The following is a 54,256-nucleotide window of genomic DNA, read 5'->3' on the forward strand; positions in this document are numbered from 1 at the left end:
CCAACCTAATAAGCGCTTCTACAAATGTAGACTGCTATATAGAGAACATAAAAATCTATTCAGGACTAAAGTCTTTTGATGAAATAATTCAAACAAGTTTTTTTTCTGTGGTATTCATACCTAATTATAAAACAGCCGAAATCAAAGCTGTTCGGGGGCTAAATGAAATCAAGCGCCTACCATCTTATTACTCACATAAGACCTACCTAGAACCAGGTAAGATAGCCGAGAGCACTAGCAACTTTATGAACACAGCTCTGCAGATTAGTCTTCTTTCCGAAAACCCTCTTAAGCTGCAAGACGATATTAAGATAGTTTGCACTTTAATACACATTGAGTACGCCAACAGCTAACTTAATAAAAACAAGGGATCATTGTGCCTATTCCATTCCCAGTTTTTGGCTTTTTAATTGGCGTTACTATAAATAGCTTATTGATTTTTTTAAACTATCCGACATTTATAGCTGGCGATTACATGAATTACTTGTTTGGAGCGCTATTAACTCCTGTTCTCATCTCAACCTGTTGGCCTCATGAAACCAAGCAATTGCTAGCTTTTAAAATGGTCAGCTTGATAATTTCTATTTGCATATGCGCTTCTGCCGGAGGATTATTAATTTATGTCGCGTTAAATAGTTTCGCTTTGTCAACCAATTTGAGCGAAATAATTTTTTCAGGGTTAATCTGTTCTACCGTAGCTATCCCTATACTTAAAACATTATTAGCCATTGAAAATGAGAAAAGCCATGAAATCGTAAATTACATACTAAGTATTTCTTTAAAATTTGAAATTATCATATTAATCATGTCTTGGCTAGCTATATATATATCTACCGACTCAAAATTAGACTACGGGTCTTACCTTTTCCCATTTTCTATTTCTGTTGCAGCACTGATCATTCTATATAAATTCTGCAAAGCAAAAGTTGATTCCCACAGAGAAAATTTGGTTTCCGCTATCGCTTTGCTCTTTTGTTTTCTGCTCTCTTTAATCACGCATTTTTTAGGCATGCACTTTGTTTTTGGTGTTATTTTAGGGAGTGCTGTTCTATCTCAGATTCCTCATATCTCGCACGTCTGGAAAATTAGTAAACTTTCCAGGTACGTGGATGCATGCGCTTTCTTACTCTTTGCGATGCTGGGGCTTAAATTAGAAATTAATGTGTTGCTAGATCCTTATTTTATCGGCATTGGATTCATAGCATACGCACTTGGGATAGCATCAAAAATATTGGCACTGCGTTTTCTTCTTCAATGTCCGAGACATCATACGAAGATTTCCGCAATCTGCCTTTCCACCAAAGGAACAACTGAACTAGTGATGCTTGAGGTTGCAGTTGAAGCTGGCTTAATTGGGCCTAGCACTCATGCCATATTACTTTCTATGACAGTGATTTCAATACTTTGCTCAGTGGTATTCATTAGCACTTGGCATAAAAAATCTAGGCTCAAAATAACGCCTAACAAGAATTTTTCATGAAAAAAAATGCAACATTTAAATTTTGCTGCGTATTGACTCAAAGGATCCTGGCAACCAATATTAAATTTAGTCATAAATAGTCTATGGAAGCTATACGCTATAAAACTGCGAGGGATTGTATGAAATGTACTACAGCAGATATGCTTTCTTGTATAGAGGCATTTGTAGTCTCTGCAGATTTAGGTAGTTTTGCTCGGGCAGCTAAACATCTTAATGTATCACCCTCGGTGATCAGCAAGAAAATAGCAAAGCTTGAAAGAATATTAGGCATCACAATTTTGGATCGCAGTACTAGAAAGTTAAGAGTCAGCACAAATGGAGCCCAAGTCCTCGTACTCTGCCAAGAGATGTTACGTCTTAATTTATCTTTGTTCGAAGTCAGGGATTCTCTGTTAGTTGAACCACAGGGGCTGATTCGTATTTTGGCACCAAAATTGATGCAACATCTTCCGATTTATAAGAGCCTATGCACATCGCTTGAAAAAATGCCGAAACTAAAAATTTTCATTGAATTCGCAGATAGGGCTCCGCTGCCTAGTGACCATTTTGATATTGAAATTCGACTTATCAGTCAACCTCCCATGGACAGGGTCGCAAAAAAATGGCTCGACTTGAATTATGGCCTTTATGCATCTCAGCGATACGTGAGTGTGAATGGCGAACCCACCTCGCCAGATGATTTAATTAAACATTCATGCATACAATATGGCGAGGATATATCACAACCCATTTGGAAGTTTTCTTGCGAAGGAAATATTTTTAACATACGTCCTAGTATTGTATGTTGCACAAATGAAGTCACGGCAGCAGCAGCCATGACCTTGCAGGGAGCGGGTATAACATGCTTACCACAACTTATTATTCCTAGCATTGCTCCTGACTTGATAGAAGTAATGCCCGAATGGAATTTTTCACATAGTCATCCATTGGCCGTTTGGCTGCTTTACCCCGCAGACCGCTATAATTCTGCAAACCGCCGGGCAGCCGTTGAAATTGTATATAACGCAGTTAATCATCTAAACCCCCATCAAATGGCTTGATCCAAAATAGCTTTTACTACTGAAGGAAATATTTGGTGACAATTGCTAAAGTGTGATTAATTGCCTTCGACCGCTCTCAAATTACTTTGCTAGAGGGATTTGTAGGAAAAATCACCCCTTCTCGTACCAACTTATCCTCTGGACATTTATGGAATTTTAGTTTTTCATGCTTGCTACTTAATTACTTAGAGAAAGCCATGAGCATATTTGCAGGTTTAATGACAGCCGTACTTTGGGGCTTAACTGACTTTTTAATAGGAATGAATGCAAAAAAACTTGGCGCCCTTTGGTCGATTTTAATTACTAATGCAGTTTCCTTAACTGTATTAATTCCACTCACACTAATTTTTTGGCCCATACATTTTAGCGTGGCACACATCGCTACTTATTATTTTGCAATTACAGCTTCTTTATTAATCTCACTCGGTTCAATTTTTTTATGTATTGCATTCAAGAACGGTAGATTGTCAGTAGTGGCACCCTTAATATCAACCTATGGATGTTTCACAACCTTGTTCGACTGGATTAATAATACAGCTTTTTCACGCATTCAATTAACGGGCATCGTTTTTTGTACATTAGGTATGTTATTAGTGTCGCGCACACGTGGCGAAAATCAAAGAAATCTCCGAACGCAGCGATTTTCAGTAACTTGCGCTATAGTCGCAGCCTTTTTTTGGGGTATGAGCTTTTGGATTCAAGGCGCATTTGTGCTAGAAGTATTACATCCCGGACAGATGCTTTTTTTAAATAGCATCCTAGGATTTTTTATTGCCGCAATATTCTTATTTTCCATACGCGCAAACAGACCTAATCTGAATCTTTTACAAACTCTTCCGTTTGCTGGCGCAGGGATAATAAACCTGGCTGGATTTTTTTTCTTTACTTGGGGGCTTTCTTTGGGGTCGGCATCCTTAGTATCTGTACTAAGCACTCTTTCCAGTGCAATAGCATGCTTGCTTGCTTTTTTGATTTTCAAGGAAAAAATGTCTAATATTCAAATCTCAGGATGCCTCCTTGCTATATTCGGCGTAATGTTACTGGGAACTCATTGATAAAAAAAAGCTCAGTTTTCAGCCAGCTATTTTGCGCAAAATTTTGAGATTTTCAATGAATTTCTGCGATTACGCAACGCGCTTATTTATACATAATTTTTGCGAGTCTATCCCCATAGGATAGGATATGGCCATTAATAAATTTAATATCCATCCGCTTGCTCTACCTTGAGAGATAAATTAGTAAATCCGATAAAATCAGTATCTCTATACTCTATGCCAAACCCGTTCAAGAATTGCTCGACAATTCGTTGGAACTTTAAAGAACGTGCACGTTTCCCTATCTCACGCACGTCTCTTAATATGACATACATAGGATAAATCGGCTGTTAATTTTTGGCTAAGCGCGCCTGTTTGAATTATGGCACCCCCTTCTAATCACACCGCCTCCATTACCCCCTCAACCCACCCCGCGCCGTCTCCCGCAACGTGGTCAACGCTATCAGCGCCAGCACCGCCGCCCCGCCCATAAAGTAACCGGGCAGCAGCAGGTTGCCTGTATCGGCAATCAGCGACGTCACCACATAGGGCGTCAACCCACCCCCCAGTATCGCCCCTATGTTGATACTGATGGCCATGGCGGTGTAGCGCACCCGGGTCGGGAATTGCTCGGCATAGGTGGGGTAGCCCACTGACTGCACCACGGGCATGGGCAAGGTGGCAACGAACATGGCGAAGGCGGCGACCCAGAAGCCGCCGCTGCCCATTAGCATCATCATGGGCACCACCAGCACTACGTAGCCACCAAAGCCAATGGCAAGGGCTTTCTTGCGGCCGATGCGGTCCGATAACCCACCCCAGAACGGCATCATGGCCGCCATGCACAGGCTCACCACCGCAATCACCCAGTACACCTTGGCCTTGTCGAAATGCAGGTAGGTGGTGAGGTAGATGTTCATGAACACCATGCCAATGAAGTAGCCGGCGTTTTGCGCAAAGGCGAACACGATAACGCGCAGCAAGGCAGGCAGGTTGTGGCGGAACACTTCCCTGACCGGTGCCACCGGCGGTTTTTCCTTGGCCAGGAAGGCTTTGAACGCTGGGGTTTCTTCCACGTTGTGGCGCATGTAGAACGAAAAGACCACCAAAGGAATGGACAGGAAAAACGGAATGCGCCACCCCCAGCTCTGCAACTGTTCAGCACTCAGTAGCCCTGTGGTAACCCCGCATACAATCGCCCCTGCCGCGCCGCCCACTGCAACCCCCAGCGGCGTGAATGCCCCGAAGAAGCCGCGACGGCCGTCTGGCGAGGACTCGGCCACAAAGGCTGCGGCGCCTACCACCTCGCCCCCGGCGAAAAACCCCTGGAAGAGCCTGAGCATCACCAGCAACACAGGTGCCGCAATGCCGATATGGGCCGTGGTAGGCAGTACGCCGATCAAGGCGGTGGCCGTACCCATGCCAATCACCGTGGTCAACAGCACCTTGCGACGGCCGATGCGGTCGGCCAACCGCCCCAGCAGCACGCCACCAATAGGGCGCACCACGAAAGCGATGCCAAACACTGCCAGGGTTGCCAGCAGCGCGGCCGTAGCGTTACCGCTGGGGAAGAACAGCGGTGCAATCAGGGTCGCCATGTAGCCGTAGATACTGAACTCATAATATTCAACCGCTGTGCCCGTAGCAGACGCCATGGCCGCTCTTCTGGCTATCAGGGTCGAAGCGTCAGGGTTCGTAACAGTAGTGAAGGGGGCGGAAGCGGTTTCAGAAAGCACAGGGGACATGGTTACCTTCCCTCTTGGCGGATGGCCAATAGCGTTATCGGGCAGGCATTCACAGGGTGTGAATACCCAACGTTCGGCAAGCTGGGCAGAGGTAAACCGTCGCAAATAAACTGTTCATGTAGCGCCTCTTATTGTTTTGTATGGCTACGGTTTTGTTGTAAAGCCGTGCCCTAGGGCGGTGTTGTTACCTCACAGGTGTTGCAGTGCCCGCTACGCCTAGGCATTGAAGGGGTCCATCGCCTTTAGCCCTTGGGCGCGCTTGATAAGCAACGCCTGTGCGCTGTGCAAGTCGATCAGGGAAAAGCGCAAGGTATCGCCCGGCAGCATTTGCGCCAGCCGTGGCAGGTCTACGCTGGCCACCTGGGCAATACGGGGGTAACCCCCGGTGGTTTGCCTGTCCGCCATCAGGATCACAGGCTGGCCATTGGGCGGCACTTGCACCGTGCCGAAGGCCACGCTTTCCGATAGCAGTTCGCATGGCATCGCCAGCGGCAGTGCCTCCCCCTCAAGCCGGTAACCCATACGGTCCGACGCAGGGGTCAGGGTGTAGCGACTGTCTAAAAGTGCTCGCCGTGCTTGCTCGCTGAAGAAGCGCCACTCCCTGCCCACCATCACCCTGATCGGCGCCTCCAGCCCCTCCTCCACACCGTGCTCCTGCCAGGCCGCCAGCCGTGGCGGGTTGGCGAACGACGAACAGATAGGAATAAGGTCCCCCGCTTGCAACGTCCGGCCTCGCAGGCCGCCGAAGCCACCACGGGTATGGGTGCTGGTGCTGTTCATCACCGCAGGCAACAGGAAACCACCGCCAACGGCCAGGTACGCCCTGGCGCCTTTGACCCGTTTGCTAAAGCTGAGCACGGAATCGGCAGGTACGATCCGTGACATTCCGGGTTTGAAAGGTTCGCCATTGATAACGGCTCCAAGGTCAGCACCGGCCAGCCCAACCAGTGCCTTGGCTTGGAAATGCAGGGTCGGGCCTTGAAGGGTCATCTCCAGTGTAGTGAAGGTCCGTGGGTTGCCCACCAGCAGGTTGCACAGTTCATGGGCAGCTTCGTCCATTACACCCCCCACCGGTACCCCCCAATGCTGGAAACCATGGCGCCCGGTGTCCTGGAAAGCTGATAGCAAGCCCGGCTTGATCACCTTAAGGGTCACAGGGCTTCTCCTTGCGCCAGTACGTCAAACTCGCGGCGGCTGATTGCGGTAAAGCGAACCTGGTCACCCCCCTTCAGCAGGCAAGGTACATCGTCGTTCGGTGAAAACAGGTTTAAAGGCGTAAGCCCCACCAGGTTCCAACCACCCGGCAGGTCAGCCGGGTAGATCACGCTTTGCTGGTTGGCAATCCCAATGCTGCCTTTCCTTACCTGCGTGCGCGGCACCGAGCGGCGGGGTACTGCCAACGCTTCAGAGTGCAGGCCGATGTAGGGGTGGCCAGGGGCGAACCCCATCATCAGTACATCAAGCCAATGCGCCGTATGGGCGTCTATCAGTTGCTTCACCGAGAGCGAACAGGCGTCTGCCACCTGTTCCAGGTCCGGCGCATACTCAGCTTCGTAACACACTGGAATTTCGACGCGCTTGGCAGGCGCTGTTGTTCCAGCTACGGGCTGGTTCAGTGAAGCACTTAACAACTCACATACGGCCTGGAATGGAGAGGTATGTGGGTATTGAGCGGCAAACGCCATGGGTGAGTAATGCACGCCTACTGTCACCATGGCAGCGACCACATCGGTAATGCCTGGCAACAGGCCCTGCCTCTTCAGGTGGCGCAAGGCATTGGCGGCTGCCGCTGCCTGGCGGTTGCGCTCAATGGAGAACACCGTGTCGAACACCAGGATGACGCAACACTCGCCACATGGCTCGAACTGCCAGGCGTGATTGCGATCAACAGGCTTTGGAACCGACACAGGTCGCTGGGTAGCGTTGGCATTGACGTCGAACATACCGGTCCCTATGCGTTGGCCGCAGCGTCAATTGAAACCCAACCGTTACTTGGCGAACAACTGGCTCATGTCCTTGAACGCCTTGAACTCCAACGCATTCCCACAAGGGTCGAACAGGAACATGGTGGCCTGTTCGCCCACTTGGCCCTGAAAACGTATATAGGGTTCGATCACGAACTGGGTGTCACGGGCGCGCAGGCGGTCTGCCAGGGCTTCCCATTCATTCCAATGGAGGATGATGCCGAAATGCGGCACGGGCACATCGTGGCCGTCTACTGGGTTGGAGTGAACGGACGCCTGGGATTCGGTTTTCGGGTGCTCGTGGATTACCAATTGGTGGCCGTAGAAATCGAAGTCCACCCATTGAGCGCTGGAGCGCCCTTCGGAAAGGCCAAACACCGTACCGTAGAAGTGACGTGCGGCTGCCAGGTCATAAACGGGGATAGCGAGGTGAAAAGGAGAAAGGCTCACGGTGGTCATCCTGGTCGTTGTTAGGCGTGACATGATTCTTGACCGAAAGCCTGCTTGATAAAAAACGGATATTTCAGGTGCTGAGCAACAGTATTTTTGTTGAGTCAGCGGTCTTTTCACTTTTTTGCACCACTTTTACCGCCGAAGCACCACAGGTGCTCAGAAGGTGTGCGCGACACAGAGGCAGCATTTAGTTGCCAAGGTCAAGGCGAGGCGCCTGGGCACTGTGTTTCGCCATGGCGTCTACTACACAGGTGCGGAACAGGTTGAACAGTGGTGCATGCCGTTGCTGGTAGCGCGTTAGCAGTACGATTTCGCGGTAGAACGTCTGTGCTTTAAGCGGGATGATTCGAACGTCAGAAGCATTCTCCAGCCACAGCCCTGCCAAGGGCACCAGCGCCACCCCTAGGCCGCTACGCACCATTTTCACGATAGCGTCCAACTCGTCCAGCTCCAGGGCCTGGCGAACAGAGAGTTTATGCTCGCGCAGGAACTGCGTGACCGAACGGCCACCGAACGAGTTTCTGTCGTAGCGGATAAAAGGATGGTCTCGCAGTAGTTGCGCCGGGTCGCTGCCGCGCACCCCTTTGGGCGTAATGAGCACATAAGGCTCCCGGGCGATCACTTCGGCGCGCAGGTCCTTGGGCAGTGCAAACGGTGGGTTGATCATGATCGCCAGGTCCAGGTCCCCGGAATCCACCAGGCTGAGCAGGTTGAGCGATACACCCGGAATAAGGCTGGCTTCGATAAACGGCGCCTTTGCTTTCAGCGCTACCAGCACCTGTGGAAGGATGCCGGTTTGCACCGTGCCGATGGCGCCGATGCGCAAGGCACCGTGAAAATCGTTTTCGGTAGCAGGCGCACCCATACGTGCAAACAGCTGCAGCATTTCCTCCGCCAAGGGGATGGCCCGTTGGCCTGCCGAGTTGAGTGTGGCGGCCCGGCCAGTACGGTCAAAAAGCTTCACCCCCAGGCTGTCTTCAAGGGTGCGGATTTGCGCACTCACCGCGGACGGGGTCAAGCCCACTTCCTGCCCTGCTGCCGCAAAAGTGCCCCGGCGCGCAACGCAGATGAAGGTTTTGAGTTCTCGGATCACGGTTGGCTCTCTGGCTAGGGAACGTTGGCCGCATCTGGATATAGTTATACAAGCGGGCCAGCCCCCCTATTCAATCGCAGCAGCGCTTTATGCAAACAGGAATGTGAGCGCCGAGGGCATTACTCAAGGGGCCTCCCACTCAGGTGGAATATTCTTCCAGCCCGACAAAGTCTTTTTCCCCTCATCATTAATCCACCCCTTGTCGTAATAGTCTCTGTTTGTGACGTTGGAAAGGATTTTATAGGCATTGTCGAGTTGCGTGAACCGAGCTTGGGCACCTGGGTCATTTGGATTCTTGTCTGGATGATCTTTTAACACTCTTCTCCTATAAGTCGTCTTGATTTGCGCAGTGGTGGCATCAGCTGGCAGGCCCATATGCTGATAAAGCGGTTTAGCAGCCGACTCTTTTGGCGCCGCCTCCTCAACCTTGCCAGCACCTGCGGTTGATTCGGTATGAGGCTTCTCCTGTTCGACCTTAGGCGGCCTGGGTGGCGGTGCGCTCTGTGCACGCGGGCGTTCGGTACCGGCGCTGGCACTGGGGCGCCCAGTGCGCTCACCGACGCCAGCGGTAGGTGGTTGATCGCCGCCGGCTGCTTCTTTTTCCTTAGGCGGGCGAGGTGGTGGCGCCGCGTTTTCAGCCTTTGGTGGCTGAGCGAAGTTTGGTGTTGGATTGGGCTCACTGTTGCGACGGGGTCGTGGCGGCGGTGTTGTGCTCTTTTGGCTTTCTTGTGTCCCAGGCTGGTCTGCAAACGTAGATGGCCCCGTCCGCACAGCGCCAGCGGTCTGTGACTGCCCGCTGCCGGGAGCCGCTTCTCTTTCTTTGGGTGGGCGAGGTGGCGGTGCTGCGTTGTCAGCCTGTTGTGGCTGAGAGAAGTTCGGTGCTGGGTTAGGTACACTGGGGCGCTTCGGCAGCGGTGGCGGCCTATCACCTTGTGCGCTCGTTGGAGTGGCAAACGTACCAGGCTTGGATGTGCTGGGGCGTGGCGGCAGCGGTGGAGGCGTATCACCTTGTGCGCCCGGCGGATTAGCGAACGTATTAGGGTTCGGTGGGGTATAAGGCGGTGGCGGCGAGGATGGCCGCGCATAGCCTTGGGACGCCTGAGGATTACGGAACCGGCCTGGGTCCTGTGCGCTATAGAGTGGCGGTGGCGGTGGCGTAGCAGGCCGCCGCCCACTCGCCTGTTTAGCAGCATCCTGAAAAGCCCGAAGCCCACTAAGGCTACTACGGCTCAGGAATGCCTGCTTTGCCTGGGCAGCGACCTCTTTGCTGAATTGCGGTGCAACCGAGTGCATTGCAGACAGTAGGCTTTGGCCAATAGAATGCAACAAAACACCTGCACGATCGCTGATGCCAAGGTAGCTCATAAGGTTTGAAAGCTTCACATCGCGTTCATAATTGACCTTGCTGGCACCTCGCACCTCCTGCGCCAATTCAAACGCCCCACCCTTTTCGTGCGTTTGCACATTGCGCACGGCCGCCTTACCCTGCAACGCTTGCATAACGTGCGCGAACATCTCGTGCTTCGGATCACCAGGCTTGGCCGTATGCTGCGACATCAGCGCCTCGGTCATCTGCAACCCAACGCTGCCTGCAATATTGCTGGCAACCTTGATGGCCTGTGTTAGCTTCTGTTGCCCTGTTTCGCTGAAGGCTGCCTTCAGCAACGAAGACGCCGCGTTCGTAATGGTGTTCATAGCAGCCCCAGCTAAATCAATTACCGCCTATGTGGCAACTGGCATTATTAGGTTCCCTGCCATATCGCGGTTCGGCACTCTCCTTCAACGTCTTTAGCGTTTACACAACGGCTCGTTTTCGCCGGTGCCTGCTTTGGCCAAGGGGTGTGGTGGCTATACCCCTGCCTGCACCGCTAACACCTCGCCCTCCCAAACGTCCGCCTGCCGACGTGCAATAACCAGGCAGTCACCCGTGCCTGCAGCACTCATCACCAGCCGCCCGCCCGGCGCCCAGAACGCGCTACGCCCCGCACAGGCCCAGCCGCCCGAAGGCCCGCCATGGTTGGCCATTAGCACACCGAATGGGTGCGCTGCCGCGTAGCCTTGAAGTAGCGCGCTGTCCTTGGCATAGCCGGCCTCACTGATCAGCACGCTGGCGGCGTATATATCAGCCCCGGCGCGTGCCGCAGCCTGGGCATGGCTGGCATGGGTGAAGTCTGCGCATACGGACAGCGCCAAAGGCTCGCCGCTCACCTCTACCAACGCACCGCCCGTTCCAGGGCTGAACACGGCGTCTTCACCTTCATGGAGGTGCTGTTTGGTGTACAGCGCTTGAGAACCGTCCGCGCCCAATACAAGCGCACCGACCATAACCGTGCTCTGGCCAGCCAACCGCACGGGCAAACCTACCGCCGTGGTCATGCGTAATTGCCTTGCCAGTACCCGCAAGGGTTGCAAGCAGGGCGCGCCTGGGGGCAACGCCAATTGGGCAGCCAGTGAAGGCTCATAACCTGTCAGGGAGAGCTCCGGAAACAATAAAAACGCTACTTGATGCTGGGCCGCCTGGCGCATGAAGTGTTCATGCCGAGCGATATTGGCTTCAATGTTTCCTGCTACCGCACAGTACTGTGCTGCACAGACGCTTATATCACGCCTATGGCTTGGCCCTGGCGTTGCCTGTGCCATGCTCAAAACCCCTTCCAGTAGTCTACAAATCCCGCTTTGTAATGAAAGTAAGGGGTCTGCAGCTCTTCGTTGATACGGGCTACTTGTTCGGCCAGGGTGCTCAAGTGTGGGCTGCCCGCCTTGAACAGGAACCAGGTTTTAGCCTGGGGCGAATACAGTGAGGCGGCATACCCCCACTGCTCCATCAGCATGGCCATGCTTTTGTTGGTGTGCAGCGCCGTGTGCACCATAGGGCTGATGTAGAACCAGTTTGGGTCCTGGGGGATGCGTTCGCACACCAGCGTGTGCAGCGCCAGCACGCCATCGTCAGCAACCAGGTTATTGACTTCATCAAGGGCTGCCCGGTCCAGCACATGCTCGAACATGGCGCTGTTGATCACCAGTTTGTACACCCCCAATGCTTCTGGGGAGACGTACGACACGCCGCCCGTTTCAGCACGCACATATTTGTCGAATACGTGAAGGTCGGTATTGAAGTACTTCTTCAATACCTTGGAGAGGGTGCCATAGCCCGCGGCGTAATCGAGTGCACTTGAGAGGTCGAGCAGCCCGTTCTTTTCAAGCAGCTTGATCGCCAAGGCCTGGTCGGCATAAGGGGGCTGGTTGTTGGTGCGCGCGGCAAGGTCGCCTTCAAAGTGAAGGTGCCAGCTCTCGTTCAGCGCCGTCCATTGAGCATGGCTCATGTTTTGGTGAGTGGCGGAAATGACGAACCCGCAATCGCTGCACTTCCAGAACGCTGCGTCCAACGCATGCTCAAAAGGGCTGCCTGGATAGGGCGGGTAGGTTTTAGAGAAGAAATAGCTCAACGGGGCATCGCAAATAATACAGCCCTTTTGGTCCACAGCCTCGATACGCATAGTCCACCTTGTAATAACCACAGCGAAACGTTAGCCCTGTGAACGTATGGCAGGCCAACATGGAAGGCACCGAGTATTGCAAACCTGATTGAAAGCAGCGAGGGCGCTGCGCCAGCCAGGCCCACAAGCAGTGCTTGGAGATGTACGGCAATAGAACGTTGCGCCCTGCTACTGCACCCCGTAGGATCCCTGCAGGGTGTACCTAGGCCGCTGCCGGGTGCAGGTTAAAATCTATGCCAGTCGGGCCGCTGGCAGGGACGACCATGCCTGCACCTAACACACCTGCCTCAACATCAGTGCCTCGTGCTCAACAGCTTACTCACCAGGCACTCACTGCCCTTGAACGTTTCAGCCATGTAGAAGCGGTCAGTGGCATCGTGCTCGTCATTGCCGCCGTTATAGCGTTGGCCTGGGCCAACAGCCCACTGGGTGCTACTTACGAAACCTTCTGGCATTCGCGGCTAAGCCTGACCTTGGGCGACTACTCGCTCGGCGCTTCACTGCATTTCATCGTCAATGATGGCCTGATGACCATTTTCTTCCTGGTCGTCGGTATGGAAATCCGCTCGGAGATCAAAGACGGCTCATTGTCCAACCTGCGAATGGCTGCTTTGCCCGTGGCGGCAGCCTTGGGTGGCGTTCTGGTACCCGCCCTGATCTACAGCGCGACCAACCTTGGCCACCCTTCCCTGTCTGGCTGGGCTGTTCCCACTGCCACTGACATTGCCTTCGCGGTAGGTGTGCTGGCGTTGCTGGGTAAATCCATTGCCCCTGGGGTAAGGATTTTTCTGCTGGCGCTGGCCATCATTGACGACATCGCTGCCGTGCTGATCATCGCGCTGTTCTATACCACATCCCTTGAGGCTACTGGCGCCGTGCTGGCCGTGTTGGGCATCGCTACGGTGCTAGCCATGCAGCGCATGGGGTTTGCAAACGCCTGGGTGTACGTGGTGCCGGGCGTAATGGTGTGGGCAGGGTTGGCCAAGCTGGGCGTACACCCTACCCTGGCTGGCGTAATACTTGGCCTGATAACTCCGGTTTATTCCCGCCCCGCCATCGAGCGCCCGATCGATACGCTGCTCAGCGCCGTTCGCGACCTGGCCCACCACATAAAAGAAGCGCCCGAGGCGGACTCGGTCAAGCAACCGCTGGGCCAGATCCGAAAGGCACAGCGGGAAATGCTACCGCCGGTCAAGCGTGTGCAGACGGCACTGCACCCTTGGGTGGCCTATGGAATCATGCCGCTGTTCGCCTTGGCTAATGCCGGCGTTGCCTTCAATGCCACCTCCCTTGAAGGCCCCACCGCCTATGCCGTGGGCTTGGGCGTAGCCTTGGCGTTGCTGGTTGGCAAGCCTGTGGGGGTGGTTCTCACGTGTGTCGCGCTGGTCAAACTCAAGCTGTGCCAACTGCCAGAGGGCGTTACCTGGCGGGGCGTGGTGTTGATCGGCCTACTGGCCGGAATCGGTTTTACCATGTCCATCTTTATCGCCGGCCTGGCCTTCAGCGACCCCAACCTGCTAGGCGTTGCCAAACTGGCGGTGCTGGTGGGCTCTGCCTGCTCAGCCCTGCTAGGCCTGGCCTGGGGCGTCGTGATGTTTGTACGGCGGCCTGCTTCTCGGCACGTGTGACAACACGTGTCCAATACTCCACCCAACACAGAGGTAAACAGTGGATCTGGCTTTTCTGACCAACATCACACAAACCGAATTTCTAGGTATCACCCTTGCCAACTGGTGCCTGGCCCTGGGGGCCATCACCCTGAGTTTCACCGTTGCCCGGGCGGGCATCGGCTTTGTGCTCAAGAACCTGCGCAGGCGAGCTAACCGCCCAGATGCACACCTGAGCCACATTGCAATCGAGGTGCTGTCCAGTACCAGTAATGCGCTATTACTGCTGGGGGCGGTATTGATAGGGGTAGGCATACTGGACCTGCCTGATCGCTGGGCATCGCGGGTGAGCAGCCTGTGGTTCGTGGTTGTGGCCCTGCAAGTGGGCCTGTGGGCGAACCGGGCCATTGCACTGGCCGTACTGCGATACTTCAAGCGCCATAGCCGGTCTGAGGTCTACACGGGCAGTGCCTTGGGCACATTGGCGTTGTGGGGTGCCAAGGTACTGTTGTGGGCCGTGGTGGCGCTGGCCATGCTCTCCAACCTTGGGGTCAACATTACCGCATTCGTAGCCAGCCTAGGGGTTGGCGGTATTGCGATCGCCCTGGCAGTGCAAAACATATTGGGCGACGTGTTTGCGTCACTGTCGATTGCGGTCGACAAGCCTTTCGAGGTAGGCGATTTCATTGTGGTCGGCGCTTTGGCGGGTACGGTCGAGCACGTGGGGCTGAAGACCACACGCATTCGCAGCCTGGGGGGCGAACAGATTGTGATGGCGAACGCCGAAATGATCGGTAGCACCATCCAGAACTACAAGCGCCTGCAGGAACGCCGCATCGTTTTCAAATTCCGACTGACCTATGGCTGCACACCTGAACAGGTCAAAGAGGTACCTCGGCAGGTGGAGCGGATCATCGGCGAGCAGAAACTGGCACGCTTTGATCGGTCCCACTTCCTGGCCTTCGGCGAAAACGCACTGGAATTTGAAACTGTCTACATCGTGCTGGACCCTAGCTATAACGTGTACATGGACGTTCAACAGGCCATCAATGTGCAAATGATGGAGGCCTTTGCCGACATGGGTGTGGAATTTGCCTTCCCTACCCGCACCTTGTACGTAGCATCGCTGCCGTCCACGCTGGAAAACCAGTTGCAGCAACGCCATACCGCCCCACAAGGCGACGCATTGCGAACGGTGCAGTAACCTGGCTGCCCTGCCGCCTGGTGCGAACCAAGTGGCAGGGCAAGTTCGGACCAAGCAGCCCCTACCCCCCTCCCGCGTACTGTCAGGCTGGGCGCACTATCGCCGCTGGGGTTGCGCTGCGCACCTTCACCGGGCGGTTGCACACCACAATGCCCACAATGATCAGTGCACCGCCTATGAAGGTATACCCGCTGAGCACCTCCCCTAGCAGCAGCCCACCCAGCAGCACAGCTGTCAGCGGGTTGAGGGCGATGAATACGCCTGCCCGAGTGGCGCCGATTTTCTGGATGCCGTTGTAGTACCAGATATAGGCAATGGCCGAGCCCATCACGCCTAGGTACACCAGGCTCAGCATTTCACTGAGCGGCAACGCCTGAATGGCAGCCAGTTGGAACTGCCCCATACCCACCGCCGTCACCGTCAGCATGGCAGCCCCGGCCATGATCGAATAGGTCACGGTATGCAGCGCTCCGATCTCCTTAACGGTGGCTTTACCGAAAATGCTGAACGCCACCCAACTCAATACGCACCCAAAAATCAGCAGGTCCCCTACCCAGCTACCCTCCACGCCTGCAAGGCTGCCTGATAGCCGCGTAAGCAACACGACGCCAGCGCCCACCACGCATAGCACTATGCCGCCTACTTTCGACAAGGACAGGTGCTCGCGGTACAACAGGTAGGACACGATAGCCATTACGGCAGGGTTCAACGCCACAATCAGAGAGGCCCTGGACGCACTGATGTAATGCAGGCCGTAGAAGAAGCACAGGTTGTACGCAAAAATGCCGCAAAAGCCCAGGCCGATCAGTTTGAACAACTGCGGCCGGGTAAGGCGAACAAAGCCTTGGCCCGATATCAGCAGGTATAAACCAAGCACGCCACCGGCCAGCAGAAAACGTAAGCTGGCCGACAGCAAGGGCGGGGTTTCACCAGAAATATAACGGCCGGCGACGAAGGTGCCACCCCAGATCATGGCTACCAGCGACAGCTTGAGGTAGGTGCTGCTGTCTGCCAATGGGCGGCCCAGCGTTGAGTCTTGGGTCATGCCGAGTATCTCCCCAGCGCTACAGAAAGGGTTTGCTGTGCAGCGTAATCCAGCGTCAGCTCAAGGATTTCCCGCTGCGCGTGGCTGCCTCCGAGCAAATGCCAATGGGCGCGCGTATCGCGCAACAGTTCCAGGCACTGCCCATACTCTTCCAACGTGAACAAGTGGATGGCTTTGAGAACGCCCACGCCTGCAAGGTGGGTTTTAGGCTCCACGCCAAAACCATCGCTTTCGGCAATCTGCTTTTCAATCAGCAACGGCTGGTTGCTGGCGGAGAAGGCAAAGGCGGCGTGGAGCTTGTGAAAGTACGAGGTAGACGTGAAGATACCGCCGCTCCATAGCACGGCCAGGCGCTTCCACACACCGTGATACCGGCCATCGGCCGCCTTCAACCGTAGCCGCCATAGAAACCCGACTGCATCCAGGTCCTGTTTGGCAAAAGGGCTGTCCTTGAGTTTGTACAAGGCATCGAAGGCCGTCAGCGCACGCTCGGTGTTCTTGCACCGTTCGTAGGCAATCGCCAGGTGCCAATACACATGCATGCGCATGCCAGGGTTGTCGATCCAGTCGGGCTTGCGGCTTTCCAGGAACCCGGCCAACTCCGCCCAGCGGCCCAGCTCATGCAGCGCATGGGCCGCAGCATGAATGCCGTAGATGTTGCCCGGCACCAGGTTGACCGCTTCCAGCGCAATATCAAAAGCTTCCCCGAACAGGCCGCACTCGCACAGCACAAACGCTTTCATGGATAAGTAATAAGAGTACAAAGGGTGCTGGGCCGAGAGCGCCGCATCAAGCACTGGGAACTGATTTTTCAACCGCGTGGTCTTGCCCGTACAGAAATCCAGCATGTGCAGGAAAAACAACGCGACCACATCGGTGGGGTATACCTTGATGTGGCATACGAAGGCGGCACGCGCCGCTTCATAGTCAAAATTCACCCACGCCCTGAACCCATGCAGCACCATGTTCAGTTCGGGGCGTGAAGCCATGTCTGAGGGAACCTGGTCAAGCAACAGCTTGAACCTGTACAGCTCCTTGATTTCACAGCTGGTGATTCTGTCAAAGCCTGATAGCAACTGCCGGTACAGCGCCTGGTGCTCATTACCGGGCTCCACCGCTTCCGGCATACCGCGCAGGGCCAGGAAAGGGCCATTGGCCTCTGGCCAAAAGCCCGAAATACCATCCGTTTTCCACTGAGTCGTCATGGGCACATCCTTATTTTCCGAACCGAGCGCCAGCCTTGGCCCTTATGTCCGCTTCGTCTATCCTTGCGCATTTACGCACTCATGCGGAAATGAGCCTTTACTCATGGCCAGGCAATGACGCTCACTCAGCTCGAGATTTTTGTCGCGGTTGCGCAACGGCGCGGCTTTACCCTTGCGGCCACGGAATTGAACATCTCTCAGTCTGCCGTTTCCCATGCCATCCGGGCGCTGGAACAGGAACTGGGCGTAGCGCTGTTGTTGCGCTACCAAGGCCAGATTGAGCTGACCAACATTGGCGCAACGCTGGTACAGCGCGCCAATGCCATGCTGGGCCTGGCGGACGCCATGCGCATGGAGGCCGCCGACGCACAGGCCATGAAGGTCGGCACGCTACGCATCGGTTCATTCGGGCCCACCTCCTCCCAACGGCTGCTGCCCTTGATCCTGGACTCTTTTTCCCACCTGCACCCAGGGATCGAAATCCATATCGATGAAGGGCCTGATCGCCAAGTGGTGCAATGGCTATTGGACCGCCGTGTGGATGTCGGCTTTGTCACCTTGCCCAATGACCAGTTCGATACTTGCATGCTGCTTGAAGATCAGATGGTCGCCGTGCTCCCGCTCGGCCATCGGCTGGCAACGCAGCCGGCGGTCAGCCTGAATGACCTGTGCAGCGACCCCTTTGTGCTGACTGAGGCCGGGTCCTCTGCGCTAGTCTCCCAGTTGTTCGCCGGTGCCCGCCTGCAACCTCGGGTGCGCTACCGCACCTCCCAGCTGATGAGTACCCTGGCTGCGGTAGAACGTGGAGATGCGGTGACCATCGTGGCTGAATCGTCCCTGCCGCAGCAGGCCATTGCCCACTACGTGGCCAAACCATTGGCTCCTCGTGTGAAGCGGCTGGTGGGCATCGCCGTACTGGACAAGGCACAGGCTACACCCGTTACCAAGGCGTTTGTTGACGTGGCGCAGAAGTGTTGCGCGGCCCATGGCTTGTAACCCACTGCTGGGCAACGTCCACAAGGTGTGCCTTGGTGAAATGGGGGTGAATCGCCGCTTATGCCTGGCCCTTGCCCCGAACGTTCAAGCGTCACCGTGTTCCTATGCTGTTCAATCGTAGCCCCGCGAAACGTACGAGGTTGTACTACCGTGTCCCAACCGCAACAGTCAGACGCCTTCCAACTCGCTATGGACAACTGTGCCCGCGAACCCATCCGCATTCCCGGCAGCATTCAGCCGCAGGGGTTCATGCTGGTGATCGAAGAGCCCGGCATGGTGATACGGCAGTTCAGCGAAAACCTGATGGCCTGGCTAGGCGTGGATGCCGACCAACTGCTGGGCGCGCGCTTCCCCGACGTCATCCGGGACGGCCACGAGCTGGTTGAGCAACTGGGCGAACTGGAAGAGGACGAATCCCACCCCTACCACGTGGCGGATGTGGAGTTCCTGATCGGCAAGGCCGGGCCAGTGGCCCTGCCCATGATGCTGCACCGGTACGACCAGGTATTGGTCGTAGAGTTTGAACGGCCTACTTCGGAAACCGTGACCCATAACCGGCTGTACCCCATCGTGCGCTCGTTCATTAGCAGCGCGCCGGAAATCGAAACCGTGCAGGGGCTGTGCGAGCGTGCCGTGCGGGTGGTCAAGCGGCTTACCGGCTTTGGCCGGGTCAAAACCTACAAGTTCGACGAGCAAGGCAACGGCCTGGTGAATGCCGAGTTGCTGGATGACGGCTACCAGAGCTACCTGGGCTTGTGCTTCCCCGCGTCGGACATTCCTGCACAGGCCAGGGCACTGTACTGCTCCAATCGCATTCGCGTGATCGAAGATGCCAACTACACTCCCTCCAGGCTCATTCCCGCTAATAATCCACTAACGGGCCAGCCCTTGGACATGAGTTACGCGACGCTTCGCAGCGTATCGCCGATTCACTTGCAGTACATGCGCAACATGCAAACACTCAGCTCCATGTCCATCTCCATTGTGGTGGAGGGTAAATTATGGGGCTTGGTATCCTGCCACCACAGCGACCCGCACACGGTAAGCTTCCAAACCCGTACTGCTTGCGAGCTGTTAGGCCGGGTACTGTCGCTACAGATCGAAAGCCGTGAATCCCGCCTCAACGCGGCGCGGATGCTGGATATTCGCCAGCGCATGGTGCAGCTGCTGTCGGCCATTGCCGACCACGATAGCGTCCTGCTCGGCTTGCGTGCTGAAACCGATACGTTCCTTGGGTTTGTAGGGGCTGAGGGCGCAGCCGTGGTCTCGACCACAGGTTGCGACCTGTACGGTGACACGCCTGCCAAAACCGATGTGCAGTTGCTGGCCGAATGGCTGTTCAAACGCCCGGCCAACGACTTCTTCGAGACGGACAATGCCAGCCAGAGCATCCCGGAGCTGCCTGCCATCGGTGAAGCCACCAGCGGTGTGATGGCCGTCGCCATTTCAGAGCTGCACCCCCATTACCTGATCTGGTTCAAACCCGAACAGGCCCACGTGGTGCACTGGGCCGGCAAACCGGACAAGATTCTGGGTGATACCGGCAGCCTCAACCCCCGGCAAAGTTTCGAACAATGGCGGCAGGTCGTTCATGGTTTTTCAACGCCATGGCTGGCCAGCGAGGCCGAGGGTGTTCAGGAATTGCGCCAGGCCGTACTGGGCATCGTGTTGCGCAAGGCTGAAGAACTGGCGCAGATGTCTGAGGAACTGGACCGATCGAACAAGGAACTGGAAGCCTTCTCGTACAGCGTGTCCCATGACCTGCGCGCGCCACTACGGCACATTGCCGGCTTTACCGACCTGCTGACGGACATGGAATCGGACAACCTCTCGGAGCGAGGCCAACGCTTTGTCACCACCATTGCAGACTCTGCACGGTTTGCCGGCACCCTGGTAGACAACCTGCTCAGTTTTTCCCAAATGGGCCGCAATGCTATCCACCTGGCGCCCATAGACCTGCGCAAGCTGGTGGACACCATTCGCGTGGAACTGCAGCCGGACTACGAAGGGCGTGAGGTGCAATGGCACTACACCGACCTGCCCGAGTTGGTGGCAGACCCGGCCTTTATCCACTTGGCCATGCGCAACCTGATTTCCAATGCACTGAAGTATTCACGCACCCAACCGGTAACCATTATTGACGTTACGGCAGCCAAGCGCGACCACGACACGGTGGTGTGTGTGCAGGACAACGGTGTCGGGTTCGATATGCAGTACGTGGACAAACTATTTGGCGTCTTCCAACGGCTTCACCGCATGGAAGAGTACGAGGGCACCGGCATTGGCCTGGCCAACGTTCGGCGTATTGTCGAACGCCACGGTGGCCAGGTATGGGCCAAGGCAGCGCCCAACAAAGGCGCCGCGTTTTCATTCACCCTGCCCCACGCTACCGTGCCACCGCTGCCTGACGAGGCAGACGGGCCCAGCTAGACAGACTACAGGTGCTTCTTGGCCTCTTTATCCAAGTGCTTGTCTGCCTTGTGGCGTTCTTCGTCGTCGTGCCTGGCGCCTTTGTCTACTTCACTGGCGTCATGCTTCACACCCTTGTCCACCTCTTTGGCGTCATGGTCTACGCCTTTGTCCAACTCACGGTTGTCGTGGCGTATGCCCTCTCCCACCTCACCTTCGGCAAAGGCTAATGGCATGGCGGCGGCGAACAACACAGCGACTGCAATCAGTTGTTTACGCATAAAACTGCTCCCAGCGGATCCACTTTAAAGGTTGAGCTTTAACTGTAGACCACGGGCGCTTGGCTAGCCGGTTGTGTTTAGCTCACGCCGTTAGGGCCGTTTAGTACCTGCCTCACCTTGGCCGATAACACATTGGGCAAACAGGGCTTGGACAGTACTTCAAATTGCTCGCCACTGGCGTCTGTGCGCTCAATGGCATTCTCAGCGTATCCCGTGGTGAGCAATATCTTCATATCCGGGTAAAGCTTGCGTACTTCACGTGCCAGTACCACGCCATTCATGCCGCCGGGCATGATCACATCTGAAAACAACAGGTCGAAGCGGGCATTGCTGGCCAGGATCTCCAGCGCCTGGTTGGCGCTGTTGGCAACAGCCGTCGTGTAGCCACAGTCATCGAGTACCGCCTTGGCCAGCTCAGCCACGTCTTCACGGTCTTCAACGATAAGAATGGCCTCGGTGCCTGTGGCGACGGCTGCCGGCTTGGGCACCTCATGGTGGGTGAGGCCTGCGCTGTCGGCTGGGAAATACATCCGCAACGTGGTGCCTATGCCGTCCTCGGAATAAATGCGCACGGCCCCACCTGACTGCTTGGCAAAGCCATACACCATCGAGAGTCCCAGCCCAGTGCCCTTGCCTTCATCCTTGGTGGTGAAAAAAGGCTCCATCACCCGGCTTTTGATGCTTTCGGGCATGCCACAGCCGTTATCTGTTAACGCTATGCATACGTAGCGGCCAGGCAGCATGCCGTCATAGGCGCGTGCATTGGCTTCGGACACGTGCAGGTTTCGCGTTTCCACGCTGACCGCCGGCCGATCCCGGCCCAGCAACGCATCCCGGGCATTGATGATGATATTAAGCAACGCCATCTCGGCCTGGGTGGGATCGATGCGACAGTTCCACAGGTCCTGCTCCAGGTCCGTACGGAAGTCGATGTTATCGCCCATCACATGCTCAACGTTGCGGCGTATTTCATCGACCAGGTTGTTTAGGTTGATCACACGGCCTTGCAGCTTTTGTTTCCTGGAAAATGCCAGCAGTTGTTGAGTCAGGGACGTCGCACGTTCGATGGCTGTGCGGGTCATGGCCAGGTTGCGCACGATGCGTTCGCCGTCTACCTCAGCCTTGCGCGCCGAGCGGTCTGCCAAGTCCACGTACCCACCCATCACTTGCAACAGGTTGTTGAAGTCATGGGCGATGCCCCCGGTCAGTTGCCCCAAGGCCTCCATTTTCTGCGCCTGGCGCAGTGCGTCTTCAGCGTCGCGGCGGCGGCTTACGTCCAGTTGCGAAGCAAAGAAGTAGATCAAGTCGCCGTCGTCGTTGTACACCGGCGAAATGAACAAGGCATTCCAGAACGAGGACCCATCCTTGCGGTAATTGAGTATCTCCACTGAAATGTCGCGCTGCTCGTCCACCGCCCGCTTCACCTGCTCCACCAAATGCCGATCGGTATCGGCCCCCTGGAGAAAACGGCAGTTACGCCCGTACAGCTCGTCGGTGCTGTACCCGGTCATGTCCAGGAAGGCGCCATTGGCAAAGATGATCGGGTTATCAGGCTGGTTAGGGTCCGTCACGATCATCGGCATACGCGTGGTGGACACGGCTGCGAAAAAGATATTTTTGCCTTGGGAAGACAGGTCAGCTGTCTGTGTGTTGTCTACCCGCGCATGCAGGTCTTTGGATTGGTCAGGCATCGGGCTCGTTTTCCTGAAAGCGTAAGGCGCCGTACATCTGCTGTTCGATACACAAAGAAGACAAATAGTTTGTGCAGCGTGTACCCAATGGTCCAAAAAAAACGCTGAAATCAGCCTCCAGGCTGAAGAAAATAGTTATCACCCATTTATTTAGCGCGCTTTGTCTGGAACTAACGTGCCACCCGCACAATAAAGGCACAATAACATCACTCCTCCTTTATTCTTCAGTGACGCCCTTATGAACGCTTACGATGCACGACACCTGCGCCTGCTTAACCTGATCGAAGCCCGCCAGTGGAATGAGATAAGCCAGGACGATGCCGAGGAACTGCGCGTATTGATCGTGTGCAAATACGTAGCGTTGGCAGAGGCAGCTGGCAAGGCGCCTTCCATGGTGCTTAACCCCGAAGGCCAGCACTACCATCAACGGCTGGCTGAATTGGCCCTGCAGCAAGCTGCCAATATCGCCTGACATCGCGCAACGGCATAGCCGTTCATCGCTTGGCCTCATAAACATCTCTATTCAGCGCAACGGCGGCCGATAGCCATCGGAACTGTATCGCTGGATAACGCCATGGCGTATCGCAAAACGAACCTGCTGCTTGCAGCCATGGCCGCCATGCTGGTGATGTCGATCACCGCCGCCATAAGCCCGGTCACCTTGTTCTGGACCAACCAGACCCGCATGGAGCGCAACCTGGTCGAGCAGCAGCTTGATAGCCTGCGCGTGCTTCAAAGCCTGCTGGTAGATGCGGAAACCGGCCAACGTGGCTATGTGCTCACCGGCAAGGAACCTTTTCTGCAACCCTATTTCGTTGCCTCAGCGCAGTTGCCAGGTGCGATCAGGCACCTGACCGAGATATACGAAGATAGCCTTCCCGATGACATCGGGCGGGTCAACAGCCTTATTGCCCGTGCTCACTTGAAAATGGACCACCTGGACAAGGTGGTCAAATTGCGCAGTGAGGTCGGTTACAACGCTGCAGAGGCCGAGATTGCCGGCGGCCATGGCAAGCAACTGATGGATGACGTACGCGAGGCCACCCAGGAACTGACGGCCGACGAAACGGCCAAGATTGCACGCCTGGACGACCAGCTCCAGGCCAACCTTCGCCTGGCCGTGGTGGTATCAGTTGCCACGTTCCTGCTTACACTGGCGCTGGGGCGGTTTATCTACGTGTCCATGCGCCGCGCAGTGCAACAGCAAACCTTGTCAGCGCAACAGCAAGCCGAATCGGCCGCAACGGCCCAGGTTGCCAGTGCGCGCCTGAGCCAGAGCCTTGAACGGCTGGAGCACCGCAACCTGGAAGTCAGCCTGCTGGCCGAAATGGCCAGGCTACTGCAAACCGAATTGAGCCAGGAAGAAACACTGCAACTGGCCAACAGTTACTGCCAGCGCCTGCTGGAGGGCAGCGCCGGTACGTTTTTCCTGTACCGCAACTCCGCCGATGCCCTTTTGCCAGCGGCTAGCTGGGGGGCTGTGGCCCTGCCACCCGACACGCTACTGAGCCCTAAGGACTGCTGGGCCATCCGCCGTGCCCGCGTGCACTTGGTAGAGCAAGGCCATGACCTGTGCTGCGCGCATTACCCGCATCACACGGATACGGTGACCTACACGCATTGGTGTATTCCACTGCTGGCGTATGGCGAAACACTGGGGCTGCTGCACATTTACAGAGACGCACGCCAGCCCACGGAAGAAGCCAGCCTCAAATGCGCTGAAGCCATTGCCGAACAGACTGCCCTGGCCCTAGCCAACGGGCGTATGCGCCAGGTGCTGCAAACCCAGTCCATACGCGACCCGCTCACTGGCCTGTACAACCGGCGGTTCATGGAGGAAACCCTGGAGCGAGAACTGGCCCGGGCCCGCCGCACCCATGCCTGCCTGTCGGTCATCATGCTAGACTTGGACCACTTCAAACGCCTGAACGACAACTATGGCCACCCGGCCGGTGACAGCGTGCTCAGAGCTGTTTCGGCTTTGCTGCTTGGTGCCCTGAGAGCCTCGGACATCGCCTGCCGCTTTGGCGGTGAAGAGCTGATCGTGATCCTGCCCGACTGTGCGCTGGAAGGCGCAGTGGCCCGTGCCGAAGCCATACGCGCGGAATTTGCCGCCATGACCCTTCACGAGTTAGGCCAGCCACTGACCGTAACGGCCTCCTTTGGTGTGTGCTCCACCGCCGTGTGCGGCGCCGACCAGAGCCTGCTGCTCAAGGCGGCTGACACCGCGTTGTACAAGGCCAAGCAGAGTGGGCGGAATCGGGTTCAGTCTTGCCTGGATGCCTAAATCAGGCAGGCATTCAAGTACTGGCATTTGGGGTCGATAACTCAGTATTCGATTCCATTCCACCTTGTGAGCCTGATGAAAGTAGCCCACCGCCTCTTTATCATCGCCGCGTGTGCCTGCGCCGGCCTAATCGCTATTGCGTTGTTTGCGCTCCATACCCTGCATAACACCATGCTGGAAGACCGCCGCCGCGAAATCCACACCGTGTTGAACCTGGCCAGTAAACAGGTTGAATACTTTCAGGGGCTTGAAAAAGCCGGAACGCTCACCACCGCTGCGGCCCAGGCACGTGCTGTCGAGGCGCTGAATGCCTTGCGCGATGGCAGAAACGCCTATATCTGGGCCAGGACGGAAGAGGCTTTGGGCCTTGTCCATCCCAACCCGGACCTCATTGGCAAAGTGGACGTAGGCGCCACGCTTCCCAGTGGCAAGACCGTTTGGCAGAACTACTTGGATCACCTGCGTAGTGACCGTTTCGCCTTTTTCGACGACAAGGTGGCACGGCCAGGCCAGGCCCAGCCTGTGGACAAGATTAATGGCGTGACCCAAATCCCGGGCTGGAACTGGGTAATGGGCTTTGGGGTATATGCCGATGACATCAGTGAAGCGTACTGGCAGTTGGTCTACAAATTTCTCTCTATCGGCGTACTGGTGCTGCTGGGCGTAGTCGCTATCGCGTGGCGCATGTCTCGCAGCATCTACAGCGCGTTGGGCGGCGAGCCGCAGCAGGTAGCCGAAGTTACAGGGTCGATTGCCAACGGCGACCTGCGCCAGGTGATGGGCGATAGTTACCCGGCCGGCAGCTTGATGGCTGCCGTGGCCCGTATGCAAACCGGCTTGCGCGGCATGATCGTGGACATCAAACAGGTGGCAGAGGAACTCAAGGGCACATCGTCGAGCCTGGGTGAGCAGATGCAGCATATCGACGACGCCTCTCAACATACCTCGGAGGCCACGACGCTTACGGCAGCCGCCGTGGAACAGATGTCAGTCACCATCGACCAGATTTCCAGCAATGCCCGCATGACTCAGACCAACTCTGAGCGCTCCACGTCGTTGGCTATCGAGGGCGAGCGCCTGGTCGGCGAAGTCACAGGGGCTATCGCTGAAGTGTCACAACAGATCACAGCTGCATCAGGCCAGATCAGCGGGCTGGTTGCGCGCGCCGACGAGATCGACAGCATCACCAGCGCCATTCGCAACATTGCCAGCCAGACCAACCTTCTGGCGCTCAACGCGGCCATCGAAGCGGCACGCGCCGGTGAACAGGGCCGTGGATTTGCCGTCGTCGCCGATGAAGTACGCCACCTTGCCCAACGCACGGCCCAGGCGACCGAGGAAATCACGGTCATGGTGGCCGACATCCAGAACGATACGGGCATGGCCGTAAAAGAAATGCAGGCTATCGAACCCAAGATGAACGCTGCAGCCGGGCTGGCCAAGGAAGCGGCAGCCGCCTTGCGCGACATCAGCACCGAAGCGGCTGCCACCTTGGCTCAGGTTCGGGAAATGGCTTCGGCTACGTCAGAACAGAGCCAGGCCAGTAGCAGCGTGGCTCAAAACGTGGAGCGCATTGCGTCCATGGTCAGCGCTTCGGCCGAGTCAGTCACCATTGCCAACGTGGACGTAAATGCGGTGGTGTCTTCCAGCCGTACACTGACTGATTCCACCGCACGCTTCAAGCTCTAGCCCTTGGTTTTCAATACCTCGATCCACAGCGCCCCTTTACCCGAAGGGGCTTGCCCAGCCCGGGTCAAGGCACCTTTGGGGCCAATGGCATAGCTGCCGACTACAGCGCTTTTTTCACCCGTCACCAGTAGCCAGTGCCCGCTAGGGTCGAACGCAACGTTGCGAGGCTGCTGCTCCTGCACGGGGTAGTTGCCCAAGAAGGTTGGCTTGCCAGTCTTGGCATCCAGGCTGAACGCGGAGACGCTGCTGCTGGTGCGTTCCGTCATGTACAGCAGCTTGCCGTCCGGTGACAGGCGCAGGTCCGCGGCCCAGATGCGACGGGTGGGATCGTCAGCCAGGTTGTTGTTGCTGGCGTCTCTTACTTCCCCGTGGGCCAAGCCGAGGCTGGCCGGTACGCCAACCGCCACGCCTATCTCGCTCAGGGCGCCGCTTTTGGCGTTGATGGCGTAGGCGGTCACCGTGCCGCTCATTTCTCCCACCACATACAGGAAATGGCCATTGCGGGAAAACGCGATATGCCGCGGCCCGGTTTTGGCCGGTACTGAAACATGCCCATCACCTATTGGCGTGAGCTGACCCGTGGAAGCGTTGAAATGGTATTGCAGCACATGGTCGGCACCCAGGTTGCCGGCATAGGCAAACCGGTTGGAAGGGTCTGTGCGTATGGAGTGAGCATGGGGCCCGGTCTTGAAGGTGTTAAACGCCGCAGTAGGCTGGTGATCGCTATCAATGGTCTGGGTGCTGATCAGGTCTGCACCATAGGAGGCGGCCAGCAACCAGCGTCCGCTTCTATCGGTCGCCAGGTAGGCCATGCTCTCTGCCAGCGGGGCAGTGCCGCGTTCGCTGAGGTGCCCTGTTTTAGGGTCGATACTGTAGCTGCGCACTGTGTAGGGTTTGGCTCGCAAGGCAGCATAGAGGGCCTCGCCATCCGGGCTCAATGCCATGGGGTTGACCTGGGCACCGGCCTGGGTCTGCTCGACCAGCTTCAATTGCCCGGACGCTTCGTCCAGTTGGTACTGGGAAATCAACCCGTCTTCAGGGCTTGAGATATAGGCGAAGGTGGCGGCCTGAACAGGCTCAACCAATGCAGCAACAATCAGGGAAACAGCAAAACCGGTACGCAAACCCATGGTGGAGTCCTGTTATTTTTATGATCAGTCATCCTATGACTAAGCCACTATGGACTGCAACAGGTGCCAGGGCCGCCCTGCCCTGGCTTGCTTCAGCGGCGGATGTTTGCGTAGAAAATACAGCCGATCAGCCGTGCAAACAGCTCCAGGGTTTCCGCCAGGTTCTCATCATCGAAGGCCGTAGCCTTCGTATCCAAAGCGCAGAGCGCGCCATACAGCGTGCCATCAGGCAGGATCACAGGCACACCGGCATAGCTGCCAAGGCGATGCTCGGCCACCACTGGCCGCGCAGCCAGCCTGGGATGGTTGGCGATATTGGCCAGAAACAATGGCCTTGGGTCACGCTGCAACTCATGACACAGGGTGGTTTCCACGTCCAGCGACTCGCCTGGCGCAATGCCCAGGCCAATGGCGTCGTATACCGAACACACCACCCACTGCGTGTCCGTGAATTTGGAAATGCCCGCAAAACCCATCCCGGTCAAGCGCGTAACGAGCTTTAGAACATGGGTGGTCGCCTCGATCTCGGCGATGGCCGAGCGCTCTTCCAGGGTCAGCAGACCCTGCCGTTCACACAGCCTTTCCATCGACTACTTCTCCACTGATGGTCGAAAACGCAGGGGCTCGCAGGCCCTGGGCCTAATGTAAAGGGAGCCTTCGCGCCGCGCAATGTATGCAACACATCGCACAACGGAGCGGCCTGGAAGGGAACAGGCTGCGTGTTAAGCCTGGCCTTATGGGCACGTAACAATCGGTAATAGCATTACGTGCTTTCTTTGGTTTCATCACGTACCAATCGCGCAAAAAGCCAACCGGGGTCGTGTAAGCTCCGGTGCCTTGGCACAACGGAACACCCGAGCCCTCCATGCCCTTCGTACGTACCTCCTTGCAGGCCTTCCTCACCGTACTCGCTGCCTGTGCGATGGCGTCAGGCTGCCGCCCTGCGGACGCTCCGCCTTCGGCGTCGCTACCCGTGGTCGACGTGGTCATCGCCGCACCTTCGGCCACGGCGGCTACTGCCCTGTTGCCAGGCCGCCTGGAGCCCTATCGCCGTGCCCAGGTGCGCGCACGCGTGGAAGGGATCGTGCACAAGCGGGTGTATACCGAAGGGCAAGAAGTACAGGCAGGGCAATTGCTGTTCCGGATCGACCCCGCCCAGCTTGACGTGGACCTGGCAGCGGCCCAGGCCGAGCTTTCCCAGGCCAAGGCCGCGGCAGACGCCGCTGAAGACATCGCGCAACGCTCCCGGCAGTTGATCGCAGACCAGTCCATCAGCACCCAGCAGTACCGCAAGGATTTCTTCGCGGCAAAACAGGCACGCGCCTTGGAGGAATCAGCCCTGGCCAAGGTGCGTAGCGCACAGCTGCGGCGCGTGTACGCCGACGTGACGGCACCCATTGCCGGGCGCACCCGCAAGGCCGATGTCAGCGAAGGCGCCATGGTAGGCCAGAATGAAGGCACCGTGCTGACCACGGTGGAGCAGATCGACCCTTTGTACGTTGATTTCTCTGAACCCGTGTCGGCGTTTCTTGCGCTACGCCAGCAGCAGGTGGACAACCCCCAGGCCGGGCGTGAGGTGGGCCTGATACTGGCAAACGGCTCCCGATACCCTGCCAAGGGCATTCTTGAATTCCAGGACTCTGCTGTGGACCCTAAAACCGACACGGTCACCCTGCGCGCCGTGGTGCCTAACCCGGATCGCCTGCTGTTGCCCGGCATGTATGTTCAGGTTGAAGTGGCGCGCCCCCAGGCGCCTCACACGGTGCTAGTGCCACAGCGTGCATTGGCTCGGGGGGCCGAGGGGGCTTATGTAATGGTCGAGCGCGACGGTGTGGCCCACCAGGTAAGCGTGAAGGCCGACGCACTGGAAGGCACACAATGGCGCGTGGAGGCCGGCCTGCTTGGCGGCGAACGGGTCATTCTCGATGGCGCTGCACTGAGCGATGGCCAGCCCGTAGCGCTCAAGGCACCCCCAGCATCGGTGGCGGTGAGCAACCCCTGAGGAAGTCATGTCCGCATTCTTTATCGATCGGCCTGTCATGGCCTGGGTACTGGCACTGCTCATTCTGTTGAGCGGCGGCTTTGCGGCGTCTCGCCTGGCGGTGGAGCGCTACCCCAATGTGGCGCCCCCCAGGGTGGGTATCGAAGCCTACTACCCTGGTGCCTCGCCACAGGTGATAGCCCGTACGGTTACGTCGGTGATCGAGCGAGAACTGAGCGGCATTCCAGGCCTGCTGTCGTTCAACTCCAGCAGTATCGAAGGCATGGCAAGCATCAACGTACTACTCGAACCGGGCACCAACACGCAGTTGGCAGCCGTAGAAGTGCAGAACCGCCTCAAGCGCGTCGAGGAGCGGCTGCCTGAAACCGTGCGCCGGCAAGGTATTTCAGTAGAGCAAAGCAGCCAGAGTTCGTTGCTGTATGTGTTGCTGACGGCCGACAATGCTCAGGTCACCGATGCCCACTTGGGCGATCTGGCGTCTACCTTGGTGCGGCCTGTGCTGCTACGCCAGGAAGGCGTGGGGCAGGTGAGCCTGTGGAGCGCCGAATACGCCATGCGCATATGGCCCAATGTGCACAAGTTGACCGCAATGGGCGTGACCAGCACGGAACTGGTAAACGCCATTTCCCTTCAGAACCAGCGCATTCCCCTAGGATCAGTGGGCGGCGCCCCAGCCCCGGCCAGCACGGCCCTCACCGCCCCGCTTGTAGTCGAGGAGCGGCTGGAAACGCCCCAGGCGTTCGGTAACATCGCCTTGCGTGTGAACAGCGACGGCTCGGCACTGCGGGTGGCTGATGTCGCCCAGGTGGAGCTGGGCGCCAGCAACTACGATTACCCGGGGTTCTACAACGGCCAGGCTAGCGCGGTAATGTCCATCAAGCTGGCGGCAAGCGCCAATGCCTTGGCTACGGCCGACCGAGTGAAAGCGGCATTGGCTGCGCTGGCCCCCCAGTTGCCCCCTGGTACGCACCTGCACACGGCCTACGACGGCTCTGCCTTTGTGAAACTGTCTTTGAAAAAAGTCGGTTACACCTTGGTGGAAGCGCTGGTACTGGTGTTCCTGGTGATGTGGCTGTTCCTGGGCAGCATTCGTGCGACCCTGGTGCCAGCACTGGTCGTACCTATTGCACTGGCAGGTACCTGCGGCGTGATGTGGGCCATGGGGTTTTCCCTCAATGTGCTCACCTTGTTCGGCATGGTATTGGCCATCGGCATCCTGGTCGACGACGCTATCGTGGTGGTGGAGAACGTAGAGCGCATCATGCGGGAGGAAGGCTTGCCGCCCCGTGACGCCACGCGCAAGGCCATGGGCCAAATCAGCGGCGCGATCGTCGCCATTACCCTGGTGCTGACCACGGTATTCCTGCCCATGGCCTTCCTGGACGGCGCCACGGGTGCCATTTACCGGCAGTTCTCCGTGGCCCTTGCCGCCCCCATGGCCTTGTCCGCCTACTTGGCGCTTACCCTTACGCCTGCCCTTTGCGCGTCGTTTCTCAAGCCTGTGGATCGCTCCGCACACACCGCTGGGGCACTGGCGCGTTTGGGCGAACGGTTCTCCTCTGGCTATGCAAACGCCCTAGGTGGTGTGCTCAAGCGCCCCTTGCGTTTTCTAACCTTGTACGTGGCCTTGGCCGGGGTGCTGGTCGTGTTGTTTGTGCGCCTGGCAGGAGGGTTCCTCCCCAACGAAGACGAAGGCCGGTTTGCGGTGGTCATCCAGCTTCCTACCGGCTCCACTCAGGCGGCCACACGGGGCGTGCTGGACGAGGTGCAGGCTTACCTTCGCCAGATGCCTGGCGTGAAGCATATTTTCGCCATGCAGGGGTTCAGTTACTTTGGCGATGGCCAGAACACCGCCATGGCCTGGCCAGAGTTGCAGGACTGGGCCCAGCGGCAAGGGGCCGACCAGCAGGTGCAGGCCATGATAAAACGCCTGAACGACCACTTCGCGTCTGGCACCGCCACCTACCCTACCGCCTTGATAAAGGCGCTTCGCCCACCACCGATCAATGGCCTGGGAAATAGCGAAGGTATCGAGCTTGAGTTGCAAGACCGTGCCGGCCTTGGCCCGCAAGCCTTGGCGGCTGCTGGGGAGCAACTGCTTGCCTGGGCTGCCCATGAGCCAGCGCTGGCCAACGTGGAGTTTTCAGGCCAAGGCAGTGTGCCGCAATTGCGCGTGAGCATAGACCGGCAAAAGGCCCAGAGCATGGGTATTACCTTGGATGAGATCAACCAGACCCTGGCTACCCTGTATGGCTCACACTATGTGGGCGACTTCATTCATGACAACCAGGTGCGGCGGATTCTGGTGCAGGCGCGGGGCGAAGATCGCCAGCAGCCGGACAGCTTGTTGCAGGTCCGCGTGCGTAACAGCAGCGGAGATATGGTGCCGCTGGCCAGCTTCGTGAGCCTGCATTGGACCCAAGACGCACTCAGCGTTGACCGCTACAACGGTTTTGCCTCTATGGCCCTGAGCGGCAGCGCCGCACCCGGCTACAGCTCCAGCCAAGCCATGGCCGCCCTTGCCGGCCTGGTAGCGCGTTTGCCGGCAGGTTTTGGCTATGAATGGTCCGGGCAGAGTTATCAGGAACAGGTATCCGGCCAGCAGGTGCCAATGCTGTTCGGGCTGTCCATTCTTATCGTATTCCTGTGCCTGGCTGCCCTGTACGAAAGCTGGGTCACGCCGCTCAGCGTTATCCTGGCCATCCCTTTAGGCGTACTGGGCGCCTTCCTGGCCACCACCGTGTCAGGGCTGCCCAATGACCTGTATTTCAAAGTGGGCGTGGTCACGGTAATCGGCCTTTCAGCCAAGAATGCCATCCTGATCGTAGAAGTGGCGCAAGCGTTGATTCATCAAGGCCAGCCTGTTAACCAAGCACTGATAAGCGCTGCACGCATGCGCCTGCGGCCCATTGTGATGACCTCCTTGGCCTTCATGATGGGGGTGCTGCCCTTGGTATTCGCCAGCGGCGCGGGTTCAGCCAGCCAACGTGCCATCGGCACTGCCGTGTTTGGTGGGATGCTCAGCGCAACAGTGCTCACGCTGTTGTTCGTGCCACTGCTGCATGCGGGGGTGATGAAGCTAAGGCAGCCTCGCCGAGCGCTGGCGCACGCCGGAGGCTCGAGCACCTGATACCTCAGGGCCGATTGGTGAATGCGGCAGCACTGCTGCCGGCATTCACCAATCGGCGATGCTCAGGCTCAGTCGATACGAGGGTGCTGTTGCACCAGCAGGTCTCGCTTGGCCTGCAGTTCCTTGAGCTGTTGATCGATGTCCTCGATCTTCTGCTCGATGTTGTCATGGTGTTCCTGCAGCAGCTCCTTGGCTTCGTCCAGGTCCGACGCTGTGGGTGCGGCGCCGCGCAAGGGCTTGTTGGCGGTTTCTTTCATGGTAATGCCCGTTACCAGGCCAATTACTGCCACCACCATCAGGTAGTAGGCGGGCATGTACAGGTTATTGGTGGTTTCCACCAGCCAGGCAGCCAGCGTGGGGGTAAGGCCGGCGATCAGTACCGAAATATTGAAGGCGCTGGCCAACGCACTGTAGCGGATGTGGGTGGGGAACATGGCTGGCAATGTGGAAGCCATCACGCCGATAAAGAAGTTCAGCACCACGGCCAGTATCAGCAGGCCAGCGAAGATAAGCCCCAGCTTGCCACTGGTAATGAGCATGAAGGCCGGAATCGCCAGGCAGAACAACGCGATACTGCCGCAGACAATAAAGGGCTTGCGGCCAATCTTGTCACTGAGCCGCCCAATCAGCGGCTGCACGAACAGCATGCCCACCATGATTGCGATAATGATCAGCACGCCGCGGTCTTCGCTATAGTGCAGGTTATGGGACAGGTAGCTGGGCATGTAAGTGAGCAGCATGTAATAGGTCACGTTAGTGGCAACCACCACGCCCACGCAGGTGATCAGGCTGCGCCAGTATTTGGTGGCCACTTCCTTGAACGACACCTTCGGGCCATCGGCCAGCCCTTCTCGGTCACCCTGCTCCAGCTTCTCCACGTGCTGCTGGAATGCTGGCGTTTCTTCCAATGCATTACGCAGGTACAGGCCAAGCAGGCCCAGCGGCAAGGCTAGGAAGAACGGCAGGCGCCAGCCCCACTCCTGGAACTTGTCTTCACCCAACACGGTGGAAATGGCGACCACCACACCCGCACCGAACACAAAACCGGCAATGGAGCCGAAGTCCAGCCAACTGCCCAGGAACCCGCGCTTACGGTCAGGCGCGTATTCAGCCACGAAGATGGAGGCACCCGTGTACTCGCCCCCTACCGAGAAACCTTGGGCCATCTTGGCCAGCAGCAGCAAGATGGGCGCCCAGATGCCAATGGAGGCATAGGACGGGATCAAGCCAATGGCAAAGGTGCTCAGCGACATGATCACAATAGTGGCCGCCAGCACCTTCTGCCGACCATAGCGGTCCCCCATGGCACCGAAGAACAGGCCACCCAAGGGGCGTATCAGGAAGGGCACAGAGAAGGTTGCCAGCGCGGCGACCATCTGCACACTTGGGTCTGCGCTGGGGAAGAACACCTTGCCCAGTACATAGGCTACAAAGCCGTATACGCCAAAATCGAACCATTCCATGGCGTTGCCCAAGGCAGCGGCGGTGATTGCCTTACGCATCTTGGCGTCATCGACAATGGTGATGTCCTTCAAACCAAAAGGTTTGACACGCTTCTTGCTTAGTTTCATGCATCTTTCCTGGCTGGGGTCGAGCGACGGCTTGTTCGCGCATACAGAACGGGTAGCCGCGTGTGCGCTATTGAAGCTCAGACAATGGGGCGCTAAATAATTCACCCGTTGTTTAGCGTCAAGTGCAGTTGTACCTTCTCAAGCCGTCCCTTATGAACAGAGCCCCGTAATGCCGCAAACCACACCACACGTTCTGAGCCTTCGCACCCTGAACGCCGCTGACGTGCCGGCTGCCTACACATTGTCCAGGGCATTGGGCTGGGCCCATCGGCAGGAAGACTGGGCCATGCTGCAGCGCTGTGCAGAAGGCGTTGTGGCTGAGTGCAACGGCGAGGTGATTGGAACGGCGTTTGCGTGCCATCAAGGCGCGTTTTCTACCATTGGCTTGGTGATCGTAAGCGCTGCCCACCAAGGCAAAGGCATTGGCCGCCAGCTGATGAATCAGGTACTGGGCACCCTAGGCCCACGCACGGCGCTGCTCAATGCCACTGAAGAAGGCGCCCGGCTTTATGAGCGTATGGGGTTCACAACCTATGGGCATGTGGCGCAGTGGCAGGGCCTGGCGCCTGAGTCTGTAAAAATGGACGACCATTGCCGTGCGCTCACACCGGCCGATACCCCTCGACTGCTAACCCTGGCGGCGGCGGGCAGTGGCCTGGACCGCCAGCACGTGCTGGCTGACGTTTTGCCTACGGTGGTTCAGGGTGTAGGAATTGAACAGCAGGGTCAGTTGCACGCGTTCGCACTGCTGCGCCCCTTTGGCCGCGACCTGGGCCTAGGCCCGGTCATTGCTCAGGATGAGGAACAGGCCAAGGCGCTGGTGCTGGCGTTGCTAGGCACGGTGCCGGGGCGGTTCGTACGTGTGGACATTCCCAGCACCTGCGGGTTGGCAAGCGTGTTGGCACAGCAGGGGCTGGTACAGGTAGGCACGGTCGCTCAAATGACCACAGGGCCCGTGCCGCAGCCCCGTGAAGGCGTGTGCCAGTTTGCCTTGTTGAGCCAGGCGCTGGGCTAGGGCCGACGCCTGGCCAGCCGCCTCAAGGGATCAGCTTGAGTTTGCGCAGCCGTTCGAACACCTCGAAGAAGGCCGCATCACTGGCTTGATAGGACAGGAAGCCCAGTTGGCGGCTCTTGGACATGTCTGTGACCACCTCGATAGGCCGGCCCAGGTCGGCGTCGGTGTGCCACGGCGAAACCAGACGAGTGATGTCCGTTTCAGCCAGCCCCTGCTCCTCAGCCAAGGCTTTCCACACCGGTGCATCATTGGCCATCTGCTCTTCCAACGGCACCGCCGTACCGTCATAGGGCGCCGCTTCCACGCCGAACCATTCGGCCAGTTGGGACCACATCCAGCTCCAGCGGAACACGTCGCCATTAACGATGTTGAAGGCTTCGTTAGCAGCGGCCGGTGTGGTGGCAGCCCAGAGCAGCTGCCGCGCCAGCTGCCGTGCGTCGGTCATGTCCGTGAGGCTGTTCCACTGCGCGGCCGAGCCTGGAAAACGGAAAGGCCGGCCGGTGTGGCGGCACAGGCTGGCGTACACCGCCAGAGTGGTCGCCATGTTCATGGCATTGCCCACAGCAACGCCGGTAATGGTGTGCGGGCGGTGCACGCTCCACGTGAAGCCATCACGCTCGGCGGCCGTGAACACTTCGTCTTCCTGGGCATAGTAGAAGTTGTCCACATCCAGGCGGGGCTGCGATTCACGGAACGGCGTCTGCGGCAGGGTGCCTTTGCCGTAGGCTTCGAATGGCCCCAAGTAATGCTTAAGGCCAGTTACCAATGCCACGTGACGAACGCTGCCTGCGGGGCGCAGCGCGTCCAGCACGTTGCGCACCATGGCTGCGTTGACCTTGATGTTCTCTGCTTCCGTGGCCTGGCGCGACCAGGTGGTGATAAACACATGGGTAGGCGCAAGCCCGGCCAGGGCCTTGGCCAGGTCGGCTGGGTCCATCAAATTGGCCGCGACGGGGGTGAAGCCCTCTCGGGCCTGGGGCGTGCGCGCCAGCCCTGCCACCTGCCAGCCTTCGTTGATCAGCAGGTCGGTAATGGCACTGCCCACGATACCGCTGGCGCCTACAACCAATGCAACATTCGACATCTGTATTTTCCTCTTACCTGAACATAACAGTTAGGTGATGGACAGCCGGTGCGGGCGGGTAGCACCAAAAACCTGAAGGCCCGTATACCCGAACTAATCAGGCAAGCGGGCTATTACTCCCTTGTATTACCGAGGTAAATGGCACTTTGCCCACCCGCTGAACGGCGTTCAAGGGCAATCGATCGCGGCAGATAGCAGGGTATCGCCCTCCCCGCTCGCTCAGGATCGGACAGGGCCACCTGCTGACCTATTACGGATGTCTACCATGATCGACTTAAGTGTTTGGGACTTGATTCTCCCCATTGGCACCCCCGCTCAGGAAGTGGCTGCCAAGCAGCTGAGCACCTTTACCAACCCTTACTTCCAGAACAACGGCAGCGGCCTTGTGCTGTGGGCCCCTGTGACTGGTGCGCAATCGGGCAGCAGCCACTTCCCGCGCAGTGAGATGCGCGAGGTGAACAAAAGCGGTAGCCAGCGCAATTGGAAATACAACAGTGGCACCAACGAAATCAGTGGCAAGGTGGCCGTGAACCAAGTGCCGTCCGAAGGCAAGGTGGTAGTGGCTCAGATCCATGCCAAGGATGCCGAATCCCCGTTGCTCAAGCTTCAATACCGCTATGCCAAGGGCGTAGGCAACGTCGACATCACTTGGCGCAAGAAGCCGGGCGATGACAAGTCCCCGATCATCTACACCTTGAAAAACGTGCCCTTGGGCCAGCCTTTCACCTACGACATCAAGATGATTAACACTGGGGAAGTCACGGCCATTATCAATGGCGTTGCCACCCAGGTGACCCTGGACAACAAATGGCAGCCCTATTCATTCTTCTTCAAGGCGGGCAACTACACGCTGGACCATACCGGTTATGCCACTGAAGGTGGCCGTGTGACCTATTACGAGTTGAAGACCAAACACTGATTACACAGGGGCTTGTTCGCAGGGTGCCCCTGCTCCTACACAACCAGCGCATTAACCTGTTGGACCGGGCAAAGCCCGGGAAACGGGCTTAGTACCAAAGCCGCACGCCCACCACCAAGCGTGCTTCTTCGGCGTCGTCGCCTTCTTCCCGGGCATAGTCCAGGGTACGGCCGTAACTTTTGGTCCAGTTCACACCGATGTAAGGCGCGATTTCAGGCATGATTTCGTAGCGCAGCCGCAGGCCGGCTTCAAGGGTGGACAAGCCGCTGCCCTGCTGGCGCACCGGGTCGTTACGGCTGAAGAAGTTGGCTTCCATGCGAGGCTGGAGCACGAGCGAGCTAGTAATGGCCAGGTCGTACTCGCCCTCAAGCCGTAGCGACGTTTGGTGGTTTTCACCCAGGTAGAACGTCGCTTCGGTGTCCAGGTCTGCCAGGGGTTCGCCCTGTACACCGAACGCGGCCCAGGTTTGCGGGCTTTCGGGTTTGAAATCCTGACGCACACCCCCCAACAGCGTCCACCACGGTGTTACCGCATGGCCATACAGGGCCTGCAACTCAGCCTGCTCGGTGTGGCCATTGGTGCGTTCGCCCTGGGAGCGAAGCCACAGGCGGTCCACGTCACCTCCAATCCAGCCTTCGGCGTCCCAAGACAGGGCCGTGCCTTCATCGGCTTTCTGGTACTCCAACCGGTCAAACAGCCAGTAGGCACGCAGGTCGCTGTCCTGCAATGCATGGCCGGGCACATCCGGGAAGGCAGCGGCGCGCTCGGCGGCGGTGGGCGTAGGTAGCGCTGGCGCGGCGGCAGGTGCGGCCTGGGCCGGGGCCGCATTGTGGCTCATGGTGCCGTGGTCCATGCCTTTCATGGCACTGTGGTCCATGCCTGGCATCGCGCTGTGGTCCATCCCAGGCATGCTTTCGGCAGCCAGGGCCGGGCCGGCGCACAGGCTCAGCATCACTAACAGGGCAGGCTTATTCATCAACGCGTACCTCGCGGAACATGCCCGCTTCCATGTGATAAAGCATGTGGCAGTGGTAGGCCCAACGGCCTAGTGCATCCGCACTCACGCGGTAGCTACGCCGGGTGCCGGGTGGCACATCGATGGTGTGTTTGCGCACCATGAAACGCCCCGCTTCGTCTTCCAGGTCGCTCCACATTCCATGCAGGTGAATGGGGTGGGCCATCATGGTGTCGTTTACCAGCACGATGCGCAGCCGCTCGCCGTAGGTGAGGCGAATGGGCTCTGCATCAGAAAACTTCACGCCATCGAAGGCCCAGGCGTATTTATCCATGTGCCCAGTGAGGTGCAGTTCCAGGGTACGGCTGGGTTCGCGCGGGTCCGGGTCCGGGAAGGTGCTGCGCAGGTCTGCGTAGGTCAGCACGCGACGGCCGTTGTCACGCAGGCCGATGCCTGGGTCTGCCAGGCGCGCCATAGGCATCATGGCTTGCATGTCTACCAAAGGGTTGCCTTGCTCAGTATCGGGGTGATGGGGCATGGCCATGCCTGGCATGTTGCCGTGGCCCATGGCGCCGTGATCCATGCCCATGTCCGACATGCTCAGCATCACCGGTTTATCCAGCGCAGGCACCGGCGCGCTCACACCGGGCCGCGTGCCTAAGGTGGCGCGGGCATAGCCGCTGCGGTCCATGGCCTGGGCAAAAACGGTATAAGGCCCTTCGGCGTCGGGTTGCACGATCACGTCCAGGGTTTCGGCCACGGCGATGCGAAATTCGTCCACACTCACCGGCTGCACCGGCTGGCCATCGGCGGCCACGACGGTCATTTTCACCCCAGGAATGCGTACATCGAAGTAGGTCATGGCCGAACCGTTGATAAAGCGCAGCCGCAACGGTTCGCCACGGGCAAACAGGGCGGTGAAGTTATCGTCTGGCGCCCGCCCGTTGATCAGGTAGGTGTAGGCCTGGCCTGTCACGTCCGCCAGGTCTGTAGGGTCCATGCGCATCCGCGCCCACATCCACCGGTTCTTGAGGGTACTGCCTAGGCCCTGCTCAGTGGTGTCCTGCACAAAACGGGTGAGGGTCAACGGGTTCTGGTTGTAGTAACCGGGCTCTTTTTTGAGCCGGTCGAAAATGCGCGATGGGTTTTCGTCGGTCCAGTCGGTGAGCATCATCACCTGCTCGCGCATGGCGGGCTGCGCGGGCTCACGCGGCTCGATCACCAGCGGGCCGTACACGCCGATCTGCTCCTGAAAGCCCGAATGGCTGTGGTACCAGTACGTGCCGCTCTGGCGAACCTTGAAGCGATATTCGTACATACCGCCCGGTGGAATGCCGTGGAAGCTCAAGCCTGGTACGCCGTCCATGTTGGCGGGCAGCACAATGCCGTGCCAGTGCAGCGAGGTGGGCTCGTCCAGGCGGTTGTGCACCCGTAGTGTCACGGTGTCGCCTTCGCGCCAGCGCAGCAAAGGGCCTGGCAACCCACCATTGATGGTGAGCGCGTCCCGCACGCTTCCACCCAGCGTGACCTGCTGTTTATCAATCACCAGGTCAAAGGTGTCGCCGCTGAGCTCGGTCAAGCCGCTAGCCGGCGCTGCTGCCCAGCCAGGCGTTTGCCACAGGCCGGTGTAGCCCACGGCGCCCAAGGCAGCCAGGCTTTTAACGAAAGTTCTTCTGTGCGGGTGATAGGGCATCAGGGTGTCCTGTAAGCGGCGAATAAGCCAGAGCCTGCGCGCTGGCGCTTATCAGAACATTAAACGCGCCCAAGGTTGCGCGGTTACAGCCGATGCATATTACAGGCGGCTCGCCTGGCTGTAATCGCAGTGGAACGTTTGCAAAGGTAAACAGGACGAACGCAAGGCGTGAAAATTGCCTATCGTTGTGGGAATCGTCGTAATAAAGGTGATAGCCATGGAAATCGAAAAACTGTTTGCCCAGTTGCACAGCCTACCCAGCATTCCAAAGGTGGCACAGGACCTGATCGCCCAGTTCGACAACCCCTCGTCGAGCCTTGAGGCCATCGCCCGCAATATCGAGAAAGACCCTGTCATTTCCGCAAAAATTCTGCGCCTGGCCAACTCGGCCCGGTTCAAGGGCGCGCGCGAGTCCACCAGCATTGAAGACGCTGCCATGCGCCTGGGCTTCAACACCATGCGCACCCTGGTGCTGGCCAGTGCCGTAACAGGCGCCTTCAGTGCCCCAGCGTCGTTCAACCTCAAGGCGTTCTGGCTCAAGAGCTTTCAGGTGGCCAGCATTGCCCGTGTGCTGGCCAAGCAAAGCGGCCAAGACCCGGAAGTGGCCTTTACCACTGGCCTGATGCACAACATTGGCGAGCTGCTGATCCAGACTGGCGCCCCAGAGATGGTCGAACGCCTGAACGCCCGGCGTGCAACCACCTCCCCGGCCCATGCCGCTGACGAAACCGTACAAATCGGCTTTGGTTACCCGGAAGTAGGCGCGGAGCTGGCCAAGCGCTGGAACCTGCCCAAGCAGATTCTCGATGGCATTGCCTACCAGGCCAAACCTCACCAGGCACCTGGCCATTCTCCCCTGCCCCTGATGGTGGCCCAGGCCGAAGAAGTGAGCGAGCACCTGCACAAATACGGCGGCCCTACGCCGGAAGCCAAGGCGCAGCTTAACGACGAGCTGATGAAAGGTGTGGACCTGGACCTGCTGTTCGATGCGCTGCCGCCGGTGCTTGAGGCCGACAAGGCATTTGCCCAACTGCTGGACTGACCCTGCTACTGGCAACGCTACCCGGCACGCTTCTCGAAGGTGTCGGTCAGCAACTGCCCCCGTGGCAAGCCGGCCAGGAACAGCCGCTTGCCGATGGCCTCCACCAGCGCTGGCGCGCCACACGCCAGCGCAATGGTGTTCCGGCCGGGGCGCAGGTCGTTAAGGTCTGCCACCGGCGCGCGCAGGTCCAGCTCAAGGTTGGCGTGCACGGCGGCTAACGCCCGCAACGCCTGTTCGAGGTAATGTTCACCGGGGGCCGCCAAGTGCACTAGGCGTATCGGCCCGCTATGGCTCTGGCGCAGGGCTTCCCCCAATACTGCCCACAAAGGCGCCAGGCCGGTACCGCTGGCCAGCAACCACAAGGGCCGCGCTTCCCAGGCGGGGTCATAGTGCAGCGGCCCGCCCAGTACTTCACCCAACCGTACGTGATCCCCCACCTTCATCTGCCGGGCCAGCTCAACGAACACCCCAGGGCGCCCGCATTGCACCTGCAACTCAAGCCAAGATGATGCACCGGGCACGCTTGCCAGGGAATAGGGCCGCGCCACGTCAGGCCGGGCCCAGACCACCACATGCTGGCCTGCCTGATAGCGCAACGGGCGGGCGGGCATCAGGCGAATGCGCAGTACCTGCGGGCTTAACCAATGAAGGTCACTGACAGTGGCCTCTACGCCATCGGCCTTGGCATCGTAGGGCACCACCTCAAGGTCTGTGGTCACCTGGCACTGGCAGGCCAGGCGCCAACCTTGGGCATATTCAGTGGCTGGCAAGGCATGAGGGCGGTGATCGGCCGGTGCGCCAGTTACACAGCGCACCCGGCACGTGTGGCAGTGCCCCGCCCGGCAGCTGGAGGGCACCTTCACGCCTTGGCGGTTCAACGCCTCCAACAGGCCTGTACCGGTAGGTACGTGCCAGCGCTGGTCACCTACGGTGAGTTCAGGCATCGGCCGGTTCCCAGGCGGCCACGCACCGGTTGCGGCCTTCACGCTTGGCCTGGTACAGGGCTTTGTCCGCGCGTTGAAGGGCGTCGTCCAGTGCATCCCCCTCTTCCAGCAAGGTCATGCCGGCACACAGGCTGACCGAGGCTGGTTGGCCTTCTGCGGGGCGGGAGGCGGCAAAGGCCAGCCGCAGGCGCTCGCAACACATGGCCAGGCGGTCGGCATCGGTGTCTAGCATCAGCAACACAAACTCCTCACCCCCGTAGCGAGCCAGCACGTCACCCTCACGCAAACTCGCGTTGGCAACCTGCGCAAAGCTCTGTAGCACCGCATCGCCTGCGGCATGGCCATGCACATCGTTGATGCGCTTGAAATGGTCAAGGTCGATCAGCGCCAGGCCATGGCTATGCCCTGGCTGCAGCGCCTGCAATTCCCGGGTGGCGAGCCGCAGGAAATGACGGCGGTTGAACAGGCCGGTCAATTCGTCAGTGGAGGCCAGCTCTTCAAGCTGCCGCATCATGCCGCGCAAGGTTTCCTGGTGCGCCTTGAGTGCGAACCGTCGCTGGCGCGTACGCTGCCGGTAAGCCTGCACATAGTTGGAATAGAGGCACAGCCAGAACAGCACAATAAACAGCACCGCGCCCTGGATGGCCACCAGGCCTGGGTCTTGTACCCGGCCTGTGAGGGCTTCATACCCCACCAACCCGGCGAAGCTGCCGCATACCAACCCGGCACAGCGCAGGAACACCGCCCGCGGCAAGTGAAACAGCCCGAACATCAACGGCACGATGTACACCATCATAAACGGCCCACGGGCGTTATCCAGATGGTACAGCAGCCAGGTTTGCCACAGGGTGCCCATCCAGATCTGCAGTTCAGTGAGGCTGGGGTCGGTGAAGCGCCGGTTCAGGCGCGTCACAAACAGGGCTGCCAGCCCGGCCTGGCTCAGCAGCACCAACGCTCCGCCTACTGCCACACTGTGAAGCGTACCGTCGTAATAGCCGCCCCAGAAGGCGACTGCGATCAATGCCAGCATCATCAGGTAGCTGCTGGCCCCGAGCAGAAACCGTTTGATGAATAACGCCTGCAGATTGTGCTCGGTCACTCGCTGACTCATCTCACTCATAGGGATCCCATCCCTTACCACGTTATGGCAAGGTGCCACTTTAGAGAGCCAAGCCTGAAATAACCACAGGATTTTCATCCAACCGATCAAGAACTTCGCTGGTTGATATCGCCGAATACTGCCCGCTGTCCTTCAATGGCGAGTGCGCGGCTGCTACAGGGAGGGTTATACTGCCGCGCCTTTTACAGGTGCCCGCGTGCCCTGCGCGGTGCCTAGAATGTTCCCGTGTCAAAGAGGAGCGCGCCCGTGACCCTGATCAAGCAAGACGACCTCATTCAGAGTGTCGCCGATGCCCTGCAGTATATTTCCTACTACCACCCCGTCGATTTCATTCAGGCAATGAATGATGCCTATTTGCGTGAGGCGTCCCCAGCCGCACGGGATTCCATTGCCCAGATCCTGATCAACTCGCGCATGTGCGCCACTGGCCACCGGCCCATCTGCCAGGACACCGGCATCGTGACCGTGTTCGTGCGCGTGGGCATGGACGTGAGCTGGGCCGGCGCCACCATGAGCGTGGACGACATGATCAACGAGGGCGTGCGCCGGGCCTACAACCTGCCGGAAAACGTACTGCGCGCCTCGATCCTGGCCGACCCGGCCGGTGCCCGCAAGAACACCAAGGACAACACCCCGGCCGTTATCCACTACTCCATCGTGCCCGGTAACACCGTGGAAGTGGACGTGGCTGCCAAGGGTGGTGGTTCGGAAAACAAATCGAAAATGGCCATGCTCAACCCGTCCGATTCCATCGTGGATTGGGTACTCAAAACCGTCCCCACCATGGGCGCCGGCTGGTGCCCGCCGGGCATGCTGGGCATCGGTATCGGCGGTACGGCTGAAAAGGCAGCGGTGATGGCCAAGGAAGTGTTGATGGACCCCATCGACATCCACGACCTCAAGGCCCGCGGCCCGCAGAACCGCCTGGAAGAAATGCGCCTGGAGCTGTTCGAGAAGGTCAACCAGCTGGGCATCGGTGCCCAAGGCCTGGGCGGCCTGACCACGGTGCTGGACGTGAAGATCATGGACTACCCCACCCACGCTGCCTCGCTGCCGGTGTGCATGATCCCCAACTGCGCCGCCACGCGCCACGCACACTTTGTGCTGGACGGCAGCGGCCCGGCGTCGCTGGAAGCGCCCCCCCTGGACGCCTACCCAGAGATCGTGTGGGAAGCCGGCCCTTCGGCCCGCCGCGTGGACCTGAACACCGTCACCCCCGAAGACGTGCAAACCTGGAAGCCGGGCGAAACCTTGCTGCTTAACGGCAAGATGCTCACCGGCCGGGACGCCGCCCACAAGCGCATGGTGGACATGCTCAACAAGGGCGAAACCCTGCCGGTGGACCTCAAGGGGCGCTTTATCTACTACGTAGGCCCTGTGGACCCAGTGCGCGAAGAAGTGGTCGGCCCTGCTGGCCCAACCACCGCTACCCGCATGGACAAGTTCACCCGGCAGATCCTTGATCAAACCGGCCTGCTAGGCATGATCGGCAAGTCCGAACGCGGCCCTACCGCCATCGACGCAATCAAGGACTACAAGGCCGTGTACCTGATGGCTGTGGGCGGTGCAGCCTACCTGGTGGCACAAGCCATCAAAGGCGCACGCGTGGTGGCCTTCGAAGAGCTGGGGATGGAAGCCATCTACGAGTTCGACGTGAAGGACATGCCGGTCACCGTGGCCGTGGACAGCCAGGGCGAGTCCGTGCATATCACCGGGCCAGCTGTATGGCAGAGCAAGATCGCTGAGAGTTTGGCGGTTGAGGTGCGTTAAGTTAAACCCGCCTGGCGGAATGCTAGCTGTATCTCGAATATCTTGTAGGAGCGTGGCTTGCCCGCGATGGTGCCGACAGGCGCCCAAAGCCCTGGCCTAAAAGCCAGGGCTTTTCTTTGGTCAAGGTTTACGCCTTGGCGTTAGTCAGTCCCGTACTTGGGCGACCGCGGCCCGTACAGCAAGCCCGCCGGGTGCCCAGCCGACAGCAGCCGGTTGCTGGCGATACCGGCAATGGGGTGGCCTGCATCGGTGGAGGCGGCGATGATCTGCTTCACCGCTGCGGTGATTAGCATGCCGATCAACCCGCCCCCGCTGTTGCTGCGGCCTTCCTCGCTGGAGGCAGAGGCTGTGCCGGTCCACAACGCGGTGCCGGTGCGCAGGTCCACGAGTTTGGCCGTAACCGTGACCACCGTCTGGCTGCTGATCAGTACATAGCTGGTGCCGTACTGCTTGACCGTGATGTACATGGCCGCGTCCGCACCGAAGATCTCCCGAAGCTTGGCCGGCGAAGTTTCCTGGATGTCATTGGCGTTGGTCAGGCCGTTGTTGCGGAAGGTTTCGTCCACCAAGGCCACCGGCAACACGTAGTAACCCGACTCCGCCAAAGGGTAAGTCACCTGGGAGAGCAGGCTGTAGGTCGCTTTTACATCCGGGGATTCGTTGACCGGCGGCAACACCAGAATCGAACGCGGCTTGCTTTCCTTGAAGGCGGAATAGTCCACCACGGCCGGGGGCGTGGCACAGCCTGCCAACAGGCTGATGGCAAGCAGGCTGCCGGCGACTTTCAGGTAACGGGCGATCATTGGGCAACTCCGGCGTGGGCGTTCTTGAGCAGGAAGTCCATGTAGGTGGCGGACTCCGGGAACAACGCCTTCTCGGTACGCAGTTCCTGAACCATTTGGTCGTCCTTGCCCAGGCTGCCGTACAACATGCCCAGTTGAGCGTGGTAACCGGGTGGCGGGTTAGCATTGGTGGAGCGGATTTTCTGCAGGTCTTCTTCGAGTTTGGCGACCTGCACGTCCTTGGGCTCGCCTTTGAAGTATTCGTACACCTCAGGCTGGTAGCTGCCCCACTGGTACAACGGCTTAGGCTGCGGCGCGCAACCCGCCAGGCAAACACCCACGGCACAGGCCGTGGCAAACAGGCGCACAGGCGCCCCGCCGATAGACTTGAACATGGTAAACATCCTTTTAAATGATCAGTTGGCCACTGGCTTCCAGGCACCGCTGTCCAGTGCGCGCACCATGTTATTCACCGCCTCACGCATGGCCAGGTCCAGCACCTTGCCGTTGAGGGTGGAGTCGTAGCTGGCGGTACCGCCAAAGCCGATTACTTCGCGGTTGGAGAGTTGGTACTCCCCTGCCCCTTGGGTGGAATACACCACTTCCGACGTGCTGATGTTCACGATATTGAGGGCCACCTTGGCGTAGGCGATTTGAGATTTGCCACGCCCCAGCAGGCCGAACAGTTGCTGGTCGCCCACTTCCTTGCGGCCAAATTCGGTCACGTCGCCGGTAACCACATAGTCCGCGCCCTTGAGGTGCTGGCTGGTGGCCTTGATGGACGCTTCACGCTGAATCTCGTCCATGTTGTCCCGGTCCAGCACGGTGAACCGGTTGGTTTGCTGCAGGTGCGTGATCAGGGTGGTCTTGGCCTGGCCCCCCAGCCGGTCCACGCCATCCGAAAAAATCCCCCGCATGTAGCTGGAGCGGTTATCGAACTTGCCCACCGCCATGGGGTAGCGCACGCCGCTGTAGGCCACGCTGGCGCTCTCCACCTTGGCTACCGGCAATGCCCTGGAACTCTCCGTGGCACAGCCACCGACCAGTGCGATGGCGACGGCCGTGATCCCTGTTATCCCTACCTGTTGCAGCTTGTTCACACACATGCTCCGACTGTTCTGAAATAGGCGGCCTTGACCGCTTCTGTGGCGATTTCAAGGCAGCAGCAAAGTGTGTATCCGCAGGGATCCAAAGAACTGTAATTTTTTTGTGGGGTTGAGGGATTAAATGTGCTGGGAGCAAAGGGCATGCAGGTGGGCGCGACTATACTGCCCTGTCCAGGGCATATGACAAAGCGGGCCCTGGACATCTGGTGATAGTTGATCGCTGCCTTAAAGGCAGCGATCAACCTGTGTCACAGATTCAACGCACGGCGCACGTATTTCTCTCGTTGGTGTGCAATGGATTCATTTCTAATTTTTGTATCGCCTGAAGAGGTTGTACGGCTGGCCCCGTGACGCTCCACACGCTGCGAAAGGGTTTCGTTACGCTTGTTCACTGGTGTGCTTTCCAGCTCCGGGCGCGTTTGCAGCAGCTCTGCCAGCCGCCGATTGCCTTGTATGTGTTTCATAAAAATGGCAGGTAGGATTTTATCTACTTCTGTATGCGGCACAATATTGGAAGCATCTTTTCCCTGCAATGTGCCTGCACAATTATCATTGTGCAATTTTTCAAACGCCAATACGGCCTTGTTCATTTTCACAGCGTAGTCGAGGCTGAACATACCGCAGTCGTATTCTGTTGACTGTTGATTAACCTCTAACATTGCAAACTTAGCGTCAGGAAGGTGCTCTTGAAGCGCCATTTCAATTCGAAATGCCATCATCGCAGGCCCACCGTTATTACTACTTCCAGGCTCCATCCCTATCAATGAATGCCCTGATTTCATGTGCTTATTACTCAAATGCGCACATATGCATTTGATTCTCGGCGAGGTTACACACGAACCGTGCGCAAGTCTCTTTTTTTCCTATAAGATTCGCCAGTTTTTCAGGGAGCTCATAAGGGCTGGATGCATAATGCAGTGTAATGCCTGGGTACGTTTGGTTAGCCCAATTTACGAGCCCGGGCATGGCAGCGAAATCCAAGCGGCCCATCTTAGCATCGGGAGAAACATCATTTTCAATGCTGTTTTTTATATGCTCGTATGCTTCTGCCAATGGATGTTCGCACCCTTCGGGGTGTATCAACTGATGCCCCATAGAAGGGTTGTTTCTTATTGGGCTGAACATGTTTTTTCCTCAGGCCGACTGGAAAGGCCTGAGTGGGTTTTTTTTGCATCAGGTTCCAGAGATGCGTAGACCAATGCCACCTTCACTACAACCGGCAAGCAGGGCCAGGCGGTTACCTCTTATGGCAGAAGGATTGTTGGCAGCCTTGAGGGTGCCCACGTTGTCCGGGTTTTGGCCGGCGATCAAGGTTACGTCGTTACCGGCGATCAGCGCGCCCGTGGGGCAAAGGCGGCCACTGGCCTGGGCCAGGTACACCACCGGCACCAGCACGGTTTGGCCGTTCACTACGGCGTTTTCCATCCACACGATGCCGTGGGTGAATGCCGCTACATTGCTGGTAGGTGAAGGGCTGCCAAGCTAGCTGAGCACGTCCCAGGCTCGGCTAGCTTGAATGCAAAGGATAAGGGGCCAGGCTCAGCCCGCTGGCTGCTCGATTGCTTCGAGCCTGCTCTCAAGCAGGTCCATGACACAGCAGCCGTCATCCAAAAACAAAAGCGCCGCCTGCGAGATTTTCCTGATGTCGCAGTCATCTGCGCCTTCGACGCTCTCCAGCAGGTGCCGTGCCCTGCGGAATCGCTCTTCGGCATAACGGAAGGTGTCAGGCAGCAAGGCGTCTGCATCGATACGTAGTAGGGGCCTATTGGGCAGGGGTTGATTGAAACGTTGGTCAGTCATTCGCGGCTCCATTTAGAGAAGGAATGCCGCCGGCCTCACTTCCACATGAGGGTGGCAGCTATGCGCGGGTGTGGAAGACCGGGACTGAACCAACCGGCGCGCCCGAAAGCGCCCCACGCATAGCCACCATAACATCAGCCACCGCTAGGTAGCGGCGGGGTACGATGGTGCTGTGTTTGGTTCAGACGGGCTTCCACACCCGGCCGTCATGTTCGTATGGCGGCAGCGGATTATACGTGATGGGTGGGGGGTATCAAGATGTAGAGTGGCTGGCAGTTGTCAAACCCATTTTAGTTAAATATTTTTGCACAAGAAATATTTTAAAATGGATGCCAGCCATATATTTACAAAAAATCCTGCTCTTAATTATAAATTTTGTATACCTCTTAATCAACCATGCTCTTCAAAAAACTAATACCAGCGCCATTACGAACAACATATAGACTTTCATACTGAAAAGAAAGCACGAACTTATAATCAGTATTTTTTGAAAGCTTTTCAACGAACAGGATGATATCCTCAGAACATTCCGACAAGCATTCAATGGCACATTGAAAAGCACCAGTCATGCCTACCATCCAATTATCATCTACCCCTTCGGCAACAATAGACTCCGGTTCGCCAAACAAATTAAATACAAAATAAGCATTAGATTTTTTAAAATTCCCTACAAGATAGCCATTCTCAAAATTGCACTCGGCATCTACTAAAAAAAGCACGCGCGATATATCCGAAAAAGATATACCTTCCTCAATCTCAAGGTTCATTGTGATTGTCATTTAACACCCTCTGTCTTGAGCATGATCCATACCGACGGGGGGCGAAGGAATCCGCAGGTGCTTATGCTACAACGTAGCCATTGTAAATACCCAAACCAGCCTTATGCATCTCCAGATGCATGAACCATCCTAAATATTAAAAATTTAACTCTATTTTTTTAACAATAAAAAAACATGATTCAACCAAGAAACCCCATCTATCCACTCTCCAGCGTAAAAATAGCAACAACCCAGCCCGTCAATAATATCCCTTAGCTGCTCTTCATTGATCCCAGAGCTCAATAACATGTCAAGCTCGACTAATGCACGTTTTTTCTCGCTATCACTAGCATGAAGCGCAAACGCAGAAATCGCCTCATCTACATTTCCAAATTCCAGATCAAAATCCTGATGAAGATAGGCGCTAAACATTTTTTTTATTATCACGAGTTCATTTTTCATAAGTGTGGGTACCCTGTAATTATCTTGTAGCCTTTTGACATTGAAGAGGCTTTGGCTACCACCACACATACCTTTTAACGCCTATCTTTTTCTGGCGACCAGCCTTCTTCAATCCTTTGGACTAACAGCGTATCGTTCCATGATCCCCGTATAGGAAATTTTCGCTGTTCTTCTGTGATTTTCCCAACCTCCCATTCTTCCTCCTCATTCCAAAACCACCAGGTTTCTACCCGCCCAGTTGAAGAATCCACTACGCCAGCACGGAATGTGGGAGTCTCTTGAGAATGAGCCGGAATGATACAAACCTTAGCTTTTTGAATAATCCCCTTTTTCAAAGCAGCGGAAACAGGAAAAAAAACCCAGAAATTTGTTTTTTCCTCTACCAATACATCCAAATCTGGCTTCTCATGATAAGTGCCTGGTAAGACACGAATTAACGAACCCATTGGAGAGATTTTCTTCACAAACTGAAAGTAAGCTTTTCCGTTCTTGGTCGCAACAGCAAATACATCTCCAACATTTATCATCATTTAAATCCTGGCCATCCAAATTTCTTCAAAATAGCAGCACCTCTGGTGAGATACCAGAATAATATTCAAACCGCTTTTTAGCCATTCCAGAACAAAGTTATAAAAACTTGACACCCACACATTCACCTCATCCAACTCACAACCAATCATTAAAACTTGCTACTTATTTTTATAGAAAAAACACCGGCGTTAAGCCGGTGCCAAACAAAAATAGAACTTCTGCAAATCACCGGCGCCAAAAAGGCAAGTCGTCAGAAGCAAGCGAGTTATACAGATCTTCAGAACGATTCAAATCTAAAATATAGTCAGGCGCGTCAGCAAAGCCGATTCTTAAAGGCACGTACTCATCAAACTCTTTATAAAAAACATCTGAACATTCGACAGCATCAAAAATAATTTCGAAGAAGCGAGAAAATATGTCAGCCAGAGTATTACCGCTTAAAATCAAACGAGTATGTTCCTTGTCCACCCAGAAAGCGCTTATATCAACGCTACTCGCAGGAATGCTATTAAACTCAGTCCTTACACCCTCTAAATCCATCTTTAACCCAGCCAATTCGTTATTACTTAAAGAGCGACGATAAAGCCTCTCTGTAACCAAGGGATACTTACTTCCTCTTTTCCCGCCCTCAAGAAAAAACACAATTGACTTAAAAAAACAGTCAACGTCAGAGGCTGGGCCTAAGACAGATATTGTCATTGCAGCAAGAATACCTACATTTTTCATTCTGCTTTAAACCTGATGGATGAGGGAAATATTGTCCCATTTGACTTATCAACTATCCCGCGAACAATTTGCGCACGCTGAACAGGCGTAACAGCTTGCCCTCGAATATCAATAACGACTTGCTGCTGCATTCCCTGCGGTAAATTCTCAGCTCGCTGGATGGCTTGTTTGGAAACATTGCCAATCAATCCGCTTTGATTTTTTGCGATGTTATAGTTTTCACTTCAACGCTGCACACGTTACCTACACACCAGTCTGGACGAACACTACCCGAAGTCCCATAAGGGACTTCTTGCCCATTTTTATAGCTCACTTGTGGGCGAGCTTCAGCACCCAGATCAGCGCCAACATCAATCTCGGATTCTTGGGGTGTAGGACGAACAGGTGCTCCAGTATAGGCAAGATCATCTACCTCTCTAGCTGCACCGCCAGTTGCATTTGCACCACTAGAGAAAGCCTCTAGCTAGCGTAATTTTCCCTCATCAGATCAATCGCGACCTCAAGCTTTCTGCGGCTTTCAATGGAAAGGCGGCGCTCCTTATATTTATTTAAATCTAACACTTCGACTGATACGCCTGCTAAGTCACTACTTAATCGAGAGACTTCTACAGTCGCAATACGATCTAAGTCGATCAACACCCAGAAAATATCCTCGGCCTGCTCAGGAATCCAGTTAACGATCAGAGCAAAAGACAGCCATGGAAAAGCCGCTTTAAGTGCAGCTAACAGGAGAGGATTGGTGCTCCCTGAAAGCATAGACGCCATAGAGCTCAGCAAATCCGCTCGGACATGCTCACGAGAACTCATTTGAGCACCCCTGGGAAAGCCGTTACTAGATTCCCAAATTTTATCAGTCATAACAGTCATTATCGAGGTTGGTTGTCCACCACTGAATTTATCCGTACCAATAGAACGTCCAACATCAACTTCGCGCACATAGCGCACGCCGTCAGCACTGTCTACCATGCGTGTGACCGGTGTACTCACAACCGTTTTGTTCTGCAGAAGACCACGCAACTCATGCTCCCCGATAGAGAATTGGCTTGCATTTACTTTGCCCGACAAGTGACGTGAAGCCAAGTGCTCCATACCATCATTAGCCAAGTTGACTCGAGACTGGACTCGACCAGGAACACCGTCCAAGGTACTCAAAGGTCCTTTTGCACCGTCTGCAGCTGCAAGGTCTTCTAATTCCCCTCCACGTGCCCCACCTGACTTAACCCCACCCCCTATCTCGCCCTCAGCCAACGCACTGCCAGAGGCCCCTTCAAGCCTGCCACCGGCACCTGCAATCGCTGTTTCATCACCGGCCTTGCTGAACATCCCAAACAGCTTGCCAAATGCCCCGCCAAACAAGGCTTCGGCTCTGGCAAACCCGAGTTCAGGCAGCAGTATACTAAAGATGGTGCTAGAGACCTCAGCCTTGATCTTATTAATAGGCGTCAGCGTGTTTTGATCTGACGAATTACTCTCGTCAAATAAATCCGTTGGATCGTGGAAGCCTTGCTCGTTGTATTTCTCTCCAGTGCCGCCAATGAGGCTACCTGTGGCAGGATTCCCGCCGGCCATACCTGCTGTCAACAAGCCAATAATCTGCGCTGTGGCGATTTTTACCTGGCTTCCTGTCACAGTCCTATCGGAGACATCAAAGCGCGTGCTGACGTAATCTGCCAATAACGCATTTGCAATCGGCGTAAGGCCTTCAGCTACGCCGCCAGCAATTGCTCCGCTGGCAAAGTCCTCTCCCCGCGCTTTGGAGATCAGCCCACCCAAGGCCGCATGCAATACCATTTTCTCGGCAATTGCTGGCGCAACGCCAAGCCCGTCTGCAAGCCCATGAATGGCGTTGTTACCCAATGCCGCAGCAAGGTCAATACCCTCCCCAACCAATGCTCCGCTCAGGTTGGATTTGAGGCTTCCGCCCTGTATGGCGGTCGTGACGCCTCCGGTGATGAGCGCATGCGCCCCACTCCGCGCCAGCGTCTGAGCCCAGTTTTCCGGTTTGAGCATGCTTGCGGCGTAGCCAGGGTTCTGTGCTCCGCCAGCGGTAATGACCTTCGAGCCGCCATTCACTGCACCGTCAGCACTGGCAAACCACTTGGCATCGGCATAATCGATAAGCCCGGCGGTGACACCGGCGACAGCAGCATTTTTCAAGCTGTCGGCACTCAGCGTGTCTTGTACGGCAGCGCCCAGATTGCCCTTGTTCGAGATGGCGCTATTGATGCGAGTGCTGGCCAAACTACCCGCTACAGCGATCTCAGTGGTCGACGACAAGCCTAATCCTGCAGGGCCTAGGGCGACCGACAGTGCAATCGCCAACGCCAACTGCGCCCCTACGCCCAACCCCGACTGGCTGTACTTGAACGAGTCATGAATCTCCTTCACCTGCCGCCAGTCCACATCCCCGCGCTGCTCGGCATCTTTCAGCCACGCCAACTGCGGGTCAGCCTTCACCATCGCGTCGATGGCCTGGCTCACGGTCTGCTGGTTCACCTGCTTCACGTCGATGTTCAGGCCGTCCACGGCATGAATGGCCACCTCACCTTGCGCTACCAGCTCACTCTGTTTCAGGGTTTCGTCAGTCTTGCCTTTGCCCTTGGCGCTGTTCCAGGCCAGGTTGCTGTTGCTCTTGGTGTGGCTTTCCTGGTGCAGGTCCTTCACGCCTTCGAAGGCGATGGCGCCGCCGCTGTTGAGGGTCAGGTCCTTGCCGCTGTCGAGTTTGGCGGCCTGGTAGGTCTGGTCGCCGCCGCTGACCAGCAGCAGGTCGCCGCCGGTTTTTATCTCGGTGCCGATGTTGGTCACGTCGGTGACTTCGTCGTGCTTGGTTTTCTTGGCGCCGAAGTGGCCTTTTTTCTTCTTGTCGTACAGCGAGTAGTCGCTGTCCTCGGCAGCGAGCAGGGCCAGTTTGCCGCCTGCCACCAGGTAAGCTTCGTTGGCGGCTTCGATTCGGCTAGAGGTAACGGTCAGGTCCTGGCCAGCACTGAGGGCGACGC

Annotated in this window: 48 protein-coding genes and 1 pseudogene (1 of these 49 running past the window's edge); 17 read left to right on the plus strand and 32 right to left on the minus strand. The window is 57.1% G+C overall.

The genetic code is table 11. The features are described from left to right. From HBH25_RS13740 to HBH25_RS13755, 4 genes are all read left to right on the plus strand, one after another. A protein-coding gene (locus HBH25_RS13740; protein WP_168084475.1) for an ATP-grasp domain-containing protein crosses the window boundary here: on the plus strand, positions 1 to 353 show its 3' end. 877 nt of this gene lie to the left of the window's left edge; only the last 353 of its 1,230 coding nucleotides appear in the window; its start codon lies beyond the left edge, outside the window; its stop codon occupies positions 351 to 353. 23 nt (positions 354 to 376) lie between these two features. Beyond that, on the plus strand, positions 377 to 1,480 hold the full coding sequence (locus HBH25_RS13745) for a cation:proton antiporter (protein ID WP_168084476.1): 1,104 nt from the start codon (positions 377 to 379) through the stop codon (positions 1,478 to 1,480). Between the two features lie 119 nt (positions 1,481 to 1,599). After that, a complete protein-coding gene (locus HBH25_RS13750; RefSeq protein ID WP_168084477.1) occupies positions 1,600 to 2,520 on the plus strand; it encodes a LysR family transcriptional regulator in 921 nt (306 codons plus the stop codon). A 197-nt stretch (positions 2,521 to 2,717) separates the two neighbouring features. Next, complete coding sequence (locus HBH25_RS13755; protein ID WP_168084478.1) at positions 2,718 to 3,575, plus strand: DMT family transporter; 858 nt, start codon at positions 2,718 to 2,720, stop codon at positions 3,573 to 3,575. A 392-nt stretch (positions 3,576 to 3,967) separates the two neighbouring features. On the opposite strand, the gene HBH25_RS13760 is transcribed toward HBH25_RS13755, so the two are convergent. The 8 genes from HBH25_RS13760 to HBH25_RS13795 form a co-directional block, all read right to left on the minus strand. Further along, complete coding sequence (locus tag HBH25_RS13760; RefSeq protein WP_229631901.1) at positions 3,968 to 5,209, minus strand: MFS transporter; 1,242 nt, start codon at positions 5,207 to 5,209, stop codon at positions 3,968 to 3,970. A 306-nt stretch (positions 5,210 to 5,515) separates the two neighbouring features. Then, on the minus strand, positions 5,516 to 6,454 hold the full coding sequence (locus tag HBH25_RS13765; protein ID WP_168084480.1) for a 5-oxoprolinase subunit C family protein: 939 nt from the start codon (positions 6,452 to 6,454) through the stop codon (positions 5,516 to 5,518). Next, positions 6,451 to 7,242: a 5-oxoprolinase subunit PxpB gene (gene pxpB, locus HBH25_RS13770; RefSeq protein WP_168084481.1), complete on the minus strand. Its 792-nt coding sequence runs from the start codon at positions 7,240 to 7,242 to the stop codon at positions 6,451 to 6,453. Before pxpB ends, HBH25_RS13765 begins: the two co-directional genes overlap by 4 nt. A gap of 45 nt (positions 7,243 to 7,287) precedes the next feature. Further along, a complete protein-coding gene (locus HBH25_RS13775; protein WP_168084482.1) occupies positions 7,288 to 7,713 on the minus strand; it encodes a VOC family protein in 426 nt (141 codons plus the stop codon). Positions 7,714 to 7,903: 190 nt separating this feature from the next. Next, positions 7,904 to 8,809: a LysR family transcriptional regulator gene (locus HBH25_RS13780; RefSeq protein WP_168084483.1), complete on the minus strand. Its 906-nt coding sequence runs from the start codon at positions 8,807 to 8,809 to the stop codon at positions 7,904 to 7,906. 123 nt (positions 8,810 to 8,932) lie between these two features. After that, positions 8,933 to 10,504, minus strand: coding sequence for a J domain-containing protein (locus HBH25_RS13785; protein WP_168084484.1), 1,572 nt, complete (start codon positions 10,502 to 10,504; stop codon positions 8,933 to 8,935). A gap of 153 nt (positions 10,505 to 10,657) precedes the next feature. After that, positions 10,658 to 11,449, minus strand: a complete 792-nt coding sequence (locus HBH25_RS13790) for a carbon-nitrogen hydrolase family protein (RefSeq protein WP_168084485.1) — start codon at positions 11,447 to 11,449, stop codon at positions 10,658 to 10,660. Positions 11,450 to 11,451: 2 nt separating this feature from the next. Next, a complete protein-coding gene (locus tag HBH25_RS13795) occupies positions 11,452 to 12,306 on the minus strand; it encodes a class I SAM-dependent methyltransferase (RefSeq protein WP_168084486.1) in 855 nt (284 codons plus the stop codon). A 263-nt stretch (positions 12,307 to 12,569) separates the two neighbouring features. Between HBH25_RS13795 and nhaA the strand changes: the two genes are divergently transcribed. Both nhaA and HBH25_RS13805 read left to right on the plus strand, forming a co-directional pair. Further along, the gene (gene nhaA / locus HBH25_RS13800; protein ID WP_168084487.1) at positions 12,570 to 13,934 is read left to right on the plus strand and encodes a Na+/H+ antiporter NhaA; all 1,365 of its coding nucleotides are present in this window, start codon (positions 12,570 to 12,572) and stop codon (positions 13,932 to 13,934) included. A gap of 40 nt (positions 13,935 to 13,974) precedes the next feature. Then, positions 13,975 to 15,117: a mechanosensitive ion channel family protein gene (locus HBH25_RS13805; RefSeq protein ID WP_168084488.1), complete on the plus strand. Its 1,143-nt coding sequence runs from the start codon at positions 13,975 to 13,977 to the stop codon at positions 15,115 to 15,117. An 82-nt stretch (positions 15,118 to 15,199) separates the two neighbouring features. On the opposite strand, the gene HBH25_RS13810 is transcribed toward HBH25_RS13805, so the two are convergent. Both HBH25_RS13810 and HBH25_RS13815 read right to left on the minus strand, forming a co-directional pair. Further along, on the minus strand, positions 15,200 to 16,162 hold the full coding sequence (locus HBH25_RS13810) for a DMT family transporter (RefSeq protein WP_168084489.1): 963 nt from the start codon (positions 16,160 to 16,162) through the stop codon (positions 15,200 to 15,202). Beyond that, positions 16,159 to 17,367 carry a tetratricopeptide repeat protein gene (locus HBH25_RS13815; protein WP_168084490.1) on the minus strand — a complete coding sequence of 403 codons (1,209 nt, stop codon included), beginning with the start codon at positions 17,365 to 17,367 and terminating at the stop codon, positions 16,159 to 16,161. The genes HBH25_RS13810 and HBH25_RS13815 overlap by 4 nt, the downstream gene beginning before the upstream one ends. Before the next feature lie 114 nt (positions 17,368 to 17,481). Between HBH25_RS13815 and HBH25_RS13820 the strand changes: the two genes are divergently transcribed. Beyond that, positions 17,482 to 18,363: a LysR family transcriptional regulator gene (locus tag HBH25_RS13820; protein WP_168084491.1), complete on the plus strand. Its 882-nt coding sequence runs from the start codon at positions 17,482 to 17,484 to the stop codon at positions 18,361 to 18,363. Positions 18,364 to 18,552: 189 nt separating this feature from the next. Continuing rightward, on the plus strand, positions 18,553 to 20,793 hold the full coding sequence (locus HBH25_RS13825) for an ATP-binding protein (protein WP_168084527.1): 2,241 nt from the start codon (positions 18,553 to 18,555) through the stop codon (positions 20,791 to 20,793). Positions 20,794 to 20,798: 5 nt separating this feature from the next. Here the strand turns inward: HBH25_RS13825 and HBH25_RS13830 are convergent, their stop codons facing one another. Together HBH25_RS13830 and HBH25_RS13835 are read right to left on the minus strand one after the other, a co-directional pair. Then, positions 20,799 to 21,053 (minus strand): hypothetical protein, encoded by a 255-nt coding sequence (locus HBH25_RS13830; RefSeq protein WP_168084492.1) that lies wholly within the window; start codon positions 21,051 to 21,053, stop codon positions 20,799 to 20,801. Between the two features lie 77 nt (positions 21,054 to 21,130). Beyond that, positions 21,131 to 22,744, minus strand: a complete 1,614-nt coding sequence (locus HBH25_RS13835) for a histidine kinase famiy protein (RefSeq protein WP_168084493.1) — start codon at positions 22,742 to 22,744, stop codon at positions 21,131 to 21,133. Positions 22,745 to 22,982: 238 nt separating this feature from the next. Between HBH25_RS13835 and HBH25_RS13840 the strand changes: the two genes are divergently transcribed. From HBH25_RS13840 to HBH25_RS13850, 3 genes are all read left to right on the plus strand, one after another. Next, positions 22,983 to 23,216 (plus strand): hypothetical protein, encoded by a 234-nt coding sequence (locus tag HBH25_RS13840; protein WP_168084494.1) that lies wholly within the window; start codon positions 22,983 to 22,985, stop codon positions 23,214 to 23,216. 102 nt (positions 23,217 to 23,318) lie between these two features. Further along, the gene (locus tag HBH25_RS13845; protein WP_168084495.1) at positions 23,319 to 25,031 is read left to right on the plus strand and encodes a diguanylate cyclase; all 1,713 of its coding nucleotides are present in this window, start codon (positions 23,319 to 23,321) and stop codon (positions 25,029 to 25,031) included. A 75-nt stretch (positions 25,032 to 25,106) separates the two neighbouring features. Next, on the plus strand, positions 25,107 to 26,720 hold the full coding sequence (locus tag HBH25_RS13850) for a methyl-accepting chemotaxis protein (RefSeq protein ID WP_168084496.1): 1,614 nt from the start codon (positions 25,107 to 25,109) through the stop codon (positions 26,718 to 26,720). On the opposite strand, the gene HBH25_RS13855 is transcribed toward HBH25_RS13850, so the two are convergent. Further along, a complete protein-coding gene (locus HBH25_RS13855; RefSeq protein ID WP_168084497.1) occupies positions 26,717 to 27,850 on the minus strand; it encodes a lactonase family protein in 1,134 nt (377 codons plus the stop codon). The two genes, HBH25_RS13850 and HBH25_RS13855, sit on opposite strands and share 4 nt — an antisense overlap. A 92-nt stretch (positions 27,851 to 27,942) precedes the next feature. Continuing rightward, positions 27,943 to 28,437, minus strand: a complete 495-nt coding sequence (locus HBH25_RS13860) for a GAF domain-containing protein (protein ID WP_168084498.1) — start codon at positions 28,435 to 28,437, stop codon at positions 27,943 to 27,945. Between the two features lie 278 nt (positions 28,438 to 28,715). Here HBH25_RS13860 and HBH25_RS13865 point away from each other — a divergent pair, with 278 nt between their 5' ends. Both HBH25_RS13865 and HBH25_RS13870 read left to right on the plus strand, forming a co-directional pair. Beyond that, entirely contained in the window at positions 28,716 to 29,852 is a 1,137-nt protein-coding gene (locus HBH25_RS13865) for an efflux RND transporter periplasmic adaptor subunit (protein WP_168084499.1), read from the plus strand. A 7-nt stretch (positions 29,853 to 29,859) separates the two neighbouring features. Continuing rightward, entirely contained in the window at positions 29,860 to 32,982 is a 3,123-nt protein-coding gene (locus tag HBH25_RS13870; RefSeq protein WP_168084500.1) for a multidrug efflux RND transporter permease subunit, read from the plus strand. A 68-nt stretch (positions 32,983 to 33,050) separates the two neighbouring features. Here the strand turns inward: HBH25_RS13870 and proP are convergent, their stop codons facing one another. Then, entirely contained in the window at positions 33,051 to 34,553 is a 1,503-nt protein-coding gene (gene proP, locus HBH25_RS13875; RefSeq protein WP_168084501.1) for a glycine betaine/L-proline transporter ProP, read from the minus strand. 169 nt (positions 34,554 to 34,722) lie between these two features. Between proP and HBH25_RS13880 the strand changes: the two genes are divergently transcribed. Continuing rightward, positions 34,723 to 35,568, plus strand: coding sequence for a GNAT family N-acetyltransferase (locus HBH25_RS13880; protein ID WP_168084502.1), 846 nt, complete (start codon positions 34,723 to 34,725; stop codon positions 35,566 to 35,568). Between the two features lie 22 nt (positions 35,569 to 35,590). On the opposite strand, the gene HBH25_RS13885 is transcribed toward HBH25_RS13880, so the two are convergent. Then, positions 35,591 to 36,652, minus strand: coding sequence for an SDR family oxidoreductase (locus HBH25_RS13885; protein ID WP_168084503.1), 1,062 nt, complete (start codon positions 36,650 to 36,652; stop codon positions 35,591 to 35,593). 265 nt (positions 36,653 to 36,917) lie between these two features. Here HBH25_RS13885 and HBH25_RS13890 point away from each other — a divergent pair, with 265 nt between their 5' ends. After that, on the plus strand, positions 36,918 to 37,571 hold the full coding sequence (locus HBH25_RS13890; protein WP_168084504.1) for a polysaccharide lyase family 7 protein: 654 nt from the start codon (positions 36,918 to 36,920) through the stop codon (positions 37,569 to 37,571). An 88-nt stretch (positions 37,572 to 37,659) separates the two neighbouring features. Here the strand turns inward: HBH25_RS13890 and HBH25_RS13895 are convergent, their stop codons facing one another. Then, the gene (locus HBH25_RS13895; RefSeq protein ID WP_168084505.1) at positions 37,660 to 38,547 is read right to left on the minus strand and encodes a copper resistance protein B; all 888 of its coding nucleotides are present in this window, start codon (positions 38,545 to 38,547) and stop codon (positions 37,660 to 37,662) included. Next, complete coding sequence (locus HBH25_RS13900; RefSeq protein ID WP_168084506.1) at positions 38,540 to 40,219, minus strand: copper resistance system multicopper oxidase; 1,680 nt, start codon at positions 40,217 to 40,219, stop codon at positions 38,540 to 38,542. Before HBH25_RS13900 ends, HBH25_RS13895 begins: the two co-directional genes overlap by 8 nt. Positions 40,220 to 40,436: 217 nt before the next feature. Between HBH25_RS13900 and HBH25_RS13905 the strand changes: the two genes are divergently transcribed. Further along, entirely contained in the window at positions 40,437 to 41,261 is an 825-nt protein-coding gene (locus HBH25_RS13905; RefSeq protein WP_168084507.1) for an HDOD domain-containing protein, read from the plus strand. A 17-nt stretch (positions 41,262 to 41,278) separates the two neighbouring features. Here the strand turns inward: HBH25_RS13905 and HBH25_RS13910 are convergent, their stop codons facing one another. Next, the gene (locus tag HBH25_RS13910) at positions 41,279 to 42,205 is read right to left on the minus strand and encodes an iron-sulfur-binding ferredoxin reductase (RefSeq protein WP_168084508.1); all 927 of its coding nucleotides are present in this window, start codon (positions 42,203 to 42,205) and stop codon (positions 41,279 to 41,281) included. Then, a complete protein-coding gene (locus HBH25_RS13915; protein WP_168084528.1) occupies positions 42,198 to 43,304 on the minus strand; it encodes a GGDEF domain-containing protein in 1,107 nt (368 codons plus the stop codon). The genes HBH25_RS13910 and HBH25_RS13915 overlap by 8 nt, the downstream gene beginning before the upstream one ends. A gap of 267 nt (positions 43,305 to 43,571) precedes the next feature. Here HBH25_RS13915 and HBH25_RS13920 point away from each other — a divergent pair, with 267 nt between their 5' ends. Beyond that, on the plus strand, positions 43,572 to 45,095 hold the full coding sequence (locus HBH25_RS13920; protein WP_168084509.1) for a fumarate hydratase: 1,524 nt from the start codon (positions 43,572 to 43,574) through the stop codon (positions 45,093 to 45,095). Between the two features lie 140 nt (positions 45,096 to 45,235). Here HBH25_RS13920 and HBH25_RS13925 read toward each other — a convergent pair whose 3' ends face one another. The 12 genes and pseudogenes from HBH25_RS13925 to HBH25_RS23025 all read right to left on the minus strand — a co-directional run. Then, positions 45,236 to 45,898 (minus strand): DUF799 domain-containing protein, encoded by a 663-nt coding sequence (locus tag HBH25_RS13925; RefSeq protein ID WP_168084510.1) that lies wholly within the window; start codon positions 45,896 to 45,898, stop codon positions 45,236 to 45,238. Continuing rightward, entirely contained in the window at positions 45,895 to 46,272 is a 378-nt protein-coding gene (locus tag HBH25_RS13930; RefSeq protein WP_229631900.1) for a DUF4810 domain-containing protein, read from the minus strand. The genes HBH25_RS13925 and HBH25_RS13930 overlap by 4 nt, the downstream gene beginning before the upstream one ends. Before the next feature lie 21 nt (positions 46,273 to 46,293). Then, entirely contained in the window at positions 46,294 to 46,977 is a 684-nt protein-coding gene (locus HBH25_RS13935) for a CsgG/HfaB family protein (protein ID WP_343041545.1), read from the minus strand. A gap of 254 nt (positions 46,978 to 47,231) precedes the next feature. Next, complete coding sequence (locus tag HBH25_RS13940) at positions 47,232 to 47,765, minus strand: YopJ family acetyltransferase (protein ID WP_168084512.1); 534 nt, start codon at positions 47,763 to 47,765, stop codon at positions 47,232 to 47,234. A gap of 7 nt (positions 47,766 to 47,772) precedes the next feature. Beyond that, a complete protein-coding gene (locus HBH25_RS23520; RefSeq protein WP_168084513.1) occupies positions 47,773 to 48,108 on the minus strand; it encodes a YopJ family acetyltransferase in 336 nt (111 codons plus the stop codon). A 75-nt stretch (positions 48,109 to 48,183) separates the two neighbouring features. After that, positions 48,184 to 48,465, minus strand: a pseudogene (locus HBH25_RS13950) (hemagglutinin repeat-containing protein); the annotation flags it as partial. A 57-nt stretch (positions 48,466 to 48,522) separates the two neighbouring features. Beyond that, positions 48,523 to 48,783 (minus strand): hypothetical protein, encoded by a 261-nt coding sequence (locus tag HBH25_RS13955; RefSeq protein ID WP_168084514.1) that lies wholly within the window; start codon positions 48,781 to 48,783, stop codon positions 48,523 to 48,525. Between the two features lie 386 nt (positions 48,784 to 49,169). After that, positions 49,170 to 49,550 (minus strand): hypothetical protein, encoded by a 381-nt coding sequence (locus tag HBH25_RS13960; protein WP_168084515.1) that lies wholly within the window; start codon positions 49,548 to 49,550, stop codon positions 49,170 to 49,172. Between the two features lie 162 nt (positions 49,551 to 49,712). After that, positions 49,713 to 50,003 (minus strand): contact-dependent growth inhibition system immunity protein, encoded by a 291-nt coding sequence (locus tag HBH25_RS13965; RefSeq protein ID WP_168084516.1) that lies wholly within the window; start codon positions 50,001 to 50,003, stop codon positions 49,713 to 49,715. A gap of 74 nt (positions 50,004 to 50,077) precedes the next feature. Next, a complete protein-coding gene (locus HBH25_RS13970) occupies positions 50,078 to 50,533 on the minus strand; it encodes a hypothetical protein (RefSeq protein WP_218585494.1) in 456 nt (151 codons plus the stop codon). A 226-nt stretch (positions 50,534 to 50,759) separates the two neighbouring features. Then, positions 50,760 to 51,260, minus strand: coding sequence for an Imm70 family immunity protein (locus HBH25_RS13975; protein WP_168084517.1), 501 nt, complete (start codon positions 51,258 to 51,260; stop codon positions 50,760 to 50,762). A 459-nt stretch (positions 51,261 to 51,719) separates the two neighbouring features. Further along, a partial coding sequence (locus HBH25_RS23025) for a DUF637 domain-containing protein (protein ID WP_178088966.1) occupies positions 51,720 to 54,256 on the minus strand: 2,537 nt, incomplete at its 5' end.

This window comes from Pseudomonas quercus (assembly GCF_012033695.1).
Lineage (GTDB): Bacteria > Pseudomonadota > Gammaproteobacteria > Pseudomonadales > Pseudomonadaceae > Aquipseudomonas > Aquipseudomonas quercus.

Excerpts from the sequence above, each read along its gene's own strand:
- HBH25_RS13750 (WP_168084477.1), top strand. The coding sequence starts at position 1,600 with ATGAAATGTACTACAGCAGATATGCTTTCTTGTATAGAGGCATTTGTA.
- HBH25_RS13755 (WP_168084478.1), top strand. The coding sequence starts at position 2,718 with ATGAGCATATTTGCAGGTTTAATGACAGCCGTACTTTGGGGCTTAACT.
- HBH25_RS13760 (WP_229631901.1), bottom strand. The coding sequence starts at position 5,209 with ATGGCGTCTGCTACGGGCACAGCGGTTGAATATTATGAGTTCAGTATC.
- pxpB (WP_168084481.1), bottom strand. The coding sequence starts at position 7,242 with ATGTTCGACGTCAATGCCAACGCTACCCAGCGACCTGTGTCGGTTCCA.
- HBH25_RS13785 (WP_168084484.1), bottom strand. The coding sequence starts at position 10,504 with ATGAACACCATTACGAACGCGGCGTCTTCGTTGCTGAAGGCAGCCTTC.
- HBH25_RS13790 (WP_168084485.1), bottom strand. The coding sequence starts at position 11,449 with ATGGCACAGGCAACGCCAGGGCCAAGCCATAGGCGTGATATAAGCGTC.
- HBH25_RS13795 (WP_168084486.1), bottom strand. The coding sequence starts at position 12,306 with ATGCGTATCGAGGCTGTGGACCAAAAGGGCTGTATTATTTGCGATGCC.
- nhaA (WP_168084487.1), top strand. The coding sequence starts at position 12,570 with ATGCCTGCACCTAACACACCTGCCTCAACATCAGTGCCTCGTGCTCAA.
- HBH25_RS13810 (WP_168084489.1), bottom strand. The coding sequence starts at position 16,162 with ATGACCCAAGACTCAACGCTGGGCCGCCCATTGGCAGACAGCAGCACC.
- HBH25_RS13815 (WP_168084490.1), bottom strand. The coding sequence starts at position 17,367 with ATGACGACTCAGTGGAAAACGGATGGTATTTCGGGCTTTTGGCCAGAG.
- HBH25_RS13820 (WP_168084491.1), top strand. The coding sequence starts at position 17,482 with ATGACGCTCACTCAGCTCGAGATTTTTGTCGCGGTTGCGCAACGGCGC.
- HBH25_RS13825 (WP_168084527.1), top strand. The coding sequence starts at position 18,553 with ATGGACAACTGTGCCCGCGAACCCATCCGCATTCCCGGCAGCATTCAG.
- HBH25_RS13830 (WP_168084492.1), bottom strand. The coding sequence starts at position 21,053 with ATGCGTAAACAACTGATTGCAGTCGCTGTGTTGTTCGCCGCCGCCATG.
- HBH25_RS13835 (WP_168084493.1), bottom strand. The coding sequence starts at position 22,744 with ATGCCTGACCAATCCAAAGACCTGCATGCGCGGGTAGACAACACACAG.
- HBH25_RS13840 (WP_168084494.1), top strand. The coding sequence starts at position 22,983 with ATGAACGCTTACGATGCACGACACCTGCGCCTGCTTAACCTGATCGAA.
- HBH25_RS13845 (WP_168084495.1), top strand. The coding sequence starts at position 23,319 with ATGGCGTATCGCAAAACGAACCTGCTGCTTGCAGCCATGGCCGCCATG.
- HBH25_RS13850 (WP_168084496.1), top strand. The coding sequence starts at position 25,107 with ATGAAAGTAGCCCACCGCCTCTTTATCATCGCCGCGTGTGCCTGCGCC.
- HBH25_RS13855 (WP_168084497.1), bottom strand. The coding sequence starts at position 27,850 with ATGGGTTTGCGTACCGGTTTTGCTGTTTCCCTGATTGTTGCTGCATTG.
- HBH25_RS13860 (WP_168084498.1), bottom strand. The coding sequence starts at position 28,437 with ATGGAAAGGCTGTGTGAACGGCAGGGTCTGCTGACCCTGGAAGAGCGC.
- HBH25_RS13865 (WP_168084499.1), top strand. The coding sequence starts at position 28,716 with ATGCCCTTCGTACGTACCTCCTTGCAGGCCTTCCTCACCGTACTCGCT.
- HBH25_RS13870 (WP_168084500.1), top strand. The coding sequence starts at position 29,860 with ATGTCCGCATTCTTTATCGATCGGCCTGTCATGGCCTGGGTACTGGCA.
- proP (WP_168084501.1), bottom strand. The coding sequence starts at position 34,553 with ATGAAACTAAGCAAGAAGCGTGTCAAACCTTTTGGTTTGAAGGACATC.
- HBH25_RS13880 (WP_168084502.1), top strand. The coding sequence starts at position 34,723 with ATGCCGCAAACCACACCACACGTTCTGAGCCTTCGCACCCTGAACGCC.
- HBH25_RS13885 (WP_168084503.1), bottom strand. The coding sequence starts at position 36,652 with ATGTCGAATGTTGCATTGGTTGTAGGCGCCAGCGGTATCGTGGGCAGT.
- HBH25_RS13890 (WP_168084504.1), top strand. The coding sequence starts at position 36,918 with ATGATCGACTTAAGTGTTTGGGACTTGATTCTCCCCATTGGCACCCCC.
- HBH25_RS13895 (WP_168084505.1), bottom strand. The coding sequence starts at position 38,547 with ATGAATAAGCCTGCCCTGTTAGTGATGCTGAGCCTGTGCGCCGGCCCG.
- HBH25_RS13900 (WP_168084506.1), bottom strand. The coding sequence starts at position 40,219 with ATGCCCTATCACCCGCACAGAAGAACTTTCGTTAAAAGCCTGGCTGCC.
- HBH25_RS13905 (WP_168084507.1), top strand. The coding sequence starts at position 40,437 with ATGGAAATCGAAAAACTGTTTGCCCAGTTGCACAGCCTACCCAGCATT.
- HBH25_RS13910 (WP_168084508.1), bottom strand. The coding sequence starts at position 42,205 with ATGCCTGAACTCACCGTAGGTGACCAGCGCTGGCACGTACCTACCGGT.
- HBH25_RS13925 (WP_168084510.1), bottom strand. The coding sequence starts at position 45,898 with ATGATCGCCCGTTACCTGAAAGTCGCCGGCAGCCTGCTTGCCATCAGC.
- HBH25_RS13930 (WP_229631900.1), bottom strand. The coding sequence starts at position 46,272 with ATGTTCAAGTCTATCGGCGGGGCGCCTGTGCGCCTGTTTGCCACGGCC.
- HBH25_RS13940 (WP_168084512.1), bottom strand. The coding sequence starts at position 47,765 with ATGAAATCAGGGCATTCATTGATAGGGATGGAGCCTGGAAGTAGTAAT.
- HBH25_RS23520 (WP_168084513.1), bottom strand. The coding sequence starts at position 48,108 with ATGTTCAGCCCAATAAGAAACAACCCTTCTATGGGGCATCAGTTGATA.
- HBH25_RS13955 (WP_168084514.1), bottom strand. The coding sequence starts at position 48,783 with ATGACTGACCAACGTTTCAATCAACCCCTGCCCAATAGGCCCCTACTA.
- HBH25_RS13960 (WP_168084515.1), bottom strand. The coding sequence starts at position 49,550 with ATGAACCTTGAGATTGAGGAAGGTATATCTTTTTCGGATATATCGCGC.
- HBH25_RS13965 (WP_168084516.1), bottom strand. The coding sequence starts at position 50,003 with ATGAAAAATGAACTCGTGATAATAAAAAAAATGTTTAGCGCCTATCTT.
- HBH25_RS13970 (WP_218585494.1), bottom strand. The coding sequence starts at position 50,533 with ATGATGATAAATGTTGGAGATGTATTTGCTGTTGCGACCAAGAACGGA.
- HBH25_RS13975 (WP_168084517.1), bottom strand. The coding sequence starts at position 51,260 with ATGAAAAATGTAGGTATTCTTGCTGCAATGACAATATCTGTCTTAGGC.